Genomic DNA, 57,671 nt, shown 5'->3' with positions numbered 1-57,671 from the left:
CGGTGCCGTTGCCGGAGGAGCCCAGTGGCCTGTCCGACCTCGACATCGATGTCGACTACGACGCGACTGATCTGTCCGACGATGTCGATGCTGAGTGCGGTGGGGCTGACGAGATCACTGAACCCGAGGCGGCCGACGATCCCCAGTCGGGCGCTGACGTCGCCGCCGACGTGACCGTCGATGCCGAGATGATCACCGACGACGCTGGCTGTGCGGCAACGGATACCGTCGAGGCGCAACCCGACACCGACACCGATTCGCAGTTGTCGCTGTCGTTGATCACCGATCCGTCCGGGCAGCGGGAGGCCCGGTTGGAGTACTTCGGCGTGGTGGACGACTCCCACGCCAGAGCACTGATCAGTTCGGGACAGCTCGTCACCGTCAGCGAGTTTCCGACCCTGGACATACCCACCATCAACACTGCCACCTCGCTGGATCGGATACCGGCGGCGTGGCGACGCCTCGACGATCCGTTCCCCGCGGCACCGATTGACCCGTCTGGTCATGGCGGGTATCTTCTCCCACCCTCGGGTGCGTTGACGTATCGGATACCGGGGTGGTTGCGGGAGAAGATCATCGAGTTGGATGGCACCTGCCGGTACCCGCATTGCGGACGTCCGGCCAGTGAATGTCAGATCGATCACCTGGTGAAATTCGTGCACCAGGATCCGATAACCGGCGGCTGGACTGTGGAATTCAACCTCATGCCGTTGTGCACCCCGGATCACCAAAGGAAGCACATGGGGTTGTTGCTTCCCACCATGTTGTCCGATCGGGCGGTCATCTGGCGCGACCCGGTCACCGGCGAGACCATCACCACCTATCCGCGGTAGGTCCCTACCGTCGGGTGGTGCTGCGCTGCAACCGTTTTCCAGCTCCATGTTGCGTGGTCTCGACACGCCACGGGCTCGCAAGCTCGCACGAGGCGGCTCGACCGGCGGGTGGGTGGTGCTGTGCTGTGATCGGGTTCCAGCGTCGTGTTGCGTGGTCTCGACACGCCACGGGCTCGCAAGCTCGCACGAGGCGGCTCGACCGGCGGGTGGGTGGTGCTGTGCTGCAATAGGTTCTCGGCATCGGGTTGCGTGGTCTCCTTGCGTTGAGCTCCGTCGAAACGACCTCGGCAAGCTCGGCCCGGCGGACACGCCACGGGTGCGCAAGCTCGCCCGAGGCGCCTCGACCAACGGGATGGGACGCTCGACCCGCGGATGAGTGCTCGACTTGCGGGTGGTCAACTCGATCAGCGACGTACCGTGTAGCGGGGAATCGCGCTCAGCCGAGACCACTCTCGCGATCCCGGAGGTCGCGCAGCTGACGCGCCTTGACCAATGCCGCGGACCGGCCCTTCCGTTCGGCGATCGCGTCGAGTCCTGGCCACGTCACCGTTTCGATCGGTGCCAGGCCGCGTCGGTGGGCCTCGGCGAGAAGTGATGCCACGCCGAGAGATACGTCGAGAATCCCGTTCAGCCATCGTGGCGTCGGACCATCCATGGCGCCGGCTGCGCGCACCGATTCGGTGAGGACCGGCCACAGCGTATGCAAGGTATCCGGCGACTTGTCGATGACCTTGGCGATCTTCGCCGGGCTCACATCGGGTGAGGTGAGCATCGAGCGCATGGCCAACCGAACCGAATCCGCGCCAAAGCGACCGAAGTTGATCATCCACCACACCGCGTAGGTGTCGGCGTATGAATTGCACAGGTGACTCAGTGCAATCGCCACCATCGACACCGTCAGTGGCGGTGGCGGACTCGACTTCGTCGGCGGTGAGTCGGTCTTGGACTCTCGATCACGCCAGCGGGACACTATGATTCGCTCGGAATCGGCATCCCAGTGCAGCCACGCCGAGCGAGCCGTTGCCTCGGCGATCGGGTGCTCCACACCGGATGCCTGTCCCTCGTGCTGCAGCGGGTAGAGCCAGGTGGTCGGCATCCGGAAGGTGCTTCCGGGAAACTGCGGATACGTCAGCAACACCTTCATGGCCCGCCGGGTGGTGGTGGCGCCTTCCTCCCACACCACCGTGATGGTCGCGCCGTCGTCGATGGCGGCCGGTGGCGCGATATCGGGTGACCACACGTCGTCGACGGTATAACTGCCGAATCGCGATGCGGGTGCCGCGGGCTCTGGCGGTCGCGGCGAGGTGATCATCTCCGGCAGCGTCCCGACGACCGTTCGAGCCGCGGCGACCGCGACCCCGGAACCTTTGCGAACGGCCAACTTCCGCACTCCCGGCAGTGCGAGAGAATCGGCGGGGGCGGTACCGCCCGCGACAGCGACGCGCACCGACGGCAGCAGCGCGGCGAGGGTGTCGACGACGACGTCGGTTCCACTGAACACTCGTGTCGCTTCGGCGGCCACTGCGGCGAGATCGTCGAGGATCGGCCACACGACACTGAGGAGGCCGTCGTCGGCGAGTTCCTTCAGGGCTCGTGCGAATGCGGCCACGTTCTGCGGCGTCTCGAACGAGTCCAGGAATCGGACCTCGGCCACACCGGGCCGGAGGAGTCCCCGCGCGAACGCATCGAGCACCGCCTGGTGGGCATCGGCCGCAGCGCGCGGATGCGGATCACGTTGTGCGCCAAGCATGTTGATGGATGCGCCCGGTGGTAGAGGCGAACCACGACGGGCAAGCTGACGCAGGATCTCACCTTGACCGGGGTCGGCCTCGTAGTCCCAGCCGACCGAACCCATAGCCGCGTCGCCCCATGTCGGAAACTCCCAGAACTTCCGTGAATAGCTGTATCGATCGCCGAAGCGCCCATAGAGATCGGTCAACGCGGCCGGCACATGCACATTGCCCGGATGCCACCGGCCCTGCTGCATCACCATCGCGGGCTCGGGGATCGGCTCGTCGACGTACGCACCGACGATCTCGCCCGCAGACCGCGAGTTCTGTTTCCCGCGATGGTCGACGACAGCAACACCGCTCGCCCGCAGGTCGGTCGAGAGCTCCGAGGTCACCGTTGCAAGATCCAGGCGAGTCAGTGCCAATGCCAGGTCTTCCTCGGACGCCGAAACATCATGCAGTGCATAGCTGGTCATCCGGCTCAGCAGATCGGCCGCATCGATGCGGAGATCATCCCAACTCGGCTGCGACAGCACGCACGGAATCTCGCCGAGCCGGCACACCACCGCGTAGTCGCGGGCCTGGGTGAAGCCGTAGGGCTGGTAGGCCTTTCGCGGCAGTTGCCCCTGTCGCCACTCGCTGATCCACGCCAGTCCGAGGCGTTCCGAGTCCCGCACCCCGCGAACCGCGGTGCGCGTTGCCTCGAGGTCGTCGCTTGCGCAGGTGACCGCCAACGCCAAGAACCTTTCCAGTTCAACTGAGGCGAAATCGTGCTCGGCCGAATCCATCAGTGGACGTATCGATTCGGTCAGACGATCCGGCGTCGCGGCGCCGGCATCGAAGCGGGGGACCGTCCACACCTCGGGTGTCGGGGACCACGCAACGACGTCGGACGGAGCGTCGGCGACGTCGACCGACATCTCCCAGGCCTGTGTCAGCGCCGCAAGGGATTTCACGTCGGCCGACGACGTGGCCACCTCGGCCAGTGCTGCCGACACCTCCGCGACCGTGGCGTCGTCGGGTCGTGATCGGCCCGCGAGGGCGTCGAAGATCAGGGTGCGCAGACGACGTGCCTTCACGCCGGGCACGGTGACGGCCACGAGGTCGGCGAGTAGTTCGTCGGGCCCACTGGTGAACAGCGGCAGTCCGAGTCGCTCGATGATCTCCGGTGTCCCGGTCGCCAAAGCCGGTATCCACTGCTCGGCGCGGTCGGCGATCTCGCTGTCGCTCATCGCGAGTTCGGTGGTGAGGAACTGTGCCCACGCCGCGCGATCACCGGGGCGGCGCGCGGCATCGAGACCGACGACGGCCAGATCGAGCATCTCGTCCCGGTCGATCAGCCCGCGCGAGACCCCGGCCGCGAGAGCAGGACGCAAAGGTCCCGTCATCGGTGCGCCGACTGCCACCGCCGCGCGGGCGTGTTCGGCGAAGCGGGCGACGATGTGATCGGCGGTGACGAGCGTGGGGCCGGATCGGGTGAACTCCGCGGTACTGCGGTGCAGCGCCGCGTCGGCGTAGGCGGCCCAATCGATCAGGTAATCGACGTTGTCCGGCACCGGAAGCTCGAGATCGAGGACCAGCCGCAAGGCCACGTCCGCGAACACGGTCGGCTGATGCGTCATGGCGCGCCGTGAGCTCGTGCAGACCCGGCCGATGAATTGTGTCGCGAAGGCCGTCCCGCGGTCGGAGATCACCTGGAGCAGTGCGGCGCGCGGCACCTCGAACGGCACGATGGACGCGGCCCGCCGGGCGTCGACCCCCACCCGGATGGCGAAGATCGAGAGGCGGTTCAGGTCGGCATGGCCCACCTTGCTGATCCAGGTCCACACTCCGGAGTCGTCCTGGTCGTACACCTGCAGCGGCCCGGTCGCCAGGCCGTCGCGAGCGCGGCGCCGCTGATCGTCGGTGCCGATGTCGGCGGTGGCCAGCCGGTCGTACGGCAGGTCGGGCCAACCGAGTTCGGTGAAGATCGAGACCGCGTCCTCACGGGATTGGGCGGTCATGGCCGGCCTCCTTGCATCGGGTCATCGGGGCGCATTCCGGCGGCGATCCGCGCGGCGAGCACATGTTTGCACGGACCGCGATCACCGCCGTGACGCAGATACCAGGTACAGGTGCACCGAGCCTGCGCGACAGCGGGATTCAGGTGGACCCGGTACTCGGACACTGTCCACAGATCGTCGTGCTCGTGGGTGACCGCATGCTCGGCGACGAGCTTCCGCGCCGCCCGCAACCGCGGATTGTCGCGCTCGATTCGGTTCGGATCGTCGGGCAGTTCACGATGAAACCACCTGTCCTCGTGGGCATCCCAACCGACACGCCCTGAGGCGGCGAGAACGGCGAGCGCACCTGCTGCGCGATCGGCATCGATATCGGCCTCGCGTGCCAGGCGGGCGACGTCGATGACCGGATCGAAGGCCAGCAGGACGGAAAGCATTGCGGCATCGTCGAGTACCTGATCGCCGGCTAATGCCGCCAGCAACGATCCCTCACCGGAAAACCCGCGCCACGGCTCACTGGTCAGCCCGATCGTGAGCCGCGCTCCGGGCAACGTCACCTCGAACACCGAGGGTGCACCGTCACCCCCGTCACCGACGATCGCCCGATACGCCGTCAGCCCATCGACATGAATCATCATGCGCCGCAACACATCGAGCCGGTTCATTCCGTGCACGAAGACGCCGTCGGGCACCTCCCGACGACTCACGCGGGCGCCGGTACGATCGGCGACCACCCATCCCCGTTCGGCTTTCGCCGTCGCATGCGGCAGCGTTGCGATGAACCGTCGTGCGCGGGTGCGGTCGAGGGTGAACACCGGCCGCGCACCGTGATGAAGGTGAGCGGCGTTGCCCAGGGCGCGGACCCACCGATCGGGCATGTCCACCGGACGTTCGACGGCCGTGGCCGCCATCGTCGACGCGCGTAGCCCGCCCGAACCGACGTCGAGGTGCAGGAGGTCGGTGCGCCGTACACGGCCCAGGGCGGTGCGGGTCGGCAGGTTGATATCGACGTTGGTGGTGCCGGTGCCGATCTCGCCACCGTCGAGCCCCGAGCCCAGGACGTCGAGTCGGGCGTACACCCCATTGCACGCGGAGAACACCTCGGCGCGCAGCCGGTCGCGATTCGCGGTGAGGACCGGATCGCGCTGACTGGCCGGGGTGAACTGGAAGTAGCGGGTGCCGGTGACGTCGGCGAGGGCCAGCAGTCCCTGGGCGACCACGACCGGATGGGTGGCGAATCCGTGGAAGAAGCTCGGATCGGTGTCGAGGCCGCCGGGAACCCGGGCCGGTGCGAGGGCCAGCGCCAGTCGGTCGGCCTCGAGCGTGGACGCCCCCACGAACATGCGCTCACTCATCGCCCCGCACCATATCGGACCGGCGAGGGACCACCGCGCGACGTCATTCACGGGAACGCCGAGCGACAGCTCCCCGGCGCGACTTTCACCCACCCCGAGCAAGAAACCCCATCGCCTCTGGTCACGCCGCCGCAACTGTGGCAGACTTGTCGCCGTGATCAAGAGCTGTCAGGAGTGTTGTCAGGGCTGAGCCCGCGTCGTCGTTTTTTCACGACACAGCGGTGGCCCCCTCGCCAACCCTCCCGCTCGTTTCGATCACTTTCGAGGTTTCCTCCCATGACCGCATCGGTCCAGCTTCTCGCACCTGTTTCTGCTCCCGCCCCCAGCGCTCCGCTGTCGCTGCGCATCGCCGACTACCGCGACGCTCTCGCCGCCGGCGCCACCCCCATTGACGTGCGCAGTCAGCGCAAACGCCAGGCCGACGGCGCGCTGCTCGGTGCGATCGCCGTCGACGCCGCCGAGGCGATCGACCTGCTCACCCCGGGTTCGCCGTCCGCCCTGCGTATCGCCGCCGGTGATGCCCGTTGGATTCTCGTCTCCGACGACGGCCACGAAGCCGAGTGGCTGGCCTGGCATCTGCAGGCGCGCGGCGTCCCCGGAGCGGTGTTCGTGATCGGCGGATATCGCGGTCTGCGTCGCGCCGGGATCAACGGGCAGATCAACCAGGGTGAGCTCGACGTCTTCTCCGCCCACTGACCCGCGGGTGACCCACGCGACGCAACTTGGCCGACGCCCCGACCACCGAATACCCTCACGTGCGTGAGTGACGCCCAGACATCCCAGGCCCCCGCCTCGTCGGCCGACGAGCAGACTCCCGAGCAGCTGCGTATCCGCCGGGAGAAGCGGGAGCGGATTCTCGGAGAAGGACGCGACGCCTACCCGGTGTCGATTCCGCGCACCCACAGCCTCGCCGAGATCCGCGCGACGTACCCCGACCTGGAGGCCGGCACCGAAACCGGTGAGATCGTCGGCGTCGCCGGGCGCATCATCTTCCTCCGCAACAAGGGCAAGCTGTGCTTCGCGACGCTGCAGGAGGGCGATGGGACGCAGCTGCAGGCGATGATCTCCTTCAACGGTGTCGGCGAGGATTCCCTGGCCCGATGGAAGGCCGAAACAGATCTCGGGGACATCGTCTTCGTCCACGGCGAGGTGATCAGCTCCCGCACCGGCGAGCTGTCGGTGATGGCCGACTCCTGGGAGATGGCCTCCAAGGCGCTGCGTCCGCTGCCGGTCGCGCACAAGGACATGAACGAGGAGACCCGCGTCCGGCAACGCTACGTCGACCTCATCATGCGTCCCGAGGCCCGGCAGATCGCCCGCACCCGCATCGCGGTGATCTCCGAACTGCGCAAGGCCCTCGACCGCCGTGACTTCCTCGAGGTCGAGACCCCGATGCTGCAGACCCTGCACGGCGGTGCCGCGGCGCGCCCGTTCACCACGCGCTCCAACGCCTTCGACATCGACCTGTTCCTGCGGATCGCGCCGGAACTGTTCCTCAAGCGCTGCATCGTCGGCGGAATCGAGCGGGTCTTCGAGATCAACCGCAACTTCCGCAACGAGGGCGCCGACTCCACCCACTCGCCGGAATTCGCGATGCTGGAGACCTATCAGGCCTACGGCACCTACGACGACGCCGCGGTGATGACCCGCGAACTCGTGCAGGAAGTGGCGCAGGGCGCGCTCGGCACGCTCACCCCGACGATGCCCGACGGCTCGGTATACGACCTGTCCGGTGAGTGGACGCCGCTGTCGATGTACCCGTCCCTGTCGGAAGCCCTCGGCGAACAGATCGTGCCGATGAGTGACTCCGGCGGCACCAGCGTCGACGAACTGCTGGCGATCGCCGCCCGTGTCGGCCTGGAGATCCCCAAGGACAAGGGCTACGGGCACGGCAAGCTCGTTGAAGAACTGTGGGAACACATGGTGGGCCAACACCTTTCGCAGCCCGTCTTCGTGCGCGACTTCCCGGTCGAGACGTCACCGCTGGTGCGCGCCCACCGCAGCATCCCCGGCGTGGTGGAGAAGTGGGATCTCTACGTCCGCGGCTTCGAATTGGCCACCGGCTACTCCGAACTCGTCGACCCGATCATCCAGCGGGAACGTTTCGTCGACCAGGCGCGCCTCGCCGCAGCCGGCGACGACGAGGCGATGGTCCTCGACGAAGAGTTCTTGGCCGCAATGGAATACGGCATGCCGCCGACCGCCGGCACCGGCATGGGCATCGACCGGCTGCTGATGGCGCTCACCGGTCTCGGCATTCGCGAGACCATCCTGTTCCCGTTGGTGAAGCCGCTGCGGGACTGAGCCTGCGAGAGCGGTTCAGAACCTGCTCAGCAGCCGACGGGCGGTGAACACCGTCCCGCCGATGCCGAAAAGCAGTGCCAGCAACCCGATCCCGGCGGTCTGGATGATGTGCTCGGTGCGGGTACGACCCCGCGTCGGAGTCATCACGACCGGGTCATCCGGGCCGATGGTCTCGCGGTCGGCCGCGTAGCCGTCGGGTGCCTCGAAGGACAACTCGTCCGGCAGCGTTGGTGACGGGACAGCGGGCAGCGTGACCGTCGTCGGGGTCAGGAGAAGGTCAGGGCTGTTGCGGCCCTGCGAAACACACCGGTCGCCGGCGCCCATCGAGGTGCCGGCGCACTCATCGGGGTCGGCAAGCATCATGATGCCGAAGACGATCCCGAACACCGACCCGATCGCGATCGCGATCGAGCGCAACGTCCCGATCGAATCTGCCTTTCCCGGCTGTGCCTGTCCCGCCTCTGCTTGTTCGTTACCCCGACCCACCAGTCAGTTGTGTCACATCCGTTCACCGCGACGCAAATACGTCGCGTACCGCGTCGACCGAATCGCCGACGCGGTGCCACCGCTCGTCCGGTGTTTCCAAGGTCCGGGTTTGTCGCCGCGCCACGTCGGCAGTGGCGTCGGATGCATCCGGACCGCGATGCTCGATGCGTGAGATACGTTCGCTCTCGGGGAGTTCCAGCCATACTCCGGTGAATACGCAGCCCGCGTGCTCGGCCACATCGGCGATCGCCTCGGATTGCGTGCGCCGCCCGAACACCGCGTCGGCGATGACGCTCATCCCGTTCGCGAGGTCAAGGCCCGCCAGCCGAAACACCTCGGTGTAGACGCCGGCCCGCGCCTCGTCGGTGTAGGCCGAGCGGGGCAGCGGCTCGTCGACGGCCACCCCGGCGAGCCGTTTGCGGAGCACGTCGGTGCGCAGAATCCGCGCACCCGGGGCCGGTGCGAGATCACCGCCGACGGCCCGCGCCACCGTCGACTTCCCGGTACCCGACCCGCCGCCGATCGCGACGAGCCGCGGTGCGACGGGTTCGGTAAAGCCCAGCGCCAGAGCAAGATACGAGTTGGCCCGATCGGCGGCACCCTCGGCGGCGGCGACATGTGCACGGACCGTCGCCCGCACACCGAGGATCAGCGGCAGCAGTGCGAAGCCGTCCTCATCGTCGGCGGAGAGATCGAGGTAGGCGTTGATGACGACGTTGGCCTCATGCCGTAACCCGCGGGCCCACAGATCCATCACCAGGAAGCCGATGTCGTAGAGCACGTCGGTGGTGGCCATCTCGGCGTCGAATTCCAGGCAGTCGAACGGAATTGGCTCGCCGTCGACGACGGCGATGTTGCCCAGATGCAGATCACCATGCCCGTGCCGGACGCGCCCGGCCCGTGCGCGAGCGTCCATCAGGTCGGCGTGCGCGGCGATCATGGCGGTCAAACGGTCGGTGAGTTGTTGTGCCAGTGCGGGTTCCAGGATCTCGGGGAACACCGACATACTCGCCAGATTTCCGTCGACGACCTCCTGCAATCGGGTTGCGCCGTGCGGATCGTCGGACACCTGTGCGTCGCGGTGCATGTCGACGACGCGTGCGGCGAGGTTCTGCAGCAGGCGGTCATCGAGGGCTCCGGCGTCGGCCTGCCGGCTGAGCAGGGCATCGTCGGCGAAACGCGTCATCTCGAGAACCCAGTCGACGGTCTCACCGGGCCCATCCAGTGACGCCGATCCGTCGTCGGCGCGCCGCAGTGCGTGCAGTCCGAGGTAGATGTCGGGAGCGGTGCGGCGATTGAGGTCGAGTTCGGCGGCGAGGGCGTCGTGTCGCAGGTCGGAGGTGGAGAAGTCGAAGTAGCGCAACCGAACCGGCCGCTTGAGCTTCCATGCGCGATCGCCGTTGAGCAGGATGGTCGCGCCGTGCGTGTCGATACGGGTGGTGGGCGCAGCGGGGTCGAGGGCACCGGTCTGGGCCAGCAGGTCGGTGCTCTGGGTCTCACGGGTCCGCGCGGAAGTCACGCGTCAAGCACATCACAGGTGGGGGAGGTCGGCTAGATGACGCGTAAGGGCTCGGCCAACGCTCATTGGTAGCGTCGCTACTCATGGGGACGTGGGCTGCTGGACCGTTCGGCAACGACAAGGCGCTCGACTTCGTCGGTGACGTGGTGGATCAGCTGACCGAGCCGATCGCCGAGTTCCTGGAGTCGCCGTCGATCGACGAGACCTTCGACGAAGCGTTCGCCGCCCTAGCCCCGCTCAACGAGGTGATGGCACGTACGCCCGTTCGGCCGTGGGGTGGTGACGGTCCGTCGGCCGGCGATCTCCGCGTGACGTTCCTGCGGTGCTATGACGACCAGGTCGGTGACATGGGCGCGGGCGAGCAGTTCTCGCCCGATCAGCGGGCTGCGCTGGTCGCCGAACTCGACCGGTATGCCGGGCTCCACGGCGGATGACTGAAGTCGTCCCCGTCAGCGGTTCTCACTGGAAATAGCCGGTGAGCTCGCCTCACGGAGACGTTTGTGGGCATTCCTCGTCGGCACCGCGCTGGCACCAACTCCAGTGTGAGGCATGCGAGATACGCACGGGCATAAGGGATCAAGACCGACTGCGTCGAGCAACGCCTCGCTGCTCGACATGCCAAAAGTGGGGGAAGAATCTTCTTCCCCCACCTGTTGCTTCCTTCCCCAGCAGTTTCGTGCCGACGAGACGATTTCCGGGGGAGGAACGTTCTTCCCCCACTTTCAGCCGCTCACGCCAACTCCCGTTTGAGGATCTTCCCCGCGGCGTTGCGCGGGAACGCGTCGACGAACACCACCGAGCGCGGCACCTTGAAGTTCGCGAGATACTCACGCGCATAAGCGATCACACCGTCCTCGTCGAGGTCGGCGTCATCGCGGACGGTGAGATAGGCCCGCCCCACCTCACCGAGACGTTCGTCGGGCACCCCGATCACCGCGGATTCGGTCACCCCGTCGAGTCGGGCGAGGGTCTGCTCGATCTCGGCGGGATAGACGTTGAAGCCGCCGCAGATGTACATGTCCTTCAGGCGGTCGGTGATCTTGAGGTTGCCGCGCTCATCGATGGTGCCGATGTCGCCGGTGTGCAACCAGCCGTCGGCGTCGACGGTCTCCGCGGTGGCCTGCTCGTTGTCGAGGTAGCCGCGCATCACCATCTTCCCGCGGGCGAGGACCTCGCCCTTATCCGACAGTGCGATCTCCATCCCCGCAAACGCCCGGCCGCAGGTGTTGGCGACGGTCTCGTCGTCGTCATCGGGGGTGCAGGTCGAGACGAATCCACTGGCCTCGGTCAGGCCGTACGCGGTGATGACGGTGTCGACGCCGAGATCGGCCTGGATCCGTTCGATCAGGACGACCGGCACGATGGCCGCGCCGGTCACCACCAGCCGCAGCGATGAGAGGTCGAGGCCGTCGCGGGCCGGATCGTCGAGGATGGTCTGGAAGATCGTCGGTGCCCCGGGGAACACGGTGATGCGCTGGGCAGCAACCTGTTTCATCGCCTCACTCGGTAAGTAGACGGCCAGCGGATACATGGTGGTGCCGAACAGGGTGCACGGCAGGATGCCGGCCTTGTAACCGAAGGTGTGGAAGTACGGGTTGACCATCAGATAGCGGTCATCGGGGGAGAGTCGGCCGTTGGCGCCCCAGGCATGTGAGCCGGCGAGAGTCTGCTGATGTTCGGCCAGAACACCTTTCGACTTTCCGGTGGTGCCCGAGGTGAACAGAATGTCGGAGATGTCGTCGGGCGCAACCGCTTCGGCTCGGCGTCGTGCCTCCGCCCGGGTCTCGTCGGTGGTGCGGGCCAGGAAGGCGTCCCAGTCCGCAACTCCGTCGAGGGGTTCAGCGCCGGCCGAGAGCGGAATCCGCACGACCACCTGGGGAAGCGCTGCGGCGTGATCCCGGATCAGGTCCGCGGCATGATCCGACCCGAGGAACTCGCCTGACACGAACACCGCCCGAGCGTCGGACCGTTCGATGACGTCGATGGCCTCGCTCGCGGTATAGCGCGTGTTCAACGGAACCAGCACCGCGCCCGCGTGATGGACGCCGAGTGCGGCGACCGGCCAGTGATGACTGTTGGGTGACCACAGTGCCACCCGATCGCCCGGCCGGATGCCCGACGCGATCAGCGCGGCGGCGACGTCGATGACCCGCTCCCGCAATTGTGCCCACGTGAGCTCGACGGGCGTGCTCCACTGGGTATCGACCAGGGCCGGACGATCCGGCCACGACGTGGCGGCCCGCGTCAGCGCGGCGGGGGTCGTCGAGACGCTCTCCATCGTCCCAACCTAGCACTTGCTTGGTGGGCTATGCTAGCGATCATGACCTCGATCAATCTGGCCGACAGATCTCTGGATCTGGGCGAATGGGCAGCTCAGACGCCCGACGCCACCAGGATCTTCGCCGAGGCGGTCCGCGACTGGCTGACCGAGAACCTCGTCGGCGACTTCGCCGACCTCCGGGGCCGCGGCGGGCCGGGCAGCGAGCACGAGTTCTTCGCAGAGCGACTCGAATGGGACCGACACCTCGCTCGCGCCGGCTGGACCTGCCTGGGCTGGCCGACCCGCCACGGCGGTCGCGGCGCCACCCTCGAGCAGCGGATCATCTTCCATCGGGAGTACGCCCGAGCCAACGCGCCCGCCCGCGTCAATCACCTCGGCGAGGAACTCCTCGGCCCGACACTCATCGAATACGGAACGCCCGAGCAGAAGCGGCGTCTCCTGCCGGGCATCGTCGACGTCACCGAACTCTGGGCGCAGGGATACTCCGAGCCGGGCGCCGGATCGGACCTCGCGGGCGTGTCGACGTCGGCGCGACTCGGCGACGACGGCCGCTGGCATCTCAACGGCCAGAAGATCTGGACCTCCCTCGCCCACGTCGCGCAGTGGGTCTTCGTCATCGCGCGCAGCGAACCCGGCTCCAGTCGACACCACGGACTGAGCTTCCTGCTGGTCCCGCTCGACCAACCGGGAATCACGGTCCGACCCATCCAACAGCTGACCGGCACATCGGAATTCAACGAGGTGTTCTTCGACGACGCCGTCACCGACGCCGATCTCATCGTCGGCGAGCCCGGCCAGGGCTGGTCGGTCGCGATGGGGCTGCTGCAGTTCGAACGCGGCGTGTCCACGCTCGGTCAACAGGTGGGCTTCGCCCGCGAACTCGAGTCCATCACCGAAATCGCCCGCACCAACGGCGCCATCGACAATCCGGAGATCGCCACCCGACTGGTCCGCGCCGACATCGGCCTGAAAGTGATGCGGGCCCACGCGCAGCGCACCCTCGATGGTGACGTCGTGTCCCAGGCGGGTGCGGCGTCGGTGGCAAAACTGTTGTGGGCCAACTGGCATCGCGATCTCGGTGCACTCGGCATGGACGTCGTCGGTGCGCCGTCACTCATCGGTCCCGGCGCCACCGTCGAAGGCCGACCCAACGACATCACCGACCCCGAACACGTCGAACTCGACGAATGGCAACGACTGTTCCTGTTCACCCGCGCCGACACCATCTACGGCGGGTCGAATGAGGTGCAGCGCAACATCATCGCCGAGCGAGTCCTCGGCCTACCGCGGGAGGCACGCGCATGACGGTATCCGACACCCAGGCCGCCCAGACCGGCCGATCGCCACTGGCCGATCCGCCGGCGGAGACACCCGGGCACGGACTCCTGTTGGGCCGCAAGGTGGTTGTCACCGCGGCCGCCGGAACCGGCATCGGCTTCGCCACCGCTCGGCGTGCGTTGCTCGAGGGCGCCGACGTCCTCATCAGCGACTGGCATGAACGTCGCCTCGCGGAGGCGCACGACAAACTGGCCGGTGAGTTCACCGACCAGACCGTCGCCCAGGCGCCGTGCGATGTCTCCGACACTGACCAGGTGGACGCGCTGATCACCCGCGCCGCAGACGAACTCGGCCGGATCGACGTCCTGGTCAACAACGCCGGACTCGGTGGTGAGACGCCGGTCGCCGACATGACCGACGACCAATGGGACCGCGTCCTCGACATCACTCTCAACGGAACGTTCCGTGCCACCCGCGCCGCACTGCGCTACTTCCGCGCCGTCGAACACGGCGGCGTGATCGTCAACAACGCCTCCGTCCTCGGGTGGCGCGCCCAACGCGGCCAGGCCCACTACGCCGCGGCCAAGGCCGGGGTGATGGCACTGACCCGTTGTGCCGCAGTCGAAGCCGCCGACTTCGGGGTACGCATCAACGCCGTCGCCCCGTCCATCGCCAAGCATCCGTTCCTCGCGAAGGTCACCAGCGATGACCTTCTCGACGAACTCGCCTCCCGCGAGGCCTACGGCCGCGCCGCGGAGGTATGGGAGGTCGCGGCCACCATCGCGATGCTCGCCAGCGACTACACCACGTACCTGACCGGCGAGGTGGTCTCCATCTCCAGCCAGCGCGCCTGAGCGCAACCAGAACCGAACCAGGAGAACAGATGTCCGCACCACAGGCCTACATCGTCGACGCCCTCCGCACCCCGGTCGGCAAACGCAATGGCGCCCTCGCCAAGACCCATCCCGCCGACCTCGGCGCACATGTGATCACCGCGATCCTCGAACGCACCGGCATCGACCCGATGATCGTCGATGATGTGGTGTTCGGCTGCGTCGACGCGATCGGTCCGCAGGCCGGCAACATCGCCCGCACCGCATGGCTCGCCGCCGGTGGGCCACTGGCCATTCCGGGGACCACCGTCGACCGCCAGTGCGGTTCCAGCCAGCAGGCGATCCACTTCGCCGCGCAGGGCGTGATGAGTGGCACCCAGGACGTCGTCCTCGCCGGTGGCGTCCAGAACATGAGCGCCATCCCCATCAGCCAGGCCATGATCGCCGGACAGGAGTTCGGATTCACCACGCCCACAGCCGAATCCGCGGGCTGGCGAGAGCGTTTCGGGGATGCGGAGATCTCCCAGTTCGCCGGCGCCGACGCGATGGCGACCAAGTGGGACATCAGCCGCGAGGACATGGAGGCGTGGGCTCTGCAGTCGCATCAGCGCGCCAAGACGGCCATCGCCGAAGGCCGTTTCGACAAGGAGAACGTGCCGCTCGGCGACTGCGTCGTCGACGAATGCCCGCGCGAGACCTCACTGGAGAAGATGGCCGGACTGGCACCGCTGGCCGAGGGGTCACGACTCACCGCGGCCGTCGCGTCACAGATCTCCGACGGCGCGTCGGCGGCGCTCGTCGTCTCCGAACAGGCACTGAAGGAGTACGGACTCACCCCGCGGGCACGCATCCATCACCTGTCGGTACGCGGCGACGACCCGGTGATGATGCTGTCGGCGCCCATCCCGGCCACCGCCTACGCGCTGGCGAAGACCGGCCTGAGCATCGACGACATCGACGTCATCGAGATCAACGAGGCCTTCGCGTCGGTGGTGCTGGCCTGGCTCAAGGAGACCGGCGCCGACCCGGCGAAGGTCAATCCGAACGGCGGCGCCATCGCCCTCGGCCATCCGCTCGGCGCGACCGGCGCCAAACTGTTCGCGACGCTGCTGAACGAACTCGAACGCACCGGCGGCCGCTACGGCCTGCAGACGATGTGCGAGGGCGGTGGCACCGCGAACGTCACGATCATCGAGCGGCTCGGCTGACACTGACAGCGCCCTCGTCAACGTTGACAGCGCTCACAGAGTCACTGACAGCGCTTTCGAAAGCGCTGTCAGTGGGGAACCGAGCGCTGTCAACGTCGAGACGAGCGCTGTCAACGCTGATGAGAGCGACACCGCAACCCATCTGAGAACACCTGTAGCCACATACTTGTGATGTGTCGCATACTATGGTGGAACGAATGGGCGTGAACGTCTCAGCGGTGCCTGCCGCGAGCCTCGCCTGAAGATCGACCAACCTGGAGGCGGCGATGACCAAACCTGCTGACGTGTCCACCAAGATCGAGGGGAACGTCTCCTCGGAGGCGCACTCGATGACCGAACTGCTGGAGATCCAGCGCGCCGCGTTCCTGCGCGACGGCATCCCGGATGCCAACACCCGCATCGATCGGATCACCCGACTGACCGCCCTGCTGCTCGACCACGGTGACGAGATCGCCGAGGCGCTGACCGTCGACTTCGGGTCGCGACCCAAGGAACTCAGCATCGCCTCCGACGTCGCGGGATGCATGATCGACCTCGCCCATCAGCGGCGCGGTGTCAAGGAATGGATGGCCGAGTCGACGTCGGCGAAGGTCCAGGGCCTGATGGGCTTCAAGCAGCGTGTCCGTCACGACCCGCTCGGTGTCGTCGGCATCATGGGGCCGTGGAACTTCCCGCTGCAGCTCACCTTCGTGCCCGCGGGATCGGCCTTCGCCGCCGGCAACCGCGTCCTGCTGCGCCCGTCGTCGATCACCGCCCGCACCACCGCGGTGATCGCCAAGTACGCACCCGACTACTTCTCCATCGAAGAGCTCGCCGTGATCACGCCCAAGCACGGGTCGGGTTCGGATTTCGCGAAGCTCACCGTCGACCACATGTTCTTCACCGGTTCGCCCGACGTCGGCAAGTCCGTCGCGCAGGAGGCCGCCAAGAACCTGGTGCCGGTCACCCTCGAACTCGGTGGCAAGAACCCGGCCGTCGTCGACGTCTCCGCCGACATCGACAAGGCCGCGAAGATGCTCGCCGATGCCCGCATGGTCAACGGCGGCCAGGTCTGCCTCTGCCCCGATTACGTCTTCGTCCCCGAGGCCAAACTCGGCGAGTTCACCGACAAGGTGATGGCCCGCTGGACCGCGAACTTCGCGACCATCTACGACAATCCGCAATACACCTCCACGATCAACCAGAAGAACTACGACCGCATCGTCGACCTGATCGACGACGCCGTCTCGCTGGGCGCGGAAAAGCGTCAGGTGATCCCCGGTGGTGAGCCGCTGCCGTCGGCCGAGCGCCGCAAGATCCCGCCGACCCTGCTCACCGGGGTGAAGGCCGGCATGAAGATCGCCGACGACGAGGTCTTCGGTCCGGTCCTGTCGGTGTACCCGTATCGCGACCTGACCGAGGCGATCAACCACATCGCGAGCAACCCGCATCCGCTGACGATGTACTGGTGCGGCGACGACAACGACAACCTCAAGCGTCTCGCCGACAACACCCGCTCGGGGTCGATCAACGGCAACGACTTCGCCCTGCACATGTTCGGGGCGGAACTGCCGTTCGGTGGCGTCGGCCGCAGCGGCATGGGTGCCTACCACGGCAAGACCGGCTTCGACACGTTCAGTCACGCACGCGCCGTGGCATATTCGTCGATGCCGTTCACCGTCGCCGAGATGATGTCGCCGCCGTTCCTGCCGCGTGACACCAAGATGGGCAACGCGCAGATGAAGCTGTGGGGCTTCTTCAACAAGCGTGCGCAGAAGAAGGTGCGCAAGTAGCGCCGGATCGCCGAAACCGACTGGGCCACCCCCATACCCAAGCGCTTGCTAGGGTGTGGGGGTGGCGCCACGTAACGGTACTTCCCGTCGCGACGAACTGCTGACGACGGCGAGCGCGATGTTCGCCGAGCAGGGACTCCGCTCGACGACGGTGCGTGACATCGCCGACGCCGCCGGCATCCTGTCGGGCAGTCTGTATCACCATTTCGACTCCAAGGAATCGATGGTCGACGAGATCCTGCGAGGCTTCCTCGATTCGTTGTTCGGTCGCTACCAGCAGATCGCCGACGCCGGACTCTCGGCCACCGACACCCTCCGGCAGCTCGTGATCGCCTCCTTCGAGTCGATCGACGCCGACCACAACGCCGTCGCGATCTATCAGGACGAGGCCAAACGGCTTGCGCCACAAGATCGTTTCGCCTACATCCGGGAACGCAACACCGAGTTCCGGAGCCTGTGGCATGCGGTGCTGACCCGCGGTGTCGCCGACGGCGAGTTCCGCTCCGACCTCGACGTCGAACTCGTCTACCGCTTCCTGCGTGACACCGTGTGGGTGGCGGTGCGGTGGTATCGCCCGGGCGGCAGCATGGGCGTCGAGCAGATCGCCGATCAGTACCTGTCGGTGGTGCTCGACGGGATCCTGCCGCGCACCTGAGCAAAGAAACTTAGGTTACCCTTCCTTTTGTTGGGCGTACGCGTTAACGTACGCGTATGACATCCACCGCGGAGGCCCCGCCGAGTCCGGTCGCCACGGCACCGGACGCCGACACCGATGCCCACGCCAGAGCCCGGGAGAACTCCGGCGCGCTCCGGGAACTGCTGGCGCCGGTCAGATCCCGGGTCAGGCTGGGCCAGTCGCTGCAACTCCTCGCCTCCGCGGCGACGGTCGTGCCCTTCATCGGCATCGTCGAACTCGGTCACACGCTGCTCACGCCCGGACCGGTCGATGAGTCACGCGTCTGGGTGATCGTGGTGATCGTCGTCGCTGGGCTCGTCGCGCGGGGTCTCTTCGGTGGCGCCGCGCTCGGGGTGACGCATTACGCGGACATCGACCTGCAGGCGATTCTCCGCCGACGCATCGTCGCCAAACTCGGACGCCTCCCGCTGGGCTGGTTCAGTGCCAACACCTCTGGAGTCGTCCGCAAGACGGTGCAGCACGATGTCGGTGAACTCCACTACCTCGTCGCACATGCGGATGTGGAAACGACTGCGGCCGTGGCGACTCCACTCTTCGCGCTGATCTACTGCTTCGTTCTCGACTGGCGTCTGGGCCTGCTCGCCATCGCGACCCTGCCGCTCTACGCGATCGCCTACGCCTGGATGATCCGCGACAGCAGCGCACAACAGGCGAAGATGAATGCGTCGCTGGAGAAGATCAGTGCCACCATCGTCGAGTTCGTGACCGGGGTGGCCGTCGTCAAGACCTTCGGACGCACCGGACGCGCACATCAGGCATTCATCGACGCCGCAGACGAATTCAACGACGACTTCGAGGGATACATCCGTCCGATGCTGCGCATCGAGGCGCTCGCCGGTGTGATGCTGTCGGCGCCGCTGATACTGCTGGTGAACCTCGGTGGTGGCTACTGGTTCGTCCGCGAGGGATGGGTCGCCCCGATCGACATGCTGGGCGCGACGCTGATCGCCATGGTGTTGCCGAGCACTCTGATGGCCGCAATGATGGCCATGCACAATCGGCAGCAGGCCGCCGCGGCAGCCGGACGCATCGTCGACCTGCTGACGTTGCCGGAACTGCCGATCACGGCACATCCCGTTGTCCCCGAGAGTAATTCGGTGGTCATCGATGCCGTGAGCTACACCTATCCGGATACGGGGCAGGGCAACGGCGTGACGGCTCTGCGCGAGGTGAGCCTCACGCTGCCCGCCGGGAGCCTGACCGCGGTCGTCGGTCCCTCGGGCAGTGGGAAGTCCACTCTCGCGACACTCATCCCGCGCTTCGTCGATCCCGATGCCGGCCGGGTCACCATCGGTGGCGTCGACGTGCGCGACATCGACCCCGAGGTGCTCTACCGGCACGTGGGATTCGTGCTCCAGGATGTCGCATTACTCGAACTGACTGTGGCGGAGAATATCCGGCTCGGGCGGCCCGATGCCTCGGATGCGGAGGTCGAGGCGGCGGCACGCGCCGGACGGATCCACGATCGAATCGTCGCCCTACCGCGCGGATATCACTCGGTGATCGGGGTCGACGCGCACCTGTCCGGCGGTGAGGCGCAACGCGTCGCGATCGCACGCGCGTTACTGTGCGATGCGCCGATCCTGATCCTGGACGAGGCCACCGCATTCGCCGATCCGGAGTCCGAAGCCGATATCCAGCAGGCGATTTCAACCCTGATCGCCGGTCGCACCGTTCTGGTGATCGCGCATCGTCTGGGTTCCATCACTCATGCCGACTCGATCGTCGTGCTCGAATCCGGGCGGATCGCGGAACGAGGCACTCACGATCAGTTGCTGGCCGCGGGCGGGTCGTACGCCGCGCTGTGGGCCGCCTGGCAACGGGGCACCGAGCCGACCCAAGAGGCCGAGTCGACCGAACAGAATGACGGAGAGACACCATGATTCGCGGATACCTGACCATCCTCGGTGACGAACGTCGCCGGTTGTATGTGGTCCTTGCCTGGGCCGTCGCCTACGGCGTGGCCCAGGGGGTGTCGATGCTGCTGTTGGTGCCGATCACCCGCGCCCTCTTCGACGGCGACGTCCACACCGCCGGAGGATGGTTGCTGCTCCTCATTCCGGTGGTCGCACTGTGCTGCGTGACGTTCTACCTGCAATCGTTGTCCGCCATGCAGATGGCCGTACACACGATGCGTGCTCTGCATCATCGCCTCGGTGACCATCTGGTCACGTTGCCACTCGGCTGGTTCACCCGAGACAAGACGGCGTCGGTCTCCCAAATAGCGGTCAAGGGAACGATGTTCGTCGGAAGCGCCGGAGCGCACCTGATGACCCCGATCATCACCAACCTCGCCGGATCGGCCACCGTCGTGGTCGGACTGTTCTTCTTCGACTGGCGGATCGGACTCACCGCCGCCATCGGAGCGATGGTGCTCTGGGGAGTGGGAATGCGTGCGAGCGCGCTGATCGCCGACGCGGAGTCGCACAACCATGACACCGCGGTGACAGTGAACGGCCGGGTCCTCGAGGTGGCGCGCCACCAGCCGACCCTACGGGCCTTCGGGAGCGCCGGTGCCGATTACCGGCCACTGGAAGACGCTCTCGAGCAACAGCATTCGATCGGTCGGTCGATGATGGGCCGATCGGTGACCGGTCTGCTGATCAACGGGCTCGCGGTACAGGCGGTCTTCACCGCGATCCTCGTCGTCGGAGCGGCACTCGCGGTCTCCGGTGACATCGAGGCGGCTGTGGTGATGGCGGTGTTCGGTCTTGCGGCCCGCTTCACCGACCCGATTTCCGAACTCGCCGAACTCGGTTCGGCGATGCGGATGTCCACCGCGGAGATCGATCGGATCACCGACATCCTGCACACCCCGGCGATGCCGCAACCCGCGTCGCCGGTCGCCCCGACCGAACGCGGGTCGATCGAGTTGGTGGACGTGTCGTTCTCCTACGACAGTGATCCGGACGACGGTGATCCGGACGACGGTGATCCGGACGACGGTGATCCGGACGTCACCGCCGGCACCGGGTCGCCTCCATCACGGGTTGTCCTGCGCGACATCGGTTTCAGTGTTCCGAACGGGTCGATGACCGCCCTCGTCGGTCCGTCGGGCTCCGGGAAGACCACGGCCACCCGGCTGATCGCCCGTTTCTACGACGCCACGGCGGGAACGGTCCGCGTCGGCGGCGTGGACGTGCGCGATCAGGACACCGCGACACTGATGGCGCAGTTGTCGCTGGTGTTCCAGGACGTGTATCTCTTCGACGACACGCTGCGGGAGAACATCCGGATCGGTCGTCTCGACGCCACCGACGACGACATATGTCGGGCGGCCGCCACCGCGGGTGTCGACTCCATCGTGGAGCGATTGCCAGGCGGATGGGAGACGCGGGTGGGCGAAGGCGGTTCGGCGCTGTCCGGCGGGGAGCGGCAGCGCGTCTCGATCGCCCGCGCACTGGTGAAGAACGCGCCGATCGTGCTGTTCGACGAGGCGACGAGCGCGCTCGACCCGGAGAACGAGGCACACGTGGCGGCGTCGATCCGGGAACTGGCCCGGGAATCCACGGTGCTGGTGATCGCGCACAAGATCTCCACCGTCCTCGCCGCCGACCAGATCGTGGTGCTGACCTCTGACGGGCGCCTCGCGGACATCGGACGCCACGACGAACTGTTGGCCCGCGGCGGGACGTACGCCGACTTCTGGCGACAGCGCAACGCGGCAGCCGGATGGACGATGGGCGTCGCTCAACCCGCGGGTACCGCAGGCTGATGCGCCGTCGACGGTAGTGTTGCCGCCGGAGAAACACCAGCGAGGCGGGGAGAAAAGCGGTGACCGAGCGATACTCGTGGGAAGCGCGACCGGGAGATGTCACACGGTCGGCGCGGATCGTCGCGCTGCGCACCATGACTCGGCCCGTCACGGCCGGGATGCAAGTCCTCACCGTCGGAGCTGCGCTGCTCGCCGCAGCGATCCTGGACGAGTGGGCCATCGCCATCGGGGCCGTCGTGTACATCGTCGCGCTGTGGGCGCTGGTGTACGTGCAGAAGTCGCGGGCCCTGCGGAAGTTGATGGCGCCCGGCATGCGCATCGATGTGGCCGTCGACGACGACGGCTTCGCGTTGACGACTGCCCTCGGGGACGGTCGCCAGAACTTCACCGCGATCGAGTCCATCGCGCGGATGGGTGGCCTCGTCTTCGTTCGATCCGCCGGTAGCGGTGACGCGCTGATCGTGCTGCCGGCGGCGGTGATGCCCGGCCACATCGACGAACTGTGGTCATTCGCGATCCGACGGGCCGGACTCATGGCGACGGGCCCGCGGCCCTCATTCCCTCCGACACCGAGCGGATTGACACCGCAACTGTGGTGGCAGGCCGCCGAGGATTCGGCCACGCAGATGACCATTGCGGCGCTGCGGTTTCAGTTCGTCCGGCCGAAAACCCTCGTCGTCACCTGCGTGTACATCGCAGTGCTGATCGCGCTGGCGGTGTGGCTGCAGAGCTGGTTCGTCCTCGCCGCTCTACCGGTGTGCGTGGCGCTCGTGATCGGGATCGCCGCCTCGCGCGCCCGGCGAATGGGTGCCGCGACGGCCGGTCCCGGGATGTGGATGGCCAGTGCATCCGGTGATGCGGAGTTCGCCATGTGGAGCGCAAGTGGCCAGTTCGCCATGCCCACAACCGATCTGCATGACATTCGCCGCCTCGGTGAGTTCGCCGTCATCCGACGGCATCGGGGTATCCCGCTGCTCGTGCCGACCGCGCTTCTTCCGTCGGGTATCCGCGCCTGACCGTCCGGTGAGCTGTGCCCCTCTTGTCGTTTACTAGGACAACCTAGTAACTTGTGATGCCGGTAACACCAGGCGACAAGGGAGTGCATGATGGCGGCGGATTTCAGCGACACCGGATTCAGTGAGGCCACCACCGCATCGATCGCCACCGCACGCGAACACTCGATCGGCGCGCTCCTGCACCGCAGCGCCCGGCGCACCCCGGACAAGACCGCCATCATCAACGGCGACGTCACCCTCACCTTCGCCGAACTCGACACCGCGGTGAACCGCTGCGCCAACGCACTGACCGAACGTGGCCTGCGCCGCGGTGACCGGCTCGCCCTCGTCAGCCACAACTGCTGGCAGTTCGCCGTGCTGAACTTCGCCGCGGCGCGGATCGGCGCCATCCTGGTACCCGTCAACTTCGGCCTCGGCGCCGACGAGATCGCGTTCATCCTGTCCCACAGCGGCGCTCGCGGCGTCGTCGTCGAGGACGCGCTGGGTCAGACGGTCATCGACGCCATCGACCGGGCCGCCGCGGTCATCGACATCCAGGGCTGGATCGCGTTGTCCGGCATGCCGGCACCCGACGGCTTCCAGGACGCCACCGAATGGATGAGTTCCGGCGACGCCACCGCTGTCGGCGTGGTCATCGGCGACGACGAGCCGGTGCGGATGATGTACACCTCGGGCACCGAGTCACGGCCCAAAGGTGTTCTGCTGTCCAGCAAATCGCTCATCTCGCAGTACGTGTCGTGCATCATCGACGGCGGCATGACCGCCGACGACGTGGAGATCCACTCGCTGCCGCTGTACCACTGCGCGCAACTCGACTGCTTCCTGTCCACCGACATCTACCTCGGTGCCACGAGCATCATCCTGCCCGCACCCGACCCGGCAGCGATCCTCGCCACCATCGAGTCGGCGCGCGCCACCAAACTGTTCTGCCCACCGACGGTGTGGATCTCGCTGTTGCGGCACCCCGATTTCGACACCCGGGATCTGTCGTCGTTGCGCAAGGGTTATTACGGTGCGTCACCGATGCCGGTCGAGGTCCTACGTGAACTGTCCCGCCGGCTGCCCGACGTGCAACTGTGGAACTTCTACGGACAGACCGAGATGTCGCCGCTGGCAACGATTCTGCAGCCACACGAACAGATCGACCGCGCCGGATCGGCCGGACGCGCCTCACTCAACGTCGAGACCCGGGTCGTCGACGACGACGGGAACCCGGTGCCCACCGGCGAGGTCGGCGAGATCGTGCACCGCAGTCCCCATGCGACACTGGGGTATTACCGCGACGAGGAGAAGACCGCGGCGGCGTTCGCGGGCGGCTGGTTCCACTCCGGTGACCTCGGCATCATCGACAAGGACGGCTATCTCAGCGTCGTCGACCGCAAGAAGGACATGATCAAGACCGGCGGGGAGAACGTCGCCTCCCGCGAGGTCGAAGAGGCCATCTATCTGCTCGACGGGGTGGCCGAAGTGGCGGTTTTCGGTGTGCCGCACCCTAAGTGGATCGAGGCGGTCACCGCGGTCGTCGTGCCCAAGGAGGGTGCACAGCTGACCGAGGAGACCGTCGACGCGCACCTCGAGTCCATCCTCGCCGGGTATAAGCGCCCCAAGTACGTCGTCTTCGCCGACGCGCTGCCCAAGAATCCCAGCGGGAAGATCCTCAAGAGGGATCTGCGCAGCGAGCACAACGACATCGCCGGGCGCTGAGGTCTTTCAGCACCGCTCAGTAGCAAGGATTCCTCGCCGCCGGCACGCACCGTCACATCCGACAGGCGGATACTCCACGGCTGTGACGATGATGACCTTGTCGTGCAGGTGTTGCGTCCTGCAGGTGTTGCGACACTGACGTATTCCTCCGGCATCTCGACCGTCGACCCCCACCGGTCGATCGCCACGAGGGTCGATCGTATGACCGACAGTCAGCGCTGACCGCTCCGGTGTCATGCCAGGATGTCGGGTCGGCGGACTTTCACGAGCTCATTGAATCGGGGAAACCATGATCGGCATCGACAACTACGTGCGATTGCTGCGGCTGATGTCGGCGGCCGACCTCGGGGACTGGTCGGAGTTTCCGGTGCGCCGGTTCCTGGACAGCCAGGAGTGGTGGATCCCCGGTGACGATGCGTACCGCACGGCGGTCGAGACGACCCCGCCATGGCTCGGCGCGACGTTGACGTCGTCGAACCGCCGAGATGGGTACACGGCGTTGGCAGTGCGGGTTGCCGACAACGCGGACAACGGCGACCTCGAACGTTGCGTGCGCGCCACCGAAACCTTCTTCGGCGAGCCGGCCCAACTGCTCGGTGGCTACGACTCGATGTCCGGCGGCGTCTTCCGGCAGTGGCGCAGACCCGACCACGGGCCGACGGGAACCACCTACTCTGTCGAGTTTCTTTCGGGCCGAATCGAACTCGCGCTCTACCCGTCCAGGGAGTTTGAGTACGAGTGGTCCAAGAATGTCGACTTCGGTGACGGTGCCAATGATGCGCCGCTGTCGCCGCTGTGGCTGGTCACCGGGCCCGGACCGCAGGAGAACCTCGGCGGCATGATGTTCCCGGGTGTACGGGTCGTCACCAACTGGGCCGACCTCGTGGATTCGATCCGTTACTCGATTCGCACGCTGGCGCGGGATCTGCGGGTCCTCGGCGACGGCATGTCGATCATCTTCGCCCCCGAAGGCCACGGCGAACGCTACGTTCGGTTCCTCATCGACGACGAGGACGGCTTCCTGTTCGCCGAGGCGGCACGCGGATGGGGCGGCCCCGACGACGCGACGATGACTGCGCTCGGCTGGACCACCCTGAACAACTATCCGGACTCCGACTGGGCATCCATCCATCCCGATCCGCTGACCGATTCCCGGATGATCGCGGAGCGGGTGGCCGCGACGCTGAAAGCCTACGGCGCGGTGCTTCCCGAGTTCGGCGGTGACGAGTCGCCTGGTCTGCTGTTGTGCCGTACCAACTTCGTGTCTGAGGGCCCCTTCGGTGGTGGGCTGTTCACCATCTACGGCATGCATGTCTCGGAAGCCGGAGGCTGAACGGTCGGCTCCTCTGCCGCCGCTGGTCGTGTCGAGGTCAGACACCCCCCGCCGGGGGCGAGCAGTGAGCTGCCGGCACCGCCGACCACGCCGAGCGGGCACCGCCGGAGGTGACGGCCGTGGTGATCCCGCAACAAGCTCGGCCAGCCGATGTCCGCCGGGTGAGGTACTTGGCGTCATCGGATCTGCATCACGTTCGTAGTGCCGACAGTCTGCTCAAGAGGCGCGGGACTCCGGTCACCGCGCGAGGTGCTCCGGCGCCCACGTGTGACAGATCGACCGGACTCACGATTGTCAGGGGACAGTCGTGGTCGTACAGGACGTCGACGAGGTGCACGAATCGTTGTGCCGGTTCTCGTCCCGCGGAAGCCAGCGTCGGAACGCCGGTCACCATCCAGGTGTCGTGGCGTTGCACAAGTTCCAGATAATCGATCGCGCCGAACGGCCGGCCGCAGATCTCGCCGAAATCCGCGGTCACAGAACCGGATTCGGCGCTACCGATAGTCGCCAGGGCACGCCCACGCACCGTGACCCGGGCTCGTTCGTGCCGGTCCGGCGTCGACGATGCGACCAACCACCGACCCGAAGCGAACCCTGTGGCGTGGCGGGCGAACTGACGGTAGTCCACACCGGTGTCGAATTCGATTGTACGGCAGGTGGTATGGATGAGATCGATGGTCGGCAGGAACTCGTGATGAAACAGCGGATGCGGCATCAGGTCGTCGGGATGGGTGTTGGAGGTGAAGATCAACCGGACGCCGATGTCGCTCGCCTGCTGCATCAGACGGTGCAGGAAGATCCCGTCCGCTCGGTCATGGATGTGCACCTCGTCGAAACACAGTACGGCGACGCCGGCGAGCAGATGATGTATCGCACCGTCGATCCCGCCGTGATCGCGGATCAACACATGCAGCGTCGCGACGAACTCGTGCCAGTGGACGCGGCGTGGGGATTTCGGTGCAAGTGCGGTCACGTACGTGTCCATCAGCCAGGTCTTGCCCGATCCGGGAGGGCCGACCAGGTAGAGCCCGGCGTCGCCGGTCAGTTCCAGAGCGGCCCGGATCTGAGATGCGTCAAGTGCGAAACCGTCTCGGCGTGAGGCGAACTCGAACACCTCGAGGCCGATCCGGGGGATCGGGGCTCGTCGTCGACGGAGGTCGAACACGCCATAACTCTATCATCGTAGAGTTTGATTACACTGTGATCCATGCCTCGTCCCGACCGTCGATTGCTCATCTCCGACGCCGCTCTCGAACTCGCCGCGTCCGGCGGGACGCATGCGCTCACCCATCAGGCGATCGATCGTCACCTCGACCTGCCGAAGGGGTCGACGTCGTACTACTTCCGCACCAGGGACGCTCTCATCGGTGCCGCAGCGGACCGACTCGTCGCCGCATCACGCCGCGAGTTTCTCGAGAGTGTCGATTCCGGGAAGTCGGCACTCGATCTGATTGCCGACTACGCGGTCACCCTCGTCACCACGCGGCGTCGCGACGTTCTCGCTCGCCAGGCACTCCTGCTGGAACCCGGTCTGCCGACCGACGTCCGGTCACGGCTGGTCGGCTGTCTCTTCTCGATGGAGGCGGCCACCTCACTCACCACGACGCTCGGCGAGCCCGAGCCGGATGTGGCTGCGCGCGAGCTGATCACAGTGCTGGAAGGTGTTGTCTTCAGCCATACCCAGGGCGTGGATGCGCGCCGCGCCGCACGTTCGCGGCGGCGAATCATCCGGTCGTTGCTCGTCGACGTCTTCCCTCGGCTTGGTGCACGATGAAGACGCGTCGTGACGTGCCCGCGGTAGGCCGACCGCTCAGCCCAACGCGCCCAGCGCCTTCAACCGTTCATGCGCCTGACCCATGATCGACTGGATGAGTTGATCACAGCTGGGCAGGTCGTCGATCATGCCGACGACCTGTCCGGAGGCGAGCACTCCGGCATTGGTGTCCCCCTCGACCAGTCCGGCGCGCAGCAGCATCGGGGTGTTGCCGGCCATGATGATCTGTTGCCAGCTGCGTTCGCCGGACCTGCGCATCGCACGGCCGTCGCGCAGCATCGTCGTCCACTTCATCCCGGTCAGTTGCTTGAACTCGTTGGCGTTGCGTGCCGCTGCCACCAGGGCTTTGACGCTGCTGCCGCTCTCCAGGGCGTCGACCAGCGGTGTGCGCAGGACGCGGTGCGGCATCCCGTCGACCTTCACCGACACGACGGTGTCGCCGAGTCCGCGATGCAGATACTCCTGCTTGACCGCATCGGGCACCGCCGAATCCGAGGTGAGCAGGAAGCGGGTGCCCATGGCCACACCCTCGGCGCCGTAGGCGAGGGCCGCGGCCAGACCGCGGCCGTCGAAGAATCCGCCGGCCGCGACGACCGGCATGTCCGAACCGTTGGCGGCCAGCGCATCGAGCACGGACGGCAACAGCAGGGTGGTCGCGACCGGACCGGTATGTCCACCGCCCTCACCGCCCTGCACGATCACCGCGTCGGCACCCCAGGACGCCACCTTGACGGCGTGCTTGGCCGCGCCGATCGACGGGATGACCACCACCCCGTGGTCTTTGAGTTTGGCGATCAGTTCCTGCTTGGGCGCCAGCGCGAATGACGCCACCTTCACCTTCTCGCGGATCAGCAGATCGATGCGTGCCGGTGCGTCGGTGGCGTCGGCGCGGATGTTCACCCCGAAGGGCTTGTCGGTCAACGACTTCGTCTTGGCGATGGCCGCTTCGAGTTCGTCGTAGGTCATGGTGGCCGAGGCCAGGATACCCAACCCGCCGGCGTTGGAGGTCGCCGACGTCAGCGACGGCCCCGACACCCAGCCCATTCCGGTCTGCACGATCGGATATTCGATGCCGACGAGGTCGGTGAAGCGGGTCGACAATGCGGCGGCGCGTCCGGCGGCACTCATCTGGAGGGCACCTCCTTGTGGCGAACACCCTTGGGGTCGAGCACATCCCGGATCAGGGTGAGCTCGCTCTCCGACGGCTCGCGGGTCGGTGGGGCGTCGGCGAGACCAGTGATTTCGAATGACGTGTTCTCCGCGACCTCGTCGGCGCTCACCCCCGGATGCAGCGACAGGGCGCGCATCGTGTGATCGGGCCCGCCGAAGTCGAAGACCCCGAGATTGGTGACGACCCGGTGGATGTCGACGTCGTCGAAGGCAGGGTTGTCGGGATCGACTTTGTCGTAACCGATTCCGGCGACGATGTCGACGGAGTCGCCGAACACCCGCGCCGTGTGCCGGGGTACCCAGTAACTCGTCGGATGGTTGATCGTGTTACCGGGTGCCCCCCGCACCCCGAACATCTGCCGCGTGGGCTTCTGCAACGCCCCGAATGCGGACAGATTCTGGTTGCCGAAGCGGTCGATCTGGTTGGCACCCATGATTACATGACGCCGACCGGACGCGACGACGTCGAACACCTTGGAGAACGGCATCCAGCCCTCGATGGGACCGGTCTTCCCGATGGCCGGGGTGTCGGCGAAGATCAGTGCCTCACCGTCGGTGATCAACAAATCGGGCTCGAAGGTCAACCGCGCCAGGCGTGCGCCCAGAAGCGGGGTCGGAGCCATTGGGGAGGCCATGATCTCGCCCGCACCACGGTAGATCTCGGCACAGGCGACGACGCAGTACTCGGCGCGGGTCACCTCGATGACCTCGGTGGGAGCGGTGTTCGCGGTGGTCATTTCGATTCCTCCGGCTTCGCGTTCTCCTGTTCGGTGCGCCATGCGGTCACCTCACGCTGATAGGTGGCCTCGTCGACGTCGAGGAAGCGACGATGAAACGCCGCCCACGTCTCGGGGTCCTTCGCCGATTCGACGTAGAACCGTTGGAACGACTCATCGCGGCCGTAGTCACCGGCAAAGGTGAAGTGGGCGCCGTTCGGAGCGTGCACCACACGGTCGACATTCATCCGATTGAGCAACAATCGTTGGGTGGGAACGGATTTGACCAGGACCTCGGTGTCGACGAGTTGATCGGTCTCCAGGTAGCGGCGCGCGGCGGCCGCACAGAACAGATCATCCATGTACGGATCGACACCGGTGTAGGCGGCGTTGCCGCGGGAGTCGGCGAGATCGAGATGGACGAACGCGGCGTCGAGTCGCAGCGCCGGCATGGCGATCAGGGTCTGGGTGCGGCCGTCGTCATCGGAGTAGGGCGATTCGACGGTCTTGAGTTCCCCCTCCCAGAAGGCGAGGACATCCGAACCGAGGCCGGCTCGGATCGGCAGGAACGGCAGCCGTGCGGCCGCGGCCTGCAGCCCGCACTTGACCATGCCCTCATCCATCTCACGGGCCTCGATGGCACCGGTGGTACGGGCGTGGGCGAACCACGGATCGTAGAACGGCGCCGAATCCAGCGAGACGAACCCGTAGTAGGCGCGGCGGACCTTGCCTGCGGCGCACAGCAATCCGAGGTCGGGTCCGCCGTAGGTGACCACGGTAAGGTCTTTCACGTCGGAGCGGGCGAGGGCCCGGACCAGTGCCATCGGTTTGCGTCGTGATCCCCATCCGCCGATGCCGATGGTCATCCCGTCACGCAATTCGCCGATGACGTCGTCGAGGGTGCTGGTCTTGTCGGTGGGTGTCGCAGTGGTGGGCGTCGCAGTGGTGGGTGTCGAATTCGCGGGTGCCGCCGTCATCTCAGGAATGTCCTGTCGTGTTGAGTGCTTTTCCGGTGGCCACGAACGCATCTCGATGCTCGTCGGCCACCCCGGCCAGGTTGAGCTCGAAGGTGTAGCCCTGCTCGAGCCGGTAGCTCGCCTTGACGTCGACCGGATCGATGTGGTTGATCGCCGACTTCGCGGCGCGGATCACCCGGGTGTCCTTCGCCGCGATCTTCTCGGCCACCTCGGTTGCGGCGGAATCGAGTTCGTCGGCGGGTACCACCCGGTACACCGAACCGAAGTGCAGCAACTGTTCGGCCGTGACGTTCTGCGCGGTGTAGTAGAGGGTGCGCATCATGTGCTGTGGTACCAGGCGGGCGAGATGTGTTGCGGCGCCGAGTGCTCCGCGGTCGACCTCGGGCAGCCCGAACACCGCCCCCTCGGATGCGACGATCACGTCGGCGTTGCCGACGAGGCCGATACCGCCACCGACGCAGAAACCGTTGACCGCGACGACCACTGGGACCGCGCAGTCATAGACGGCGCTGAAGGCGGCCGCACAACCATGATTCGCCGCGATCAGCGCATCGAAGCCGTCGGTCGCCTGCATCTCCTTGATGTCGACGCCGGCGTTGAAGCCGCGGCCCTCGGCGCGCAGGACGACGACGTGGGTCTCCGGGTGCTCACCGAGGGAGGTGATCTCCTCGGCGAGTTCGAACCAGGCCGCCGACGGCAGGGCGTTGACCGGCGGGAAGTCGACGGTGACGGTGACGACCCCGGTGGCGGTGCGTGTGGTGGTGATCGGCACGCGTGCTCCTCTCGGCAGAGCGGACTTGGGTCACCAGAACGATCTGGAGATCCAACCAAGCAAGTGCTTGGTTGTTTGGTAGGGTAGCACCCATGACGGCGACGGTGCGTGCGAGCAGCGGATTCGATCTGGGGCTGACCGGCAAGGTCGTCCTGGTCACCGGCGGTGTGCGCGGCGTGGGCCTGGGCATCGTGCGGGTCCTGGCCGAATTCGGGGCGATCCCGGTGGCATGCGCCCGGCATCGCAACGACGCCCTCGACGCGGTGGCCGGTGCCGGTTTCGCCGCCTGCGACGTGCGCGACGAGGATGCGGTGGCCGACACGCTCGCCGGGATCGTCGCCGAGCACGGTCGCGTCGACGGCGTCGTCAACAACGCGGGTGGGTCGCCGTTCGCTCTCGCCGCCGACGCGTCGCCACGATTCGCCACCAAGATCATCGAACTCAACCTCGTCGCGCCGCTGATCGTCGCGCGTGCCGCGCATGCGGTCATGCGTACGCAGGAGGGCGGCGGTGCCATCGTGAACATCTCGAGTGTGAGCGGGCACCGTCCGTCGCCGGGAACCTCCGCCTACGGGGCGGCCAAGGCGGGCCTGGACAACCTGACCGGATCGCTCGCCGTCGAATGGGCACCGCGGGTGCGCGTCAACTCGGTCGTCGCCGGTCCGGTGGAAACCGAACAGGCACACCTGCATTACGGCGACGACGACGGTGTCGCCGCGGTCGGGCGCACCATCCCGATGGGCCGGATGGCCCGGCCCGCCGACGTCGGGACCGCGGCCGCATTTCTGTTGTCGCCGTTGGCTGCTTACATCACCGGCTCCACCCTCACGGTGCACGGCGGCGGCGAGCGGCCGGCGTTCCTGGCCGCGTCCACCGCGGGTAACGACGGCTGAGGGTCGTCGGCACTCATACCTCGCGCGAAACATGCTCGAGCTTCAAGACTTTCCGGATGTCATCGAAAGGGAACAATCGTGGGTGATGCGGGATTGAACGCCGGACGGGTGGTCGTGGTGACCGGGGCCGGCCAGGGGATCGGCCGGGCGCACGCGCTGGCGTTCGCCGCCGACGGGGCGAAAGTCGTCGTCAACGACTTCGTGCCCGAGGCCGCCGAGGCCGTCGTCGCAGAGATCCGGGCGGCCGGCGGGTCTGCGGTGGCGGCACCGGGTGATGTGGCCGACTGGGAGACCGCGGCAGGCATCGTCGCGACGGCCGTCGACGAGTTCGGTGCGCTCGACATCCTGGTCAACAACGCCGGTTTCGTGCGCGACCGGATGCTGGTGTCGATGTCCGAGGACGAGTGGGACGCGGTGATCCGCGTGCATCTCAAGGGGCACTTCGTCATGCTGCGTCACGCCGCGGAATACTGGCGGGCGCAATCGAAGTCGGGTGCGCCGCGCGCCGCGCGGGTCGTCAACACCTCGTCCGGTGCGGGTTTGTTCGGGTCGGTCGGGCAGGGCAATTACGTTGCGGCCAAGGCGGGTATCGCCGCGCTCACCGTCCAGGCGGCCGCCGAGATGGGCGGGTACGGGGTGACGGTCAACGCGATCGCGCCGGCGGCGCGCACCCAGATGACGCTCGGGGCGGGCGAGGAGATGGCCGCGCAGATGGCGGCGCCGGCCGACGGCTCCTTCGACGCGATGGACCCGGCCAACATCTCGCCGCTCGTGCTGTGGCTGGCCTCGCCCGAATCCGGGTCGGTGACCGGCCGCGTATTCGAGGTCGAGGGCGGCAAGATCTCGGTCACCGACGGCTGGCAGCGTAGCGTCGAACGCGACAAGGGGGATCGGTGGTCGCCGTCGGAACTGGGGCCGGTGATCGCCGAGATCCTGGACAAGGCACCGGTGCCGATGCCGGTGTACGGCGCGCGCTGACCGGCAGGGCGCGCTGACGACGCAGGTAGCATCACCGAGTTACGTCCGGCCACAACAGATCTGGGGATCAATGACCGAGTCCGTCGAACAGTCACGGGTCGCGGCCGCCAAAGCCTACGTCGACGCGCTGGTGTCGCACGACGCATCCGGGGTGTCCCTGCACCCGGACTGCACCCGCGTCGAGTTCGGGATCAAGACCGGCCGCAACGGTCCGCACATCGCGAAGAGTCTGGAACGCGGGCCCCAGTTCCGGGTGATCATGAGGATCAGCGGATTCGAGGCCACCGTCGACGGGCACAGCGTCACCACGCGCTACTTCGTGCATGTGCGACCGAAGGTCGCGGGGCTTGCGGCGCCCGTCTCGGAGACGTTCGTCGTCGACGAGGATCTGCGCATCCGGGCCATCGTCGCCCGCTTCGGGGTGCCGCGGCGGGTGGACTGACTGCTCGCGGAGACGACGAACGCGGCCCGCGAAGGCGAGCCGCGTTCGTGACAAGAGTCGGGGTTCAGGCGCCCGGGGCGCGCACCACCATCGGGACACCCGGGAAGTAGGCGGCCATCTCCGAGCGGGACTTGCGCAGCGCCGCGGTGCCGTAGCCGTGCTTGCGGTGCTCCGGGTGAATCCAGATACGCACATCCACCTCGCCGGAGGTGAGCTCGCCGAAGACGAAGCCGACCTTCGCGTCGCCCTCGGTGGCGACCAGCCAGACGGCCTCCTCCTTCTCGACGCGGTCGGTGGCCTTGGTCAGCTCGTCGTCGAGATCACCCGCGGGGGCGCCCGAGCCGTCGCCGGCGACGCCGAGTTCCTCGGTGCGCACGGCGAAGAGATCGGCGTCGAGTTCGAGGGCGAACGGCCGCAGGTCCAGGGTGTCGCCGCTGCTGGCCGGGCGTTCGGCGAGGGTGAAGGTCAGCGCGTTGTTGAGGTCGTCGAGTTCGGCCTGATTCTTGCGGCGCTCGCTCTTGGTGAGCTGATCGAGTTTCATGTCGAGGATCGCCTCGGCGCCGAGCTGAGACTTGTCCAGTAGGGCGGCGAGAGCGGCGGCCGCCTCATCGTGATCGTCGGCCTCGACGATGGTGTCGAGGACCTCGTGGCGGCGTTCGAGCGCGGTCAGAAGGGCATCGGTGATGTCGCGGCGGGTGGTGGCCAAGTCCAGATCTGTCATGACGTCGATCCTAGTGAGCTACCGGTAAGTAGGATGTGCAACACGTTCTAGTGTTGATCTGACGCCACCCAAGGTGTATTCATGCACGTCATACGGAATTCGTGGCGGCTTTCCCTTTCCCATTTCTGCAACACGTCCTAGTCTTGGGGTCATGACTGTGGACAGCTCAGCGACCGACTTCGACCCACTGCGCACCGGAGTGCACCTCGGCGATCTGATGGTCGCTGCCCTGCGTCGGCACCGCGACCACCGGGTACTCGAGCTCGGCGACGTCGAACTGACCGGCGGTGAGATGGCCGACGCCGTCAGCCGATACGTCCAGGCCTTCGACTCTCTGGGAGCCGGATCCGGGTCGGCGGTCGGGTTGCTGGCGCTCAACCGCCCCGAAGTTCTGCTGGTGATCGGTGCCGGCCAGACGCAAGGGTGGCGACGCACCGCCCTGCATCCGTTGGGGTCGCTCGACGACCACGCCTACGTTCTCTCCGACGCCGGCGTCACCACCCTCGTCATCGACCCGGTGCCGATGTTCGTCGAACGGGCCGTCGCGCTCGTGGAACGCGTCGACAGTCTCAAGCAGGTGCTGACGCTCGGTCCGGTGCCGGAGGCGTTGTCGGCGTACGGCCGGGATGTGATCGCCGAGGCCGACACGTTCTCGCCGCGCCCGCTGACCGCGGCACCGCTGCCGCCGGATCACATCGTGTCCATCACCTACACCGGCGGCACCACCGGAAAACCCAAGGGCGTCATCGGTACCGCGTCGGCGATGGCCACCATGACGCAGATCCAGCTCGCCGAATGGGAGTGGCCCGAACGCCCCCGATTCCTCATGTGCACGCCGCTGTCACATGCGGGCGCCGCCTTCTTCGTGCCGACGCTGATGAAGGGCGGCACCATGATCGTGCTGACGAAGTTCGATCCGGCGGATGTGTTGCGCACCATCGAGGAGAAGAAGATCACCGCGACCATGCTGGTGCCGTCGATGCTGTATGCACTGCTCGATCATCCGGATTCGAAGACCCGCGATCTGTCGTCTCTGGAAACCGTGTATTACGGTGCGTCGGCGATCAATCCGGTGCGGCTGGCCGAGGCGATCGAACGATTCGGGCCCATCTTCGCGCAGTACTACGGGCAGTCCGAGGCGCCGATGGTGATCAGCTATCTCGGCAAGCACGATCATCCCGGTCCGGGGGAGGACCCGCGTCGGCTCGCCAGTTGTGGTCGGCCGTCTGCCTTTCTGCGGACCGCGCTGCTCGGCCCCGACGACGCCCCGGTCGCGCCGGGTGAACCGGGCGAGATCTGTGTCGCGGGACCGCTTCTCGCCGGCGGGTATTGGGGCCTGCCGGAACAAACCGCCGACACTTTCCGCGACGGCTGGCTGCGCACCGGCGACGTCGCCCGCGAGGACGAGGACGGCTTCTGGTACATCGTCGACCGCACCAAGGACATGATCGTCACGGGCGGTTTCAATGTCTTCCCGCGCGAGGTGGAAGATGTTGTCGCCGAACATCCCTCGGTCGCCCAGGTCGGTGTCATCGGAGTTCCCGACGAGAAGTGGGGTGAGGCGGTGACCGCGGTCGTCGTGCTGCGGTCCGATGCCGCCGCCGACGATGCGGCCCGCGCGAGTGTCACCGCCGAGATCCAGGAGTCGGTGAAGGCGCGCAAGGGTGCGGTGCAATCACCCAAACAGGTCATCTTCGCCGAATCGCTGCCGCTGACCGCCCTCGGCAAGCCCGACAAGAAGGCGCTGCGGGCGCGGTTCTGGGAGGCGTCGGACCGGGGCGTGGGCTGAGCGCAGCGTCCCGGTTGCGTTGAGTGGGCGTCCATTTCCGTCGACTGTGCGCCGTTTCGCGTTGAGTGTGCGTGCTTTCGTGTCGACTGTGCGTTGAGAGGCGGATCCGATGAGCGTGCGGGTGCCCACTCGATGAAGAACGGCGCCCACACGACGAAGAACGCCGCCCACTCGATGAAGAACGGCGCCCACTCGATGAAGAACGGCGCCCACTCGATGAAGAACGGCGCCCACTCGACGGGGGTAGAGCGCACGATACGGGCGCGGACGACTCAGGGGCAGTCGCAACAATCGCAATCGCAGCAGTCGCAATCGCAGTCGTCGCAGTCGCAGCACTCGCTCTTCCACTTGTCGCTGCAGTGATTCCAGTGGTCGGTGCAGCAGGCCCGGCCCGAGCAGGTGGTCCACACGAACGGCCCGAGGCGCTCAAGGAATCCGCGGTTGGGCCGGAAAGGTGGTGGGTACGGCCATGATTCGGGATAGTCCGGGGGTGGAAACGGGGGCCATCCGGTGGGATTGGGGTAGGCGGCCTCTGGGGAGTGGTTGTGGCACAGCGAAACAAGTCCGCGGCTACGTGAGCGTCGGGAGATGGCGCGGTGCAACCCGTCGAGGAGGACCGCCCGCAGTAGCCGGTCATCTTCGAGGCGGAGCAGTTCGTATCGACGGCGGATGGCCTTGGCCATTCGCCGGCAGTCGGCCAGTGCCGAGGCGACGTCGGTATCAGTGGCGCGCAGCGGATTGAAGACGCCTTCGGTGAGGTCGGTGTCGTAGTCGTCGATGGCGTCCAGCAGATGGGCGATCGCGCCGAAGTCGGCGCCGATCGCCGCGAGATGGTCGCGATTGCCCGGGGTGCCGGCGGCGTCGGCGGTCGCGGCGAAGACGTCGGCGCAGACCTGAGCGGCCGGTGACAGGATCTCGTGCAGATCGGTGGAACCGGATTCGATGTCGGCCTGACGGGCGAGGGTGGCCATCATGTCGTCGATGGACAGGTCCGTCGACGACGAAGATCTGGCCGCGGCGCGGTGCAGCCGCCTTGCCGCGACTCCGGCGGCAACCGCGCGGACGCGCGATCGCGGAGCCAGGCCGTGGGCCTGCTCGGCGGGAATGTCGGCGGCCTTGCCCGCGGCCAGGGTCAGGGAAGCGGTGGCGGCCAATCGAATTCCCGGGTCCGCGCCGACCATGACCTCGGCACGACGCATCGCCCGCAGTGGGCATCGTCCGGCGGTGGTCAGCTCGGCCGGCACGCTGCGCTGCGCAGCCGTGAGCACCGAGATCATCACCGCGTCGGTGTTTGTGGTCAGCCGCGAGGCCTGCCCGTGGGAATCGCGCAGTTCCAGGCACAATCCACACAGATGCGCGCGCCACAGCTCGGCGAGTTCATCGTCGAGTGTGTGGCGGCATGGTTGCAGGACCCCGAACATGGCGACATCCAATCACTTTGCGTGAACGTCCACCAGCGGAGCGGGCCGACGGGTATGTCGGATGGCGTACCCGGTCGGCCTCTCTACGCGGAGCCTCAGTGCGCCACCGGGCAGGCGGAGTAGCGGACCGGTAGCTCCTTCACCCCGTTCAGCCAGCCCGAACGGACTCGACGCATCTCGCCGACGCGTGAGATGTCCGGCAGAACGTCGGCGATCGCATCGAAGATCAGGTTCAGTTCCAGCCGGGCCAGGTTTGCGCCGATGCAGAAGTGGGCGCCATTGCCGCCGAAGGCCAAGTGCGGATTGGGATCTCGAAGAATATTGAAGGTGAACGGATCGTCGAAGACGTCCTCGTCGTAGTTGGCGGAACTGTAGAACAGGCCGACGCGCTGGCCCTTGGCGATCGGCACCCCGCCGAGTTCGGTGTCGGCCAGGGCGGTGCGCTGGAACGCGTTGACCGGAGTCGACCAGCGCAGGATCTCGTCGACGGCCGTCCGGGGCCTGCTGTCGCGGAACAACTTCCACGCGTCGGGATGGTCGAGGAAGGCGTTCATGCCGTGCGTCGTCGCGTTGCGGGTGGTCTCGTTGCCGGCGGTCATCAGCAGGATGACGAAGAACCCGAACTCCATCTCGTCGAGCGCCTCACCGTCGATGTCGGCCTGCACGAGGGTGGTGACGATGTCCTCGGCCGGATTCTTCCGGCGTTCCTCGGCCATCTGGTAGGCGTAGCCGAGGAGTTCGGCGTTGGCGACGGTCGGTTCGATGGTCTGATCGGGATCGTCGGAGTTGATGATGGCGTCGACGAGTTCGTGAATCCGCGGGCGATCGGGGATCGGCACCCCGATGAGGTCCAGGATGGCCTGCAGCGGAAGGTGGATCGCGATGTCGTCGACGAAGTTTCCGGTATCGCGTGCCGCGGCCTCCTCGACGACCCGGCGGGCGGTGTCGTGTAGTCGCTCCTCCAACGCGCCGACGGCCTTGGGCGTGAAGATCCGCGAGATGATCTTGCGTAAACGAGTGTGCTCCGGCGGATCATGGTTGATGAGAAGGGCCTTGGTGAACTCGATCTGATCGGCCGTGACGTACTCGGGTAGCCGGATGATCGCGCCGTTGGCGTTGGCGGACCACAGCGCGGAGTTCTTGGAGATCTCGCGGATGTGCTGATGCTTGGACACCACCCAGAAGCCGCCGTCATGGAATCCGCCGCCGGTGCCCGGCGCCTGGGCGTTCCACCACACCGGGGCGGTGGAACGCAGCTGTGCGAACTCGTCGAGGGGCAGACCCCGCTCGAGGAGGTCGGGGTCGGTGAAGTCGAAGCCCGGACCGAAGGGGCAGGTGGTGGCTGCGGTCATGGTTGTCCTCCCGGCGCGGATCGCGAGCCGTGCAGAAATCCGCCAAGTGATGTGTCGTGAGTCACCTCACCATACACCTATTCAAGTCCGTATGGTCAACAGATCCGGGACCCGATCAGAGTCCGACGCGCTAGGGTGAGCATCCATGGGGCGGACGGGACACGAGGGACGCTGATGCGCACACATGGATGGTCTGGTCGCCCACCGGCCACCGACGACGAAGCCGCGGCCCGGATCCTCTCGGCCACGCGGGAGGTCATCGACGAACGCGGCGAGGCGACCAAACTCGCCGACGTCGCACGCCTGCTCGGGGTCACCCGGCAAACCGTGTACCGCTACTTCCCCAGCACCGAAGCCCTTCTCGCCGCGACCGCCATCGACGCCGTCGGTGGCTTCCTCGACGGAATCGCCGCCCGACTGGCGGGCGTCACCGAACCCGACGTCGCCATCATCGAAGGTGTTCTCGCCGTCCTCGACTCCGTCGCGCAGGACCGATACATGGGCATCCTCCTGCGGCCCGGACATCAGAGTCTCCCGGTGATCGGGGAGATCACCTCCGGCGGTGCACGAGTGTTCGCGCGAACCATGGTCGATCGGATGGATGTCGACTGGGCCGGCCGCGGATACACCGACGCCGACAAGGAACTCATCGTCGAAATCGTGCTGCGCACACTGCAATCACTCATCATCGACCCCGGCGACGACAGTCGCTCCGAGGCCGGCCGTCGCGCACTACTCGACCGGTGGCTCGGTGCCGCGGTCCGGGCTATGCCGACGACCGCGGCGGCCGAGACGGCCGAGATTCGTTCTCGCTGAGATTACTTGGCACTGGGACCTCAGCGTGGTTGGCAGATGACCACCGGGATGGTCCGCTCCGTCCAGGAATCGTAGGTGTCGAAGTCCGGATACAGCTCCACGAGCTGCGGCCACAACTCATCCCGCTCGGCGGCGTCGGCGGTGCGCGCGGTGAGTTCGTGACGATCGCGGCCCACCTCGATCGTCACCTCGGGGTTATCCCGCAGATTCAGATACCACGCCGGATTCTTCGCCAAACCGCCCTGGGACGCCACGACGATGAAATCCTTTCCGCGGCGCAGATAGAGGAGTGGGGCGGTGCGGGGTTTGCCCGACTTTCGGCCCGTCGTCGTCAACAGGCACAACGACACCGGCTTGCGGAAGCCGGCACCGATGCGCCACTTGTTGCCGAGGCGGCCGCCGCTGATCCGATAGATCGCGGTGTTGAACCGCGAACCCACCTTGATCAGCTTCGCGACGACCGGCGAATCCAGTTGGTCGGGGCGGTTGTCGGCGTCCACGGATCAGATGCGTTCGAGGATCGTGCCGGTCGCCATGGCGCCGCCGGCGCACATGGTGATCAGTGCGGTCTCCTTGTCGGTCCGTTCCAGTTCGTGCAGGGCCGTCGTGATCAGGCGAGAACCGGTGCTACCCACCGGATGTCCGAGGGCGATGGCGCCGCCGTTGACGTTCACCCTGTCCATGTCGGCGCCGTGTACCTGTGCCCAGCTCAACACCACCGATGCGAACGCCTCGTTGATCTCCACGAGATCGAGGTCGGACAACGACATTCCGGCCTTGGCCAGCACCCGTTCGGTCGCCTGCACCGGACCGTCGAGATGGAAATGCGGTTCCGCACCGACGAGAGCCTGCGCGCGAAGCCGGGCCCGCGGGGTCAGACCGAGTTCCCGTGCCTTCGCCTCATCCATCAGCAGGACGGCCGCGGCGCCGTCGGAGATCTGCGATGACGTTCCCGCGGTATGGATTCCACCGTCGATCATCGGCTTCAGCGAACCGAGAGTCTCCAGTGTGGTCTCGCGCAGTCCCTGATCGCGCGTCACGTCGAGGACGTTGCCGGTGAACTCGCCCTCCTTGGTGCGTTCGGGTGCCTTGAGGCTCAACACCTCTCGATCGAAGCGGCCTTCGTCCCAGGCCTTCCGCGCATTCTGCTGACTGCGCAGGCCGAGGGCATCGATGTCGTCCCGGGTGATCCCGCGTCGCCGGGCGATCCGCTCGGCCGCCTCGAACTGGTTGGGCATGTCGATGTTCCACGAATCGGCGTGGTACGGCCCGGCCGACGTGCCGACGTTCGCGCCGAGGGGCACCGTCGTCATCGTCTCCACCCCGCAGGCGACACCGACCTCGATGGTGCCGGTGGCGATGAGGCCCGCGATGAGGTGATTGGCCTGCTGTGCCGAACCGCACTGGCAATCGATGGTCGTCGCACCGGTCTGCTCGGGTAGGCCCGCCGCCAGCCACGCCTTCCGGGTGATGTTCCCGGCCTGGCCGCCGGCCTGCGTCACACATCCGCCGATGGTCTGCTCGACGAGGGCAGGATCGATCCCGGCCCGCTCGAGCAGGCCGCGTTGGGTAAGGCCGAGTAGTTCCTCGGCATGCAGGCCCGACAACCAGCCGGCTCGCTTACCTATCGGTGTCCGCACCGCTTCGACGATCACCGGGACGCCCATGGTCATGTCCTTTCAAGGTTACCGACATCTTCGCCCAAACTAGAACATGTTTCAGTTTGAGTCCAGGCCTCGGGGCGGGGTGGAAGCCGCAGGTGGCGATGTCTCGATCATCCCTGGACATCAGTCCTGTAAACGCGGACTTGGACGGTCGCCCAAATCACAAAAGGGACGCTCGTCTGGGGCGATCGTCCAGAAAAAAGTAGAACGAGTTCTCGTCTTGGCCGGTGTACGTGTGTACCGTGGGTCACACATGAGACCGAAACCGGATCTCATCTCACGCAGGAAACGACAGGTGGTGTGGCAGTGGTCAAGACCGTCAACGTTTCCGCAGAGGAATCGTCAGCAGGCGCTTCATCTGCGGAGGGGGCGAACAGACTCGCCTTCACGCAGCAGGAGGGATGGGATTTCACCAACCCTGAGCTGCTCGAACAAGGGCTGCCGCTGCAGGAGTTCGCGGCGTTGCGCAAGACGGCGCCGGTCTGGTGGAATGCGCAACGGCCGGGCAAGGGGGGTGGCTTCCACGACGGCGGCTATTGGGTGGTCTCCAAGCACGCGCACATCCGCGAGATCTCCAAGAACAACGCCGACTGGTCCACGGCGAGCAACGGCGTCATCATGCGCTTCGACGACGACATGCCGCAGGACCAACTCGACGTCACCAAAGCGCTGCTGATCAACCACGATCCGCCGGATCACACCCGGCTGCGCAAGCTGGTTTCCAAGGCCTTCACCCCGCGCGCGGTTCAGGCACTGGAGGAGAAGCTCGACGACGCGGCACGGACCATCGTCAAGCAGGCCGCGGATAGGGGAACCGGGGACTTCGTCCACGACGTCGCCGTCGACCTCCCCCTGCTGGCGATCGCCGATCTGCTCGGCGTGCCTGAGGCCGACCGCGTCAAGCTGTTCGACTGGTCGAACAACATGATGAATTACGACGATCCCGACTTCGCCGAGGATCCGCAGATGGCGTCGGCCGAGATTCTCGGCTACGGCTACACGATGGCCGAGGAGCGTCGCCGCAATCCCGTCGACGACATCGTCTCGGTGCTGGTCAATGCCGACATCGACGGCCAGAGCCTCGACGAGACCGAGTTCGGGTTCTTCTTCATCCTGCTCACCGTCGCCGGCAACGAGACCACTCGCAACGCGATCAGCCACGGCATGAACGCCTTCCTCGAACATCCAGATCAGTGGGAGCTGTTCAAGCGGGATCGTCCGGCCACCGCCGTCGACGAGATCGTCCGATGGGCGACACCGGTGAACTGCTTCCAGCGCACCGCCAAGCGGGACACCCAGATCGGTGGGGTCGACATCGCCGAAGGGGAGCGCGTCGGCCTGTTCTACGGATCGGCCAACTACGACGAGGACGTCTTCGAGGATCCGTACTTGTTCAACATCCTGCGAGATCCCAACCCGCACGTAGGGTTCGGCGGCAACGGTGCGCATTTCTGCGTGGGCGCCAACCTCGCACGTATGGAGATCAACCTGATGTTCAACGCGCTGGCCGATCTCGTTCCCGACATCACCCGCCTCGAGGTGCCGCGCCGGCTGCGGCACGGCTGGATCAACGGTGTCAAGGAACTGCAGGTCGACTACGGGACGAAGTGACAGCCGATCCCATGACGACAGCCAAAGAGGTTGGGGCCCAGAAGGGCCCGGCGTACCTGAACATCGACCGGGAGAACCATCCGGCGGTCGTCGCCGGACGGCGGTCACGCGAGTTCGTCGAAACCCGGGACAAGCAGGCCTGGGTGGACAACTTTGCCGCCGACGCCACGGTCGAGGACCCGGTCGGACCGTCGATGTTCGACGCCGAGGGAGTGGGATTCACCGGGCATCAACGGATCTCGGAGTTCTGGGATCTGTCGATCGGGACGACGGAGAAGATCGAGTTCGTTTTCGACGAGGAGATCATCTGTGGCAACGAGGTGGCCTACATCGGAAAGATCGTGACGCACATCGCCGGTCACATCTCTGAGGCACGAGGGGTGTTCACCTACCGGGCCGACGATGGTGGCAAACTGTCTGCGCTGCGGGCCTTCTGGGAGGTCGAGAAGACGATCAACTCGGTTCGTCCGGCCTGAGCGGTACCTCTCACCCGCTCACGGTTGGCGGCCGGGTCGGTCTGATTCGGTTCGTTTCGACTGAAAGTGGGGGAAGAGTTTTCTTCCCCCACTTTTCCTTTCGTCGGCCGACGACGACCTCGGGTTGGCGTTCCGGAACCGGAATCGAACCGGCCTCGACGATGACGCATTTGCTCACCGACTCGCCGATGCTCTCGGACTGATCACTCGTCAACGGCAATGCCGTGCGGAGCATCGCGATTCCATGCCGGCGGCGCATGGCATCGACGATCGGCATCACCTCGAAGGGTTGCTTGCGGATGCGGGCCTGGAAGAGGTCCGAGTCCAGGGCGCACACGGCCTCGCGGAACGTACCGGACCGGGCGAGGACGCACACCGTCCGGCCGATCGAGGTGACGGTCACGCCGTCGATCTCGACGAAGTCGGAGTCCGGGACACGTGCCTGGTGGATCACCAGTCCCCGGGAAGCGCGTCCCACGCGCTCCGAGGTGACATGCACGGTGGTGGTGTCCTTGTGCAGCAACGGGATATCGAGAACGGTGGCCGCGGACTGCTGGCTGAGGTACCGGCGTGGGCCACCGACGCGGACCGCGGCCCGGATCATCAGCCGGTAGCGTTCGTCGCGGCGGGTGTGGTCGTCGACGTCGTCGTCAGATGTCGTGTCCGGTGCGGTGTAGCCACCCCACCAGACGCGCCCGATGCTCCCGTCGCGCAGTTCGCGTCGAATCTCTGCGTCGCTGGTGCCCTGCCGGAGTAGGTTGCGGCGGAGGAGGAGTGGGTCGTCGGACGCCGGGGTCCGGTAGTCGAAGTCGTCGGAGGCGCTCATGCGACGATGATGGACCGGCGCGCGGCGATCGACGTTCGGCCATCCACACCTGTGGACGGAGCGTCGCCGGCGTGGCCGGTATGCGGGATACTGCGCGGCGTGGCCTGCGGAAAGTAGGGGAGGAACGTTCCTCCACCAGGAATCGACGCGCCCCTCAGGAGTTCCCGGCGGAGGACAGAAAAAGTGGGGGAAGAACGTTCTTCCCCCACCTTTCGTCGACGACGATCAGCCGAGCCGACGCGACTAGTGCACCGGCTTCTCCGCGCCCACCAGCCACATCGAAAAGTACTGCGAACCACCGCCGTACGCGTGGCCGAGGGCCTTGCGGGCGTCGGGGACCTGATGGGCGCCCGCCTTGCCCATCACCTGGATGGCGGCCTCGGCGAAGCGGATCATGCCGGATGCACCGATCGGATTCGACGACAGCACGCCACCGGACGCGTTGAGCGGGATGCGCCCACCGATCTCGGTTTCATGTGCCTCGGTGAGTTTCCAGCCCTCGTTCTCCGGGGCGAATCCCAGGTTCTCCAACCACATCGGCTCGAACCAGGAGAACGGGACGTAGATCTCGGCGACGTCGATCTCCTCGATCGGGTTGTCGATGCCGCCCGCCTTCCACAGTGCCGCCGCGGCGTCCCGACCGGCCTGCGGACTCACCACATTGCGATGTGCGAAGCTCAACGGCTCGGTGCGCATCGCGGTCGCGTGAATCCAGGCGACCGGATTACCCTGGGCAACAGCGGAATCTGCGACGTCCTCGGCGCCGATCACCACCGCACAGGCACCGTCCGACGATGGGCAGGTCTCGTCGTAGCGGATCGGATCCCACAGCATCTGCGATTCCATCACGCTCTCGGCGGTGATGTCGGGCTGATGCAGATGCGCCAGCGGATTCAGTGCACCGTTGCGGCGATCCTTGGCGGCCACCATCGCACCGATGTGTTCGGGTGCTCCCGACTGCCGGATGTAGGCACGCACGTGCGGGGCGAAGAATCCGCCGGCGCCTGCGCCCACCGGCTTGGTGAAGGGCACCGGAATCGACAACGCCCACATGGCATTCGATTCCGACTGCTTCTCCCAGGCGACGGCGAGCACCCGCTGATGCACCCCGGCGAACACCAGTGACGCGGCGACATTGGCCGTCGAACCGCCGACCGAGCCGGCGGTGTGCACCCGGATCATCCGCTTGCCGACGGCGCCGATGGCCTCGGCCATGGCGAGTTCGGGCATCATCGAACCCTCGAAGAGGTCGGGGGCCTTGCCGATGACGATGGCGTCGATGTCGTCGATGCTCACCTGGGCGTCGGCGAGGGCGGCGTCGATGGCCTCGCGGCACATGCCGGCCATCGTCACATCGTGACGTTTGGCGACGTAGCGGGTCTGCCCCGTCCCGAGGACGGCCGCGCGATTGTTGTGTGCCATCAGTTCGATTCTCCTGAGTTCGCGTCGGATGCCAGGGTGACCACCATGTTCTGCTGCAGCAGTGGACCGCTCGTCGCGTGGGCAACCGCCGTTCCGACGTTGCCGCCGATGATCTCGTGCGCGGCATAGCCGATACGCTGCAGGCCGGCGGAGAACAGTGAGTTGCCGGCCAGGGTGCCGCCCGACGGATTGATGCGGACCGAATCGGGCAGACCGAGCGCGTTGCGCACGATCAGTTCCTGATGGGTGTACGGCGCGCCGATCTCGGCGATGTCGACGGCGCGACTGCGGTTTCCGAAGGCGGTGTCACCGGCGAGCGTCGTCGACGGTGACACGGTGAGATCTCGTGCGCCGAAGTTGGGGGTGTCGATCCGGTGATCCCAGCCGGTGATGAACGCCGGGTTGGCGACGAGTTCCCGGGCCCGCCGTTCGGAGGCGATGATCACCGCGGCGGCGGCGTCGGTGTAGGGCGCGATGTCATGGGCGCGAAGCGGATTCGCGACGTACTCGGCGGCGAGGAGTTCGCCGACGGAGGCGCCGGAGGTGCGGGCGGCGACGGCGGCCATGTCGGCCTCGGTCCAGGTCCCGGCGTCGATGCCGGCGCGGGCCTGCAGCGCGGCCAGCGATCGGGCCTCGGGCCACAGCGGCGCAACGGTATACGGGTCGGTCTGCAGGGCCAGGGTGAGGTCGGCGTTGCCGGCGGTGGCCTTGCCGAAGCCGTAGGCCAGCGCCAGATCGACCTCGCCGGTGGCGATCTTGACCCACGCCTCATACAGCGCCCAGGCGCCGTCCATCTCCACATGCGACTCGTTGATCGGCGGCATGGCACCGATGGAGTCGATCGCCGAGATGAACGAGAAAGCGCGCCCGGCAAGGTAATCCGACGATCCACTGCACCAGAACTCGATGTCGGTGCGGGTGATGCCGAGTTCGGCGTAGAGCTTGGCGAAGCACGGGATCAACATCTCCACGCCGTTGGTGGTGCCGTGCGTCCCGACGACGTTCGGGCCGTGCGCGAACCCGACGATCGCTATCCGGGGGAGGGTCACAGGGTGCTCCTAGATCGAGAGGTGTGCGTGTCCGAAAGGTGGTGCGGGGTCACAGGAATGCCCGATACGACTCGTACTCGGCGTCGGGCTCCCCGGTGGGCCGGAAGTGACTGATGCTGCCCAGTGACAGTTCGCGTTCGCCCTCGGGCACCCAGACCGCCTCGACACGCATACCCATCCGGACCTCGTCGGCCGGGCAATCGAGGATCAGGTGCAGGAACGGGATGTCGGTGCCGTCGAGCAGGACATAGGCGGCGACGTAGGGCGGCTTGATCCGCTGTCCCTGGAACGGGACGTTGACGATGCAGAAGGTGGTGACGATGCCCTTGTCGGACAACTCAACTCGCTCGACAGACGGTGCGCCGTCGGACGGGCTGACCTTGCGCGGCGGGAAGTACACACGGCCGGCGTCGACCCCGGAGCCGATGCGGGTGCCGTAGAGCTTGCCCGCCTTCAGGCCCTGGAGATACCAGGTCTCCTCCTCGGTGGCCGAATGCGTGATGGCGGTGGTGATGGGTGTCGTGATCACCACGTTGCCGTTGTGGGGGAGGTCGTCGTCGGAGGTGTTGGGCGCCGCGACGGCCGGGGTGTCACCCGGTGCGAAGTGGCTGATGTCGTCGATGCGGCCGGTGCGCGCGGCACGCCACACCGCGTGCACGCGCATGCCGGTGCTCAGGTCGTCGGGGGAGTCGACGCGCAGGGCGTGCAGCAGCGCGGTGTCGGCGCCGTCGAGCCGGATCAGCGCCCACGCGAAGGGGGTGTCGAACGGTTGCGGTTCGGCGGGCACCGGATTCCACGTCCACGTCGTCACGGTGCCGACGGCGGCGACGTCGACGAGGTCGGTGGTGGCCTTGCCGGTGGAGGGGTCGAATTCCACCGGCGGGACCGACACGGTGCCGTCGGAGTTCTTCGAGCCGACGATCCGGCCGTCGCGCAACCCGAGCGCGAACTGTGACAGGACCGGCCCGAGCGACCGGGTGTAGCCGAAGGTGTTGGTCAACGGCGCGGTGAGGATGGTCGTCTCCGGTTCGGGAACCGTGGCGACGGGACTCGATGGGCCGTCGTGGGTGTCAGTTGCGATGCTGCTCACACAATCGAGTAGAACACGTTCTAGTATTGGGCACAAGGCGCATGTCATCGCGCTTCTGATCGGTGCCACGAGAGGACGGCGACCATCGTGAAACTGTCGTTACAACTGGGCTATTGGGGAGCGGAACCGATCACGCACGCGCCCGCGCTCATCGCCGCGGCCGAGGAGAACGGGTTCGACTCCGTGTTCACCGCCGAGTCCTGGGGATCGGATGCCTACACGCCACTGGCGTGGTGGGGTGCGTCAACGTCACGGGTTCGGCTCGGTACCGCGGTCGCCCAACTCTCCGCCCGGCCGCCGACCTCCTTGGCGATGGCGGCGCTGACGCTGGATCACCTCTCGGGAGGGCGCCACATCATCGGACTGGGGGTGTCCGGGCCGCAGGTGGTCGAGGGCTGGTACGGGCAGCCGTTCGCAAAGCCGTTGGCGCGCACCAGGGAATACGTGGAGATCGTGCGGTCGGTGCTCGGACGGGAGGCGCCGGTGACCAGCGGCGGTCCGCACTACCCGTTGCCGTATCCCGCCGATGCGCCCGGCGCGACCGGTCTGGGGAAGGCGCTCAAGCCGATCACCCATCCACTGCGCGCCGACATCCCCATCTGGCTCGGCGCGGAGGGGCCGAAGAACGTGGCGCAGACCGCGGAGATCGCCGACGGGTGGCTGGCGATCTTCTACAGCCTGTCACTGGCCGATCAGTACGAGGAATGGCTTGCCGACGGATTCGCCCGGCCCGGTGCACGTCGCACCCGTGAGGACTTCGAGGTGGCGGCGACGGTGCAGATGGCCATCACCGACGACGTCGCGTCGGTCATCGATCGGTACCGGCCGTCGACAGCGCTCTACGTCGGCGGAATGGGCGCCAAGGAGAAGAACTTTCACGCCGAACTGTATCGGCGGATGGGTTACGGCGACGTCGTCGACGAGATCGGGAGGCTGTTCCTGGCGGGGCGCAAGGCCGAGGCGATCGCCGCCGTACCCGACGAGATGGTGCGCGAAACGTTGATCGCCGGGACCGCCGACGAGGTGCGCGACCAGATCAAGCAGTGGGAGGCCGCGGGCGTCGGCATGCTGATGGTGACCGCCCGCGATGTGGCGACCATCGAGCAGGTGGCGGGGTTGGTGTAGGCCCACTCGACGGGATGGGACGCCCACTCGACGGGATAGGGCGCCCACTCGACGGGATACGGCGCCCACTCGACGGGATACGGCGCCCACTCGACGGGATGGGACGCCTCAGCCGATGCCTGCCGTCGCCGGGATCGTCCGCTTCGTCAGCGACAGGTGGAAGTCCTTGGGCACCATGGTGAGTCGCTCGTCGACGGCCAGCTGGTAGCTCGGGTCGGCGGCCAGCTCGTAACGATGCAGGAGCCCGGCCAGAACCAGGACCGCCTCGTGCAGCGCGAACTGGCGACCGATGCACGCCCGCAGTCCCGCTCCGAACGGCTTGTAGCTGTGGGCGGGGCGCTTCTTCACGTTCTCGGCGAGGAAGCGGTCCGGATCGTAGACATCCGGGCGGTCCCACACCTCGGGGTCGCGGTGTACCAGACCGAGCATGATGACGGCCCAGTCCTGCGGTCGCATCCGGTACCGGCCGGCGATCTCGGTGTCGGCGCGGGGGCTGCGGGCGAAGGCGGGCACCGTCGGCCAGATCCGCAACGCCTCGTCGAGGCACCGTCGGATGTAGCGGAATTTGGGGACCTGCTCGAAGGTCGGCATCGCGGTCGGATCGTCGCCGAGGATGTCGTCGGCCTCCGCGCGGGCCCGCGCCAGGCACTCCGGGTTCTGCGAGAGGTAGTACAGGGTGAATGACAGTGCACCGGAGGTGGTTTCGTGCCCGGCGACGAGGAAGGTGAGGATCTGATACCGGATGTTGAGCATCGACAGTTTCTCGCCGGTCTCGGGATGGGCCACGTTGAGCATGATGCCGAGCAGGTCGTCCTGGCGGTGGTCGTCGGCGCGCTCGGCGATCACCTTGTCGAGCAGGGAGTCGATGTAGGCCTGGTGCTCGGCGTTGCGGTGGTCGAGATAGCGGGTCAGGAACCGGCCGCCGGGCGCGGTGCCGAGTCCGCCCTTGCGGCGCCCGGTTTCGAGTGCGCGAATCATCGCCGCCACAAACGGATGCTGCTCCGGCGAGGTGAACGACCCGAAGTCCCGACTGAACGCGGTGCGCGTCAGCGTCTCCATCGTCAGCTTCGTCATGTCCTGGGTGACGTCGGAATCGGTGGTGGCCCCCGAGTCGGTGGTGGCGCCGGCATCCGCGGCGCCGACGGCGCGACGATCCCAGTAGTCGAACAGTTCGCCCGCCGTGGCCGTCATCGTGGAGTGATACGACCGCATCGCCGCCTTGGTGAAGGCCGGCATCAGCAACTCGTGGGCGAGTTGCCAATTGGGCTCGTCGTTGAAGGCGGTGAACAGGCCGTCGCCGGCGTACTGGCGCAGGGCGGTGATGGCCGGCGGCAAGGCCTTGCAGAAACGGGTTTCGTCGCATAGCTCCGCGGTCAGTTCCGCCGACGCGACGAACACGAACTTCTGGCGGAAGACCTGCAGTTCGAAGATCGGGCCGAGTCTCGCGCCCCACTGCAGAACGCTGAGGATCGGATTGCGCGGATCGGACGCGCCGAGTTCGCCGATGATCGGCCGCCGCTTGGTGGGGTGCGGGAACCGCTGGCCGGACCAGTCGTTGTTCATGGGACGTCGGAGCATGTCCTAGACCCTGCCGTCGCCCAATGGCAGTGTCAATCTCTCACCGGGGTCGATCTCACCGGCGGCAACGTCACCGGACGGACAGCGCGTCGAGCACCTCGCCGAGCGTGCCGGTGGCGAGGGGGAAGGGCTGGCAGAGGGCCACCTCGTCGGCGATGCCGGCGATGCGGGCATGAACCCGCTCGGCGACCTGCACGGGTGTTCCGCGGGCGACGATCGTATCGAGGAGACCGTCGTCGATCAGTCCGGGCATCTCGTCCCATCGGCCGATCTTGGAGAGCCGATTGAGTTCCGGTTGCAGGTCGCCGTAGCCGTGCAGGTCGAGGACCGGACGGTAGGCGGGGGTGGAGCCGTAGAACGACAGGAGGCGGCGGGCGGCGGTGTCGTACTCGTTCTCGTCTCGGCCGGTCGCGACGATGATCTCGGGCATGATCGTGAACTCGGCGGCGGTGCGGCCGGCGTCGGCGAGACCGGCGGCGACCCTGGGGAGGATTGATTCGCGGACGAATCGGTCGCTGGTGAACGGCATGATCAGCAGGCCGTCGCAATGCCTCGCGACCGCGCGGGTCAGTTGCGGGCCGAGGGCACCGACCAGGATCGGGGGCCTGCCGTGCGGATTGGGTGGCGGGCTGAAGGTGGGCGTCATCAGGCGGTGACGATAGAAGTCGCCGTCGAAGTCGAGGCGGGTGCCGGTCTCCCAGCTGTCGAAGATCGCGTGGAGTGCGGCGACGAACTCGACCATCCGCCCGACCGGACGATCGAAGTCGGCGCCGAACCGTTTCTCGATCTGTGGCCGGATCTGGGTGCCGAGACCGAGGCGGAAACGTCCGTCGCTCAACAGTTGCAGATCGTTGGCCTGATGGGCGACGTGAATGGGGTTGCGGGGGAATGCGATCGCGACATTCGTCATCAGATCGACATCGTCGACCCGGGAGGCGAGTACCAAGGGGGTGAAGACGTCGTGCGGACCCTCGAAGGTGAACACGCCGCTCACGCCCGCGTCGCGCAGTGCGGTGGCCTGTGCGGCGGCACCGATCGGCGAGAAGAGCGCGGTCCAGACACGGATGGCCGAGTCGCCCACGATGTGTCCTATTCGCCGGTGAACACCGGTTTCTGTTTGGTGGCAAAGGATTTGGGCCCGACCTTGGCATCCTTGCTCTGGAACACCGAGATCCCGATCGGTGCCTCGACCTGGAAGGCATCGAGTTCGTGCATTCCTTCGGTTTCTCGGATGGTGCGCAGAATGGCCTGCACGGCGAGCGGACCGTTGGCGGCGACGGCCTCGGCGAGTTCGAGTGCTTTGTCCAACGCGGTGCCGTCGGGGACGACATGGCCGATCAGTCCGTACTCCTTGGCCTCGGCGGCGCTGATGTGGCGCCCGGTGAGGAGGATGTCGCAGGCGACCGTGTAGGGGATCTGCCGGACCAGCCGAACCGCGCTCCCGCCGAGCGGGAAGAGTCCCCAACGGGCCTCGGACACACCGAATTTTGCACTCTCGCCGGCGACCCGGATGTCGGTGCCCTGCAGGATCTCGGTGCCACCGGCGATGGCGGGTCCCTCGACAGCGGCGATCAGCGGTTTGGTCAGCCGTCGTCCCTTCAGGAGGGCGGGCAGCGACGCGGGGTCCCACGACCCGGACTTGACGGTGTCGCCAGGAGCGTTGCGCGACATGGCCTTGAGGTCCATCCCCGCGCAGAAGGCGCCACCCGCGCCGGTCAGGATCGCCACCCGGATCTCCGGATCGGAATCGACCCGATCCCAGGCCTCGGTCATGATCGCCATCATCTCCGACGAAAGGGCGTTGCGGGCCTCGGGCCGGTTCATCGTGACGATGAGGACATGCCCCCGCTGCTCGACGAGGCAGTGGGGGATGTGGTCGGTGGCGGACTCGGGCTGCGACAACGCGGTCATCTCGACCCCCAGATCGATCGATGTGGAAGAATCTCTTGCCGGAAACAGTAACACGTTCTAATTTTGACTCATGGCTTTCACCATCGGCGACCTCATCGAGCATGCGGTCGACCTCATGCCCGACCGCACCGCACTCGAGTCCGGCGACCGCGCCCGTACCTATGCCGAACTCGAGGAGCGCAGTAACGCGCTGGCCCACAAGCTTCAGGAACTCGGCGTCGCGCCGGGCGACGCCGTGGGGCTGTACAGCAGAAACACCATTGAATCCGTCGAGGCGATGGTCGCGATCTTCAAGGCCCGGGCGGTGATGGTCAACGTCAACTACCGCTACGTCGAGGCCGAACTCGATCACATCTTCAGTGACTCCGGGATGAAAGTGCTCATCCATGAGCGGCAGTACTCGCCACGCGTCTGCAACGTGTTATCGAATCGGGCCGACTATGGCGGAGCAGACCTGGCGGTCGAACATCGGATCGTGATCGAGGATGGCAGCGACGTCGACGTGACATGCGCGGACGCGGTGGCGCCGGCGATCGCCTACGAGGACGCGATTGCCGAATCGTCGACCGCGCGCGACTTCGGGGACCGCTCCAACGACGATCTGTACATGCTCTACACCGGCGGCACCACCGGGAAGCCGAAGGGCGTGGTGTGGCGGCAGGAGGACGTCTGGCGGGTACTCGGCGGCGGCATCGAGTGGTACACCGGTGAGCCGGTCACCGACGAATGGGAACACGCCAAGACCGGCGCCGCCGGCGGGCAGCTGGTGCGGTTCCCGATCCCGCCCTTCATCCACGGCGGTTCGCAGTGGGCGGTCTTCCAGGCGCTCTTCGGCGGTGGAAAAGCTGTGGTGTACCCGGACTTTGACGCTCACTCCGTGTGGGAGGCGGTCGGTCGGCACGGTGTGAACGTCATCTTCATCACCGGAGATGCCATGGGGCGCCCCATGATCGAGGCGCTCGAACAGCGTGACCACGACACCTCGACGGTGGTGTCGGTGGCCAGTTCGGCGTGCCTGTTCTCGCCGAGCGTCAAGGAACAGTTCCTCGCCAAGTTCCCGAACGCCGTCATCATCGACGCCATTGGTTCGTCGGAGACCGGATTCGGTGGACTGGGCGTCGTTGCCAAGGGTCAATCGCACGTCGGGGCGCCACGGGTCAACGCCGACAAGCAGACTCACGTGTTGCGCGAGGACGGCACCCGCGTGGAACCCGGCAGCGGCGAGGTCGGTGTGCTGGCGCGCACCGGCCACATCCCGCTGCGCTATCACAACGATCCGGAGAAGTCGGCGAAGACGTTCAAGGTGTTCCACGGGGTTCGCTACTCGATCCCCGGCGACTTCGCGCAGGTCGAGGCCGACGGCAGCATCACCCTGCTCGGCCGCGGATCGGTGTCGATCAACACCGGCGGGGAGAAGGTGTTCCCCGAGGAAGTGGAAGCGGCGCTGAAGGCGCATCCCGACGTCTTCGACACCGTCGTCGTCGGCGTGGCCGACCCCCGCTTCGGTCAGCGGGTCGGGGCGGTGATCGCGACACGCGACGATGCCCGACCGTCGGTGACCGAGCTCTCCGACGTCGTCCGAAAAGAGTTGGCCGGCTACAAATCCCCGCGCAGTGTCTGGTTCGTGGATGCGATCAAACGGTCACCGGCGGGTAAACCCGACTACCGGTGGGCGGTCTCGGTTGCCGAGGGCCGACCTGCCGACACCACCATCGAGGATGCCCGCGCGGCGGTTACGGAGACCACGAAATGAAAACCGATCTGGCGACACGCTTCGGCATCGACTATCCGATCTTCGGCTTCACGCCCAGTCAGCATGTGGCGGCGGCGATCAGCCGGGCCGGTGGCCTCGGCGTGCTGGGCTGCGTGCGGTTCAACGATCCCGACGAACTCGACGAGGTCCTCGAGTGGATGCACGAGAACACCGACGGCAAACCGTTTGGCGTCGACGTGGTGATGCCGGCCAAGATCCCCACCGAGGGAAGCCATGTGGATCTCGACGCGATGATCCCGCCGGAACACCGCGCCTTCGTCGAGCGCACCCTCGACGATCTCGGCGTCCCGCCGCTGCCCGACGGTGATCGCGTCAATGCCGGTGTCCTCGGGTGGCTGCACTCGGTGGCCCGCTCGCATGTCGATGTGGCGATGACCCATGCCGACAAGTACGGGCAGATCAAGCTCATCGCGAATGCGCTCGGCTCGCCGCCGGCCGATGTGATCCAGACGTCCCATGACCATGGTGTGCTGGTGGCGGCCCTCGCGGGTGCGAAAGACCATGCGCTGCATCATGTCGACGCGGGTGTCGACATCGTCATCGCCCAGGGTTACGAGGGTGGTGGGCATACCGGCGAGGTCACGTCGATGATCCTGTGGCCCGAACTCGTCGACGCCGTCGGCGACCGCGCCCCGGTCCTCGCCGCCGGTGGAGTGGGAAGTGGCCGACAGATCGCTGCGGCCATCGCCCTTGGTGCACAAGGTGTCTGGATGGGCACCTACTGGCTGACCGCCGCCGAGTACAAACTCGGTATGGCCGAGGGGCAGGAGGGTCCGTCGACGGTGCAGCAGGCGCTGCTGGATGCGACCTCGCGTGACACGGTGCGGCGACGGATCTACTCCGGCAAACCCGCCCGGCTGCTCAAGACCCGTTGGACCGACGCGTGGGATGCCGACAACGCTCCCGACCCGCTGCCCATGCCGCTGCAGAACATCCTGGTTTCCGAAGCGCACGCGCGGATTTCGGCGTCGGACGACCCCGGCGTCGTCGCGATGCCGGCGGGACAGATCGTCGGCCGGCTCAACGCCATCACACCGGTCGCCGAACTCATCGCCGACATGGTCAGCGAGTACGAAGAGGCCGTCGGCCGGATGACGAAGACGTTGGAGGGGTAGGAGAGTAGCCGCGCCCGGTATGCCGAGCCGCCTCGTGCGATCCTGCGAGCCCGTGGTGTGTCACCGGGCCGAGCTCTGTCGACGTCGAGACCACGCAACCTGACGCCGGAAACATATTGCAGCACAATCTCACTCCCGCCGGTCGAGGTGCGAGGAGCCCCTGGGCGACGAGCCTCGAGACCACCCAACACGGGGCTGGAAACCGATCACAGCGCAACACCACCCGACGGCAGGCCAAAGCCAGCGTCTTACCGCGGATAGGTGGTGATGGTCTCCCCGGTGGCCGGGTCTCGCCAGATGACAGCCCGGTCCGACAGCATGGTGGGGATCAACAATCCCATGTGTTTTCGCTGATGGTCCGGGGTGCACAACGGCATCAGGTTGAATTCCACGGTCCAGCCACCGGTGATCGGATCCTGGTGCACGAATTTCACCAGGTGATCGATCTGGCATTCACTGGCCGGTCGGCCGCAATGCGGGTACCGGCAGGTGCCATCCAACTCGATGATCTTCTCCCGCAACCACGCTGGTATCCGATACGTCAACGCACCTGATGGCGGGAGAAGATGTCCACCGTGCCCGGTGGGGTCGATCGGTGGCGCGGGGAACGGATCGTCGAGGCGACGCCACGCCGCGGGTATCCGGTCCAGTGAGGTGGCGGTGTTGATGGTGGGGATGTCGAGGGTGGGAAACTCGCTGACGGTCACCAGCTGTCCCGAAGTGATCAACGAACGGGCGTGGGCGTCGTCCACAACGCCGAAGTACTCCAGCCGGGCTTCCCGTTGCCCGGACGGGTCGGTGATCAACGACAGCGACAACTGCGAATCGGTGTCGGTGTCGGTGTCGGGTTGCGACTCTTCGGTATCCGTTGCTGCACAGTCAGTGTCGTCGCCGGTGATTGTCTCGGCATCGGCGGTCACGTCGGCGTCCGCATCGACATCGCCAGACAGATCAGGCGCGTCGTCGTCGACATCGATGTCGAGGTCGGTCAGACCACTCGGCTCCTCCGGCAAGGGGATCGCCCGCGAGCAGTCGCCCCGCCCGCATTCACACGACAGGTGTGCCCCGGGCAGTCCCTGGATTTCGGCGAACGCCGCGACCTGCACCTGCCCCTGACGACGCGGATCACGCGGGCAGATCCGCTCACTGATCATCTTCGCGATCCGCGCCGCCAGATGGGCACCCATCTCCCCGGGGCCGTAGACAGAGATACTGCAGTGCCCGTTGGTGTCTCGGCGCACGCGAACGTTCTGATCGCGTGCGGCGGCTTCCTCGCGACGGTCGGCGGCGCCGTCGGGATCCAGGGCGATCACCATTTCGACGACCTGATCCCGCAGGGTCTTATCGGCCTGGTTACGTTCGGCGAGTTGCAGTGCACGGGTTTCGGCGAACGCGCGGGCATCGTCGTCGGACAGGACGGCGATCTCGTTGGCGATGATGCGGATACGTTCCAGGGAGTGGTCACCGTCGAGGAATGCGGCGGTCACCGTCGGGAGTGTCGACAGCAGGAAGCTCAACGTCATCCACGCCGTCGCTTGCGGCACCGACACACCCAGGGTGGTGGATACCTTGCCGGTGGCGGCCTTGTCGACGGCGCCGGTGGTGTGCACATTGGTCTGATGGCCTGAGAGCAGCATCTCGTCGTATACGGCGTGTCCGATCCGCGCCGCCGACAGCACTTTCCGAGCGATCACTTGCCGTTCCTGGCGTTGCAGCGAGCGGGCGAGTGCGGTGGCCGCCTCGACAGGGAGGTGATCGATCATGGCCGCGTCGGCGGCGGTCATCGACAGTTCCGGTGCCTTGCTGCTGCCAATGGTGTTGGTGGCCATAATGTTCACCTCCTCTGATCGGTCGGATCAACTGAACTGAGTCAAGTGTAGCGAGGGGGTACGACAACTATGTTGGCGCGGAATCGGTTGGGGGTGAGCGCTGTCAATGTCGGCAGAGCTGTGTTCGGTTGGCGGTGACCCGGTTTCGTCGTCGGGTTGCGGAGGTCTCGACTCGGTCCTCCGCTATCGCTCCGGACCGGCTAATGGGGGGAACTACTGGGTCTGGTTGACGTGAGTTGGCAGACTTGGTGGTGGTAGCTGCTACTGGGTGAGCACTCTTACCGGCTGGGCCTCGAGAGAGAGTTCTGGGTCGAGA

At 66.6% G+C, this 57,671-nt stretch carries 48 protein-coding genes (1 of these 48 running past the window's edge); 25 read left to right on the top strand and 23 right to left on the bottom strand.

Annotated elements, in window-relative coordinates; genetic code table 11:
- A protein-coding gene (locus ABLE94_RS24135; protein WP_348810118.1) for an HNH endonuclease signature motif containing protein crosses the window boundary here: on the top strand, positions 1–833 show its 3' portion. Its footprint begins 379 nt before the window's first position; 833 of the gene's 1,212 nt are visible here — the last part of the coding sequence; its start codon lies off the left edge, out of view; its stop codon occupies positions 831–833.
- Positions 834–1,269: 436 nt separating this feature from the next.
- Here the strand turns inward: ABLE94_RS24135 and ABLE94_RS24130 are convergent, their stop codons facing one another.
- Together ABLE94_RS24130 and ABLE94_RS24125 are read right to left on the bottom strand one after the other, a co-directional pair.
- Positions 1,270–4,566 carry a hypothetical protein gene (locus ABLE94_RS24130; RefSeq protein WP_348810117.1) on the bottom strand — a complete coding sequence of 1,099 codons (3,297 nt, stop codon included), beginning with the start codon at positions 4,564–4,566 and terminating at the stop codon, positions 1,270–1,272.
- A complete protein-coding gene (locus tag ABLE94_RS24125; protein ID WP_348806556.1) occupies positions 4,563–5,918 on the bottom strand; it encodes an SWIM zinc finger family protein in 1,356 nt (451 codons plus the stop codon). Before ABLE94_RS24125 ends, ABLE94_RS24130 begins: the two co-directional genes overlap by 4 nt.
- A gap of 276 nt (positions 5,919–6,194) precedes the next feature.
- Between ABLE94_RS24125 and ABLE94_RS24120 the strand changes: the two genes are divergently transcribed.
- Entirely contained in the window at positions 6,195–6,614 is a 420-nt protein-coding gene (locus ABLE94_RS24120; protein ID WP_348806557.1) for a rhodanese-like domain-containing protein, read from the top strand.
- 63 nt (positions 6,615–6,677) lie between these two features.
- A complete protein-coding gene (lysS, locus tag ABLE94_RS24115) occupies positions 6,678–8,222 on the top strand; it encodes a lysine--tRNA ligase (protein WP_348810116.1) in 1,545 nt (514 codons plus the stop codon).
- 15 nt (positions 8,223–8,237) lie between these two features.
- Here lysS and ABLE94_RS24110 read toward each other — a convergent pair whose 3' ends face one another.
- Together ABLE94_RS24110 and ABLE94_RS24105 are read right to left on the bottom strand one after the other, a co-directional pair.
- On the bottom strand, positions 8,238–8,708 hold the full coding sequence (locus tag ABLE94_RS24110) for a hypothetical protein (RefSeq protein ID WP_348806559.1): 471 nt from the start codon (positions 8,706–8,708) through the stop codon (positions 8,238–8,240).
- Between the two features lie 22 nt (positions 8,709–8,730).
- Complete coding sequence (locus ABLE94_RS24105; RefSeq protein ID WP_348810115.1) at positions 8,731–10,227, bottom strand: bifunctional aminoglycoside phosphotransferase/ATP-binding protein; 1,497 nt, start codon at positions 10,225–10,227, stop codon at positions 8,731–8,733.
- An 83-nt stretch (positions 10,228–10,310) separates the two neighbouring features.
- Here ABLE94_RS24105 and ABLE94_RS24100 point away from each other — a divergent pair, with 83 nt between their 5' ends.
- Positions 10,311–10,661: a DUF4259 domain-containing protein gene (locus tag ABLE94_RS24100; RefSeq protein WP_348810114.1), complete on the top strand. Its 351-nt coding sequence runs from the start codon at positions 10,311–10,313 to the stop codon at positions 10,659–10,661.
- 296 nt (positions 10,662–10,957) lie between these two features.
- Here the strand turns inward: ABLE94_RS24100 and ABLE94_RS24095 are convergent, their stop codons facing one another.
- Entirely contained in the window at positions 10,958–12,505 is a 1,548-nt protein-coding gene (locus ABLE94_RS24095) for a FadD3 family acyl-CoA ligase (protein ID WP_348810113.1), read from the bottom strand.
- 42 nt (positions 12,506–12,547) lie between these two features.
- On the opposite strand from ABLE94_RS24095, the gene ABLE94_RS24090 reads away from it, so the two are divergent.
- The 10 genes from ABLE94_RS24090 to ABLE94_RS24045 all read left to right on the top strand — a co-directional run bounded on the left by ABLE94_RS24090 (position 12,548) and on the right by ABLE94_RS24045 (position 26,064).
- Positions 12,548–13,813, top strand: coding sequence for an acyl-CoA dehydrogenase family protein (locus tag ABLE94_RS24090; protein WP_348810112.1), 1,266 nt, complete (start codon positions 12,548–12,550; stop codon positions 13,811–13,813).
- Positions 13,810–14,640, top strand: coding sequence for an SDR family oxidoreductase (locus ABLE94_RS24085; protein WP_348810111.1), 831 nt, complete (start codon positions 13,810–13,812; stop codon positions 14,638–14,640). Before ABLE94_RS24090 ends, ABLE94_RS24085 begins: the two co-directional genes overlap by 4 nt.
- 29 nt (positions 14,641–14,669) lie before the next feature.
- Positions 14,670–15,827 (top strand): acetyl-CoA C-acetyltransferase, encoded by a 1,158-nt coding sequence (locus tag ABLE94_RS24080; RefSeq protein ID WP_348810110.1) that lies wholly within the window; start codon positions 14,670–14,672, stop codon positions 15,825–15,827.
- A gap of 266 nt (positions 15,828–16,093) precedes the next feature.
- Positions 16,094–17,599 (top strand): aldehyde dehydrogenase family protein, encoded by a 1,506-nt coding sequence (locus ABLE94_RS24075; protein WP_348810109.1) that lies wholly within the window; start codon positions 16,094–16,096, stop codon positions 17,597–17,599.
- Between the two features lie 61 nt (positions 17,600–17,660).
- Complete coding sequence (locus tag ABLE94_RS24070; RefSeq protein ID WP_348810108.1) at positions 17,661–18,254, top strand: TetR/AcrR family transcriptional regulator; 594 nt, start codon at positions 17,661–17,663, stop codon at positions 18,252–18,254.
- Positions 18,255–18,310: 56 nt separating this feature from the next.
- Positions 18,311–20,179, top strand: a complete 1,869-nt coding sequence (locus ABLE94_RS24065) for an ABC transporter ATP-binding protein (protein ID WP_348810107.1) — start codon at positions 18,311–18,313, stop codon at positions 20,177–20,179.
- Positions 20,176–22,011, top strand: a complete 1,836-nt coding sequence (locus tag ABLE94_RS24060; protein ID WP_348810106.1) for an ABC transporter ATP-binding protein — start codon at positions 20,176–20,178, stop codon at positions 22,009–22,011. The genes ABLE94_RS24065 and ABLE94_RS24060 overlap by 4 nt, the downstream gene beginning before the upstream one ends.
- Positions 22,012–22,070: 59 nt before the next feature.
- A complete protein-coding gene (locus ABLE94_RS24055; RefSeq protein ID WP_348806570.1) occupies positions 22,071–23,027 on the top strand; it encodes a hypothetical protein in 957 nt (318 codons plus the stop codon).
- A gap of 87 nt (positions 23,028–23,114) precedes the next feature.
- The gene (locus ABLE94_RS24050) at positions 23,115–24,731 is read left to right on the top strand and encodes an acyl-CoA synthetase (protein WP_348810104.1); all 1,617 of its coding nucleotides are present in this window, start codon (positions 23,115–23,117) and stop codon (positions 24,729–24,731) included.
- Between the two features lie 289 nt (positions 24,732–25,020).
- Positions 25,021–26,064, top strand: coding sequence for a TY-Chap domain-containing protein (locus ABLE94_RS24045; RefSeq protein WP_348810103.1), 1,044 nt, complete (start codon positions 25,021–25,023; stop codon positions 26,062–26,064).
- A 190-nt stretch (positions 26,065–26,254) separates the two neighbouring features.
- Here the strand turns inward: ABLE94_RS24045 and zapE are convergent, their stop codons facing one another.
- Positions 26,255–27,229, bottom strand: a complete 975-nt coding sequence (gene zapE, locus ABLE94_RS24040) for a cell division protein ZapE (protein ID WP_348810102.1) — start codon at positions 27,227–27,229, stop codon at positions 26,255–26,257.
- Positions 27,230–27,271: 42 nt separating this feature from the next.
- On the opposite strand from zapE, the gene ABLE94_RS24035 reads away from it, so the two are divergent.
- Positions 27,272–27,838, top strand: coding sequence for a TetR/AcrR family transcriptional regulator (locus ABLE94_RS24035; protein ID WP_348810100.1), 567 nt, complete (start codon positions 27,272–27,274; stop codon positions 27,836–27,838).
- Positions 27,839–27,874: 36 nt separating this feature from the next.
- Here ABLE94_RS24035 and ABLE94_RS24030 read toward each other — a convergent pair whose 3' ends face one another.
- The 4 genes from ABLE94_RS24030 to echA20 are packed head-to-tail and all read right to left on the bottom strand — an operon-like array spanning position 27,875 to position 31,473.
- Positions 27,875–28,966: an NAD(P)H-dependent flavin oxidoreductase gene (locus ABLE94_RS24030; protein WP_348810099.1), complete on the bottom strand. Its 1,092-nt coding sequence runs from the start codon at positions 28,964–28,966 to the stop codon at positions 27,875–27,877.
- Positions 28,963–29,745: a CoA-transferase subunit beta gene (locus tag ABLE94_RS24025; protein WP_348810098.1), complete on the bottom strand. Its 783-nt coding sequence runs from the start codon at positions 29,743–29,745 to the stop codon at positions 28,963–28,965. Before ABLE94_RS24025 ends, ABLE94_RS24030 begins: the two co-directional genes overlap by 4 nt.
- Complete coding sequence (locus tag ABLE94_RS24020) at positions 29,742–30,701, bottom strand: CoA transferase subunit A (RefSeq protein WP_348806577.1); 960 nt, start codon at positions 30,699–30,701, stop codon at positions 29,742–29,744. Before ABLE94_RS24020 ends, ABLE94_RS24025 begins: the two co-directional genes overlap by 4 nt.
- A 1-nt stretch (position 30,702) precedes the next feature.
- Entirely contained in the window at positions 30,703–31,473 is a 771-nt protein-coding gene (echA20, locus tag ABLE94_RS24015) for a (7aS)-7a-methyl-1,5-dioxo-2,3,5,6,7,7a-hexahydro-1H-indene-carboxyl-CoA hydrolase (protein ID WP_348806578.1), read from the bottom strand.
- Positions 31,474–31,565: 92 nt separating this feature from the next.
- Here echA20 and ABLE94_RS24010 point away from each other — a divergent pair, with 92 nt between their 5' ends.
- The 3 genes from ABLE94_RS24010 (at position 31,566) to ABLE94_RS24000 (ending at position 33,786) form a co-directional block, all read left to right on the top strand.
- The gene (locus ABLE94_RS24010) at positions 31,566–32,366 is read left to right on the top strand and encodes an SDR family oxidoreductase (protein WP_348806579.1); all 801 of its coding nucleotides are present in this window, start codon (positions 31,566–31,568) and stop codon (positions 32,364–32,366) included.
- 78 nt (positions 32,367–32,444) lie between these two features.
- Positions 32,445–33,344 carry an SDR family oxidoreductase gene (locus tag ABLE94_RS24005; RefSeq protein ID WP_348806580.1) on the top strand — a complete coding sequence of 300 codons (900 nt, stop codon included), beginning with the start codon at positions 32,445–32,447 and terminating at the stop codon, positions 33,342–33,344.
- Positions 33,345–33,414: 70 nt separating this feature from the next.
- Complete coding sequence (locus ABLE94_RS24000) at positions 33,415–33,786, top strand: DUF8021 domain-containing protein (RefSeq protein WP_348806581.1); 372 nt, start codon at positions 33,415–33,417, stop codon at positions 33,784–33,786.
- A 64-nt stretch (positions 33,787–33,850) separates the two neighbouring features.
- On the opposite strand, the gene ABLE94_RS23995 is transcribed toward ABLE94_RS24000, so the two are convergent.
- Positions 33,851–34,507: a GNAT family N-acetyltransferase gene (locus ABLE94_RS23995; protein ID WP_348810097.1), complete on the bottom strand. Its 657-nt coding sequence runs from the start codon at positions 34,505–34,507 to the stop codon at positions 33,851–33,853.
- Positions 34,508–34,658: 151 nt separating this feature from the next.
- Here ABLE94_RS23995 and fadD8 point away from each other — a divergent pair, with 151 nt between their 5' ends.
- Positions 34,659–36,296 (top strand): fatty-acid--CoA ligase FadD8, encoded by a 1,638-nt coding sequence (gene fadD8, locus ABLE94_RS23990; protein WP_348810096.1) that lies wholly within the window; start codon positions 34,659–34,661, stop codon positions 36,294–36,296.
- 272 nt (positions 36,297–36,568) lie between these two features.
- Here the strand turns inward: fadD8 and ABLE94_RS23985 are convergent, their stop codons facing one another.
- Together ABLE94_RS23985 and ABLE94_RS23980 are read right to left on the bottom strand one after the other, a co-directional pair.
- A complete protein-coding gene (locus tag ABLE94_RS23985) occupies positions 36,569–37,717 on the bottom strand; it encodes a DUF5685 family protein (protein WP_348810095.1) in 1,149 nt (382 codons plus the stop codon).
- A 95-nt stretch (positions 37,718–37,812) separates the two neighbouring features.
- Positions 37,813–39,069, bottom strand: a complete 1,257-nt coding sequence (locus tag ABLE94_RS23980; protein WP_348810094.1) for a cytochrome P450 — start codon at positions 39,067–39,069, stop codon at positions 37,813–37,815.
- 174 nt (positions 39,070–39,243) lie between these two features.
- Here ABLE94_RS23980 and ABLE94_RS23975 point away from each other — a divergent pair, with 174 nt between their 5' ends.
- A complete protein-coding gene (locus ABLE94_RS23975; RefSeq protein WP_348810093.1) occupies positions 39,244–39,885 on the top strand; it encodes a TetR/AcrR family transcriptional regulator in 642 nt (213 codons plus the stop codon).
- Between the two features lie 20 nt (positions 39,886–39,905).
- Here the strand turns inward: ABLE94_RS23975 and ABLE94_RS23970 are convergent, their stop codons facing one another.
- Both ABLE94_RS23970 and ABLE94_RS23965 read right to left on the bottom strand, forming a co-directional pair.
- Positions 39,906–40,385 (bottom strand): nitroreductase family deazaflavin-dependent oxidoreductase, encoded by a 480-nt coding sequence (locus ABLE94_RS23970; protein WP_348810092.1) that lies wholly within the window; start codon positions 40,383–40,385, stop codon positions 39,906–39,908.
- Positions 40,386–40,388: 3 nt separating this feature from the next.
- Positions 40,389–41,552 (bottom strand): steroid 3-ketoacyl-CoA thiolase, encoded by a 1,164-nt coding sequence (locus ABLE94_RS23965; RefSeq protein WP_348810121.1) that lies wholly within the window; start codon positions 41,550–41,552, stop codon positions 40,389–40,391.
- Between the two features lie 420 nt (positions 41,553–41,972).
- On the opposite strand from ABLE94_RS23965, the gene ABLE94_RS23960 reads away from it, so the two are divergent.
- Both ABLE94_RS23960 and ABLE94_RS23955 read left to right on the top strand, forming a co-directional pair.
- Entirely contained in the window at positions 41,973–43,160 is a 1,188-nt protein-coding gene (locus tag ABLE94_RS23960) for a cytochrome P450 (protein WP_425476268.1), read from the top strand.
- A gap of 11 nt (positions 43,161–43,171) precedes the next feature.
- On the top strand, positions 43,172–43,636 hold the full coding sequence (locus tag ABLE94_RS23955) for a nuclear transport factor 2 family protein (protein WP_348810090.1): 465 nt from the start codon (positions 43,172–43,174) through the stop codon (positions 43,634–43,636).
- 10 nt (positions 43,637–43,646) lie between these two features.
- Here the strand turns inward: ABLE94_RS23955 and ABLE94_RS23950 are convergent, their stop codons facing one another.
- From ABLE94_RS23950 to ABLE94_RS23935, 4 genes are all read right to left on the bottom strand, one after another.
- A complete protein-coding gene (locus ABLE94_RS23950; protein WP_348810089.1) occupies positions 43,647–44,462 on the bottom strand; it encodes a hypothetical protein in 816 nt (271 codons plus the stop codon).
- 243 nt (positions 44,463–44,705) lie between these two features.
- Positions 44,706–45,884, bottom strand: a complete 1,179-nt coding sequence (locus ABLE94_RS23945; RefSeq protein ID WP_348806593.1) for a thiolase family protein — start codon at positions 45,882–45,884, stop codon at positions 44,706–44,708.
- A complete protein-coding gene (locus ABLE94_RS23940; protein WP_348810088.1) occupies positions 45,884–46,933 on the bottom strand; it encodes a thiolase family protein in 1,050 nt (349 codons plus the stop codon). Before ABLE94_RS23940 ends, ABLE94_RS23945 begins: the two co-directional genes overlap by 1 nt.
- Positions 46,934–46,982: 49 nt before the next feature.
- Complete coding sequence (locus ABLE94_RS23935; protein ID WP_348806595.1) at positions 46,983–48,023, bottom strand: Zn-ribbon domain-containing OB-fold protein; 1,041 nt, start codon at positions 48,021–48,023, stop codon at positions 46,983–46,985.
- Between the two features lie 87 nt (positions 48,024–48,110).
- Here ABLE94_RS23935 and ABLE94_RS23930 point away from each other — a divergent pair, with 87 nt between their 5' ends.
- The gene (locus tag ABLE94_RS23930) at positions 48,111–49,148 is read left to right on the top strand and encodes an LLM class F420-dependent oxidoreductase (protein ID WP_348806596.1); all 1,038 of its coding nucleotides are present in this window, start codon (positions 48,111–48,113) and stop codon (positions 49,146–49,148) included.
- 108 nt (positions 49,149–49,256) lie between these two features.
- Here the strand turns inward: ABLE94_RS23930 and ABLE94_RS23925 are convergent, their stop codons facing one another.
- The 3 genes from ABLE94_RS23925 to ABLE94_RS23915 all read right to left on the bottom strand — a co-directional run bounded on the left by ABLE94_RS23925 (position 49,257) and on the right by ABLE94_RS23915 (position 52,637).
- Complete coding sequence (locus tag ABLE94_RS23925; RefSeq protein WP_348810087.1) at positions 49,257–50,726, bottom strand: cytochrome P450; 1,470 nt, start codon at positions 50,724–50,726, stop codon at positions 49,257–49,259.
- A gap of 70 nt (positions 50,727–50,796) precedes the next feature.
- On the bottom strand, positions 50,797–51,792 hold the full coding sequence (locus ABLE94_RS23920) for a TIGR03617 family F420-dependent LLM class oxidoreductase (protein ID WP_348810120.1): 996 nt from the start codon (positions 51,790–51,792) through the stop codon (positions 50,797–50,799).
- Between the two features lie 23 nt (positions 51,793–51,815).
- Positions 51,816–52,637 (bottom strand): crotonase/enoyl-CoA hydratase family protein, encoded by an 822-nt coding sequence (locus ABLE94_RS23915; protein WP_348810086.1) that lies wholly within the window; start codon positions 52,635–52,637, stop codon positions 51,816–51,818.
- 70 nt (positions 52,638–52,707) lie between these two features.
- Here ABLE94_RS23915 and ABLE94_RS23910 point away from each other — a divergent pair, with 70 nt between their 5' ends.
- Both ABLE94_RS23910 and ABLE94_RS23905 read left to right on the top strand, forming a co-directional pair.
- A complete protein-coding gene (locus tag ABLE94_RS23910) occupies positions 52,708–54,390 on the top strand; it encodes an acyl-CoA synthetase (protein ID WP_348810085.1) in 1,683 nt (560 codons plus the stop codon).
- The gene (locus ABLE94_RS23905) at positions 54,387–55,526 is read left to right on the top strand and encodes an NAD(P)H-dependent flavin oxidoreductase (RefSeq protein ID WP_348806600.1); all 1,140 of its coding nucleotides are present in this window, start codon (positions 54,387–54,389) and stop codon (positions 55,524–55,526) included. The genes ABLE94_RS23910 and ABLE94_RS23905 overlap by 4 nt, the downstream gene beginning before the upstream one ends.
- 248 nt (positions 55,527–55,774) lie before the next feature.
- On the opposite strand, the gene ABLE94_RS23900 is transcribed toward ABLE94_RS23905, so the two are convergent.
- The gene (locus ABLE94_RS23900; RefSeq protein ID WP_348810084.1) at positions 55,775–57,355 is read right to left on the bottom strand and encodes an HNH endonuclease signature motif containing protein; all 1,581 of its coding nucleotides are present in this window, start codon (positions 57,353–57,355) and stop codon (positions 55,775–55,777) included.
- Positions 57,356–57,671: the final 316 nt, after the last annotated feature.

The organism is Gordonia sp. VNK1 (genome assembly GCF_040049135.1).
In the GTDB taxonomy this organism is placed as follows: domain Bacteria; phylum Actinomycetota; class Actinomycetes; order Mycobacteriales; family Mycobacteriaceae; genus Gordonia; species Gordonia oleivorans.
This window is presented reverse-complemented; position numbering and strand designations above follow the sequence as displayed.

Bases quoted from the DNA above. Each gene is read 5' to 3' on its own strand.
- ABLE94_RS24060 (WP_348810106.1), top strand. From the start codon at position 20,176: ATGATTCGCGGATACCTGACCATCCTCGGTGACGAACGTCGCCGGTTG.
- ABLE94_RS23900 (WP_348810084.1), bottom strand. From the start codon at position 57,355: ATGGCCACCAACACCATTGGCAGCAGCAAGGCACCGGAACTGTCGATG.
- ABLE94_RS23915 (WP_348810086.1), bottom strand. From the start codon at position 52,637: ATGACCGCGTTGTCGCAGCCCGAGTCCGCCACCGACCACATCCCCCAC.
- fadD8 (WP_348810096.1), top strand. From the start codon at position 34,659: ATGACTGTGGACAGCTCAGCGACCGACTTCGACCCACTGCGCACCGGA.
- ABLE94_RS24130 (WP_348810117.1), bottom strand. From the start codon at position 4,566: ATGACCGCCCAATCCCGTGAGGACGCGGTCTCGATCTTCACCGAACTC.
- ABLE94_RS23945 (WP_348806593.1), bottom strand. From the start codon at position 45,884: ATGGCACACAACAATCGCGCGGCCGTCCTCGGGACGGGGCAGACCCGC.
- ABLE94_RS24025 (WP_348810098.1), bottom strand. From the start codon at position 29,745: ATGACCACCGCGAACACCGCTCCCACCGAGGTCATCGAGGTGACCCGC.
- ABLE94_RS24010 (WP_348806579.1), top strand. From the start codon at position 31,566: ATGACGGCGACGGTGCGTGCGAGCAGCGGATTCGATCTGGGGCTGACC.
- ABLE94_RS23975 (WP_348810093.1), top strand. From the start codon at position 39,244: ATGCGCACACATGGATGGTCTGGTCGCCCACCGGCCACCGACGACGAA.
- ABLE94_RS24045 (WP_348810103.1), top strand. From the start codon at position 25,021: ATGATCGGCATCGACAACTACGTGCGATTGCTGCGGCTGATGTCGGCG.
- ABLE94_RS24000 (WP_348806581.1), top strand. From the start codon at position 33,415: ATGACCGAGTCCGTCGAACAGTCACGGGTCGCGGCCGCCAAAGCCTAC.
- ABLE94_RS24095 (WP_348810113.1), bottom strand. From the start codon at position 12,505: ATGGAGAGCGTCTCGACGACCCCCGCCGCGCTGACGCGGGCCGCCACG.
- ABLE94_RS23965 (WP_348810121.1), bottom strand. From the start codon at position 41,552: ATGGGCGTCCCGGTGATCGTCGAAGCGGTGCGGACACCGATAGGTAAG.
- ABLE94_RS23950 (WP_348810089.1), bottom strand. From the start codon at position 44,462: ATGAGCGCCTCCGACGACTTCGACTACCGGACCCCGGCGTCCGACGAC.
- ABLE94_RS24030 (WP_348810099.1), bottom strand. From the start codon at position 28,966: ATGAGTGCCGCCGGACGCGCCGCCGCATTGTCGACCCGCTTCACCGAC.
- ABLE94_RS24050 (WP_348810104.1), top strand. From the start codon at position 23,115: ATGATGGCGGCGGATTTCAGCGACACCGGATTCAGTGAGGCCACCACC.
- ABLE94_RS24065 (WP_348810107.1), top strand. From the start codon at position 18,311: ATGACATCCACCGCGGAGGCCCCGCCGAGTCCGGTCGCCACGGCACCG.
- ABLE94_RS24020 (WP_348806577.1), bottom strand. From the start codon at position 30,701: ATGACGGCGGCACCCGCGAATTCGACACCCACCACTGCGACGCCCACC.
- ABLE94_RS24120 (WP_348806557.1), top strand. From the start codon at position 6,195: ATGACCGCATCGGTCCAGCTTCTCGCACCTGTTTCTGCTCCCGCCCCC.
- ABLE94_RS24090 (WP_348810112.1), top strand. From the start codon at position 12,548: ATGACCTCGATCAATCTGGCCGACAGATCTCTGGATCTGGGCGAATGG.
- ABLE94_RS24125 (WP_348806556.1), bottom strand. From the start codon at position 5,918: ATGAGTGAGCGCATGTTCGTGGGGGCGTCCACGCTCGAGGCCGACCGA.
- ABLE94_RS23955 (WP_348810090.1), top strand. From the start codon at position 43,172: ATGACGACAGCCAAAGAGGTTGGGGCCCAGAAGGGCCCGGCGTACCTG.
- ABLE94_RS24080 (WP_348810110.1), top strand. From the start codon at position 14,670: ATGTCCGCACCACAGGCCTACATCGTCGACGCCCTCCGCACCCCGGTC.
- ABLE94_RS24035 (WP_348810100.1), top strand. From the start codon at position 27,272: ATGCCTCGTCCCGACCGTCGATTGCTCATCTCCGACGCCGCTCTCGAA.
- ABLE94_RS23985 (WP_348810095.1), bottom strand. From the start codon at position 37,717: ATGTTCGGGGTCCTGCAACCATGCCGCCACACACTCGACGATGAACTC.
- ABLE94_RS23925 (WP_348810087.1), bottom strand. From the start codon at position 50,726: ATGCTCCGACGTCCCATGAACAACGACTGGTCCGGCCAGCGGTTCCCG.
- ABLE94_RS24075 (WP_348810109.1), top strand. From the start codon at position 16,094: ATGACCAAACCTGCTGACGTGTCCACCAAGATCGAGGGGAACGTCTCC.
- ABLE94_RS23980 (WP_348810094.1), bottom strand. From the start codon at position 39,069: ATGACCGCAGCCACCACCTGCCCCTTCGGTCCGGGCTTCGACTTCACC.
- ABLE94_RS24085 (WP_348810111.1), top strand. From the start codon at position 13,810: ATGACGGTATCCGACACCCAGGCCGCCCAGACCGGCCGATCGCCACTG.
- ABLE94_RS23995 (WP_348810097.1), bottom strand. From the start codon at position 34,507: ATGACAGATCTGGACTTGGCCACCACCCGCCGCGACATCACCGATGCC.
- ABLE94_RS23905 (WP_348806600.1), top strand. From the start codon at position 54,387: ATGAAAACCGATCTGGCGACACGCTTCGGCATCGACTATCCGATCTTC.
- ABLE94_RS23910 (WP_348810085.1), top strand. From the start codon at position 52,708: ATGGCTTTCACCATCGGCGACCTCATCGAGCATGCGGTCGACCTCATG.
- ABLE94_RS24100 (WP_348810114.1), top strand. From the start codon at position 10,311: ATGGGGACGTGGGCTGCTGGACCGTTCGGCAACGACAAGGCGCTCGAC.